Genomic DNA, 57,671 nt, shown 5'->3' on the forward strand with positions numbered 1-57,671 from the left:
ATTAGTAACATGGACGTATGTGCGTCATGTCCACATGCATGCATTTTTCCTTCCTCTTTAGATGCATAAGGTACGTGTGTATTAAGTTGTTGTACCGGAAGTGCATCCATATCTCCACGAAGTGCAACCGTTTTGCCGTCAAAAGCCCCTTTTATTTCTGCGATAACCCCTGTAGGTTCTGTTTTTCGGTAAGAAATGCCGAGCTTATCTAAGTAATCACAAACAAATGCAGTAGTTTTGAATTCTTCAAATGATAGCTCTGGTTCGCTATGTAATTTGCGACGAAGTGCAGTTAGTTCTTCCTTATTAGTTGTAACCGATTGTTTAATTGTTTGATTTATCATGGTTCATTTTCCTCCTAGTTTTTATAAAAACCCTACAAATATACCAGCTAGAATAACAGATACAATTGTTACACTAATGAATCCTCCAACTAGCATCGATGGTAGCATATGATTCGTTAACACTTTTCTTTCCTTCTCATCTTGCGTTAATGAATTAATAACCTCATTTGTAATAATGTAATCTGCTGGAAATCCATAAAGTGCAGTTAACGATATAGCGAATGCCATATATTTACTTACTTTTAGCACTTTCCCTATGATGAATGAGAATATGTACATCCCAATCACACCTAAAATAATCGTTCCAACAAGCGGATATAAAATTTCCATAATCATCGACGGGGTTGCTTTTTTCAGCGCATCGAAAACAAACAACATTAAGACCATAATACATAAGCCAAAACCATTCGCTTTTTGTAATACTTGACGCTCTAAGAAGCCAACACTGGCAGCAATTATACCGAACAATAAACAAAGAACATAAGGGCTGATTGTTACGATTGGCGCAAGTAATGTAGAAACTAGATAAGCCAGGAAGCCGACAAAAGCTAAACGGAAAAATTTAAAATAACTTGTGTTATATTTAGCGGGCATTTTAGGAAACATTTTAAGTTCATCTTTTGTTTCATCCGAAGAAGAGCTTGCTTGTTCAGTTGGAACTAGTTCACCCTTGCGGAACTTCTCAAGCAGCATTTTGCCTTCTTTTTTAAGTGCAATGGAGGTTAGGGGATACCCAGCGAATCCTTGCATCACATAAATAACAATGGCGAACACAGATAATGTAGTTAGCCCTGCATTTGCGGCTCCATCTGACATAATCAAAGCAGAAACTAGCCCACCAACCAGTGGAGGGATAGCAACAATGACTGTTTGAAAATCAAATAAAAACGTTCCAATTCCTAAAAGAACTACGATAATCCCTAAGATTCCAGCGAGGGAAATTAGAATGGTTTTCCACTGTTCTTTTAATTGTTGTATAGAAAGCAACGTACCCATATTCGTAATAAGTAAGTAAATCATCATCGATGCTACGACAGGGGGAACACCTGCAATAGAAACGATTTCTTTAGGAAAGAAAGTCCAATATCCAATTATGAAAAGGACTGCAGATACAAACACGGACGGTATCCAAGCCTTTGTACGAGTAGAAACAAGATCTCCTATAAAAAGAATAGCAATTACAATAACTAAAGCTAGCATTTGTGACATAATAAACTTTCCTTTCTGACAATAAAGAATAATCAACACAATATCATATATGTTGTATTATGTATATAATATATTTCTAAATAGTAAGTTTTTTGATGGATAATATTTAATTGTCTACTTATATAGAAGTGACAGTTTACCTTCTAGATGAAACCCGAGACCAATTTCTAAAAAAAATTTGACATAGCACTATTCCTTCTCAAATTGACAATAAAAAAAGCTATCCTGATAATCAGGATAGCTTACGAGTACATTAAATTATTCAGCTGGGTTTAACTGAAGTTCTACAGAGATTTTGATGTCGTCTCCTACTAATACGCCACCAGTTTCTAATGCTTGGTTCCAAGTTAAGCCGAATTCTTTACGGCTGATTTTTGTGTCAGCAGAGAAAGCAACAACTTCAACGCCCCATGGGTTTGTACCTTTTCCGCCATATTCCGCTTCAAAAGTAACTTTTTTAGTAACGTCTTTAATCGTAATATCACCAGTTACATCGTATTCGCCGTCGTCCGTTTTTTTGATGTCTGTAGCAACAAATTTAATGCTTGGGAATGTTTCTGAGTCAAAGAAGTCGGCAGAACGTAAGTGATTATCACGATCTTCGTTATTTGTAGTAATAGATTTTACATCGATATTAAAGCTAATAGAAGCCCCGTTTAAATCTTCAGCGTTACCATCTAATTCAGCAGTAAAGTTTGTGAAAGAACCTTTTACCTTTGAAACCATCATGTGTTTTACAGAAAAATCAATACTAGAGTGAGCAGCGTCAAGGTTAAATTTTGTCATTTTAATTTCCTCCTAAAATAAGTTTTGTTTTTAAAAGTATAAAACATATTAATCTCGAAATCAAGATGTTTTACTTCGAAATAATTAAAAATATGTTCATTCATTATTACCCTCTTTTATAAAGTAAAAACTAATACTTACTTTATGTAACTAACTATACATTTATACCATACTTACGTCAAGTAATTAAATTACTTTGGTTTTACAAAACAATTTAAAGGGAATATAATAGAACGAAATAGAGGTGAAACAAATGAAAGAAATGTTATTATGCCCACGTTTAGCAAAGGCAATGGAATTGATCGGAAAAAGATGGACAGCATTAATTATTTATCAATTAATGGACGGAGCAAAACGATTTAATGAAATTGAGTCGTCTCTACCTATTAGTGGTCGATTACTTTCAGAACGGTTAAAAGAGCTTGAAAAAGAAGGTATAGTAGATAGAAACGTTTTTTCAGAAGTACCAGTGCGAGTGGAATACAATTTGACAGACAAGGGGCATGCGCTAAAAGATGTAGTTGGTGGAATTGAATCTTGGTCTAAAGAATGGTTGTAACAATTTCGCTTGATAAATTAGGTGCCAGAACGCATACTATGTAAGGGTCTCTTCTATAATTAGGGAGAGGAATCCCAATCATGTTTTATTGAATATCACTTATCCGTGCAAGCGCGATGTCCTGCTTGAAGTAGGTTAGTTGGTAGTTATCGCATAGATGCGGCCGTTTAAGCTAACTTTAATTAAGCGAGTATTTGATTGAAGAAAGGATTGTCTTTTTTTGACTAAACAACAATGGTTTGAAGATTTAATTACACAAATAGATCCTAGCAATGTAAAAATAGATGAAGCACTGAATTTGCATACTATGACACGTATGGGTGGAGTTGCAGACTTATTCGTAACACCTGAAACGGAAGACCAAGCAGCTTACATTGTGAAATATGCGTTTGAGAATAATATTCCTTTATTGCTACTTGGCAATGGGTCTAATATGGTCGTTCGTGACGGTGGCGTTCGTGGTATCGTACTTCGCTTAGAAAACTTAAATAAGATCATGATAGATGGCAACAAAGTTATTGCAGAAAGCGGAGCAGATATTATTGATGTTTCGAGAGCTGTAGCAAAGGAGTCCTTAACTGGTTTAGAGTTTGCTTGTGGAATCCCAGGATCTATCGGTGGTGCAATGGCTATGAACGCTGGTGCATATGGTGGAGAAGTGCAGGATGTAATTGTTCAATGCACTGTGCTTACACCAAGTGGAGATAAACTTGTTCTATCTAAGGAAGCACTAGAACTTGGCTACAGAAAAAGTATAATTACAAAAAAAGGTTACTATGTTCTTTCCGCGGAGTTTAAATTGCAGCCTGGCAATCAAGAAGAGATTGATGCAAAAATTGCTGATTTAACATTTCAACGTGAATCCAAGCAACCATTAGAATACCCATCTGCAGGTAGTGTATTCAAACGCCCCCCTGGTTATTTTGCAGGGAAATTAATCCAAGATAGCGGCTTGCAAGGAAAAGGTTTTGGTGGAGCGGAAGTGTCGACTAAGCATGCGGGTTTTATTGTCAATAAAAATAATGCTACTGCTACTGATTATATAAGTACAATTGAAATGGTGAAAAAAGCAGTGAAAGAAAACTTCGATATTGAGCTTGAATTAGAAGTAAAAATTGTCGGTGAAAATCAATAACGATAATATAATGAAGGTCCCCTGAATATATTGGTATTCAGGGGTTTTTTATGTTCTTTTATCCTTAATGGAAGGTAATTATACGTCAATGCCGATTAGTGTAAGTACTGTTAGGGGGTATGGTGGTGAAAAAAAGGTGGAAGATCGCCGCATGGGTATTGGGGAGTATCCTTGCGCTAAGTGTAATTACAGTGTTTGGTTTGAATATATACCTTTCCAATTCAAAGCCAATTATCAAGGGGAATCTTACTTTAAATGCATTAGATTCAGATGTGAAAGTTATTCGGGATGCAATGGGGGTACCTCATATTCAAGCAAAATCAGATGCAGATTTATATCGAGCACAGGGATTTGTACAAGCGCAAGATAGGCTCTTCCAAATGGATTTAGCGAGAAGACAAGCGAGTGGACGATTGTCTGAAATTGTTGGTGAGGCTGCTTTGAATACAGATAAGTTCTTCTTAACATTTAGCTTGAGGGATGCAGCTGAAAAATCCTATGAAGGTTATAATGCGGAGGCAAAAGATGTATTGAAATGGTATGCAGAAGGGGTAAATGAATTTATTTCGTTTGCAAAAAGGGATAACAAATTAAGCTATGAATTTAAACTGTTAGGATATGAACCTGAAGAGTGGACACCTATAGATTCATTAACAATAGGTAAGTACATGGCGTATGACTTAGGTGGTAACTGGTCCTCATTAGCAATTAGGCACTGGGCATTAAATGAATTGGGAGAAGATAAAGCAAAAGAATTATTTATCAAATACCCTGAGGGAGCTCCAGCAATAGTTGAAGCTAATTTAAATAATCGTGTAAATGTAAGTGGCTATTTTGATGCTTCTTTTTTACCAAATGAATTTAATGGGAGTAATAACTGGGTCGTGAGTGGAGATAAGACAGAAAGCGGGCTTCCACTCCTGGCGGATGATCCACATCTAGGGTTGAGTACACCATCTATTTGGTATCAAATGCATTTAGAGTCACCAGAACAAAATGTAAGTGGCGTTATTTTTGCTGGGATTCCAGGAATCATTTTAGGACATAACGAAGATGTAGCGTGGGGCGTAACGAATGTTGGTCCCGATGTACAGGATTTATATATCGAAATTCCAAATCCAGATAATCGGACACAGTTTTTGTATGAAGGGAAGTGGGAGGAGGCCATTGTTCGAAAAGAGCCGATTAAAGTAAAAGGGAAAGAGGCTGTTCCTTTCGAAGTAGTAGTCACTCGTCATGGTCCCATTATTTCCGATGTTTTATTTAAGGAAGAAGAAGCTTCAGCTTTGTTTTCCATGCAGTGGACTGCACTAGAGCCAACACTTGAATTGCAAGCTATTTTGAAGATGAATAAATCTTCAAACTGGGATGAATTCGAAACTGCTTTGGAAGATTTTCAAGCACCGGCGCAAAACTTTGTATTTGCCGCAAAGGATGGAACGATTGCATATAAAGCGAACGGACGTATACCGATTCGTAAATCGGGTGATGGGCAATTACCTGTTCCAGGAGATTCCGACCAATTTGGCTGGGTAGGCTATGTTTCGTATGATGAATTGCCAACTGTTGTGAATCCAAAAGAAGGGTTTATTGCTACTGCGAATAATCAAGTTGTAGATGAGTCGTATAAATATCATATCACCGATTTTTGGGCGCAGTCATACCGATATGAACGAATTGCACAAGAGTTAGACAGCAAATCTAATTTAACAAAAGATGATATGATGAGCTTGCAAATGGATCAACTGAATTTGTATGCGAGAGAGTTTTTAACAGAAATGCTCGGTTCTGTGGAAAAGTTAGATACTAATGGTGAGTATAAAAATATCATAGATTTATTGACAGATTGGAATCAAGTGGATGATAAGAACCTAGCAGCTCCGCTCGTATTCCACAAGTGGATAAAAGAGTTACCGAGAACCTTATTGGAAGACGAAATGCCGGAAGATGTTTACGACATGTTACCTGGCAAGGGGAATATATCCGATCAATTTCTTCGAAAGGGTTATAAAAATGAAACAAGTACCTGGCTTGAAGAGTATGGTGGAGTTGATAAATGGGTTTATGACTCATTTGTGAAGGCTATCAAAAATATTACTGATGAATTCGGATCAAATGAAGAAAAGTGGAAATGGGGAGAATATCACCAACTTACATTTGACCATCCGTTGTCTGGAGTTTCGCCAATTTTAGCCTATTTGCTAAATCCAAAACCAGTACCAATTGGTGGGTCAAATATTACGGTTCAAGCAGCAGGTTTTGGAGAAGATGGTAGAGTAGATCATGGAGCCTCTTGGCGATTCGTTGCGGATCTTTCTGATTTATCTCAGACCTACCATATTGTCGGACCTGGACAAAGCGGTCATGTAAAATCGAAATGGTACAACGATCAAGTGATGGATTGGGCAGAAGGGAAATATCATGCGACAGCTATAGATGGAAAAATAGAAAATGGTTATGAATTAATATTGAAAGCGAAATAAGATTATAATGAGCGACCACTTTAACATAGAAGTGGTCGCTTTTATGCATAGAAAATGCTTATCCGGTCAGAAATTCCATTTATCCGGTCAGAAACTTTTCTATGCGGTCAGAAAATCTGATTATCCGGTCAGAAACTTTTCTATGCGGTCAGAAAATCTGATTATCCGGTCAGAAACTTTTCTATACGGTCAGAAATTCCATTTATCCGGTCAGAAACTTTTCTATGCGGTCAGAAACTCCAGTTATCCGGTCAAAAACTTTTCTATGCGGTCAGAAACTCTGATTATCCGGTCAGAAACCATTATCCGGTCAAAAATTTTACTATGCGGTCAGAAACTCCAGTTATCCGGTCAGAAATTTTTCTATGTGATCAGAAACTCCAGTTATCCGGTCAAAAATGATAAATAAACAAATACATTCAAATACTAGTTTGAATGTCCTTGCATTTTGAATAGTTTGAACATATAATGAAACTAACAATCAAACGATCATTTGAATGAGGTGGTAAAATGCAAACAAAAGATACATGCGAAGTAACGAAGGTGCATGAAAATATAGTACTTTACGTAAAAAAGAAACTGCCAGATGTTACAAAGGTAGCTCAAATTTTTAAAGCATTAGCAGATGAAACTAGATTAAAAATTGCATATGCTCTAACCATAGAAGAAGAGCTTTGTGTGTGTGATGTAAGTGAAATTATTGGATCTTCAACAGCAACGGCATCGCATCATTTACGATTTTTACGAGAATTATCTCTCGCAAAATCACGCCGCAAAGGGAAACTGGTTTACTATTCATTAGCTGATCATCATGTTAATGAATTAGTTAAAATAGCGTACGAGCATGCATTAGAAGAAGGTGAGAAGAGTGGAAAGAGAAGCTAAAAAAGAATATCGACTTGAGAATCTTACATGTGCCAATTGTGCGATGAAGTTTGAAAACAATATTAAAAGTTTACCTGATGTAATGGATGCAAATGTGAATTTTGGTGCCTCCAAAGTTTCAGTCATAGGTAATGCCACTATAGAGGAAATAGAAAAAGCGGGAGCATTTGATGGCATAAAAGTAGCTTCTATTAAACAAAGTCAGCAAGAGAAGACTCTATTCTTCAAACGAAAAGAAAATGTGGTAACAATGATCTCCTGCGTATTTTTAGTAGTTGGGATTATCATTTCCTATATGTTTGAAGAAAAGAACCCATATGCAATTGGATTATTCATGATATCCATCGTTATTGGAGGTTATAATCTATTTAAAGGTGGTCTGATTAATCTATCTCGCTTTTATTTTGATATGAAGACACTTATGACAATAGCGATTATTGGAGCAGCAATCATCGGTGAATGGAGAGAAGGTGCTGTTGTCGTCTTTTTATTTTCAGTTAGTGAGGCGTTAGAAGCTTATTCTATGAATAAAGCACGTCAGTCCATTAGACAGTTAATGGATATAGCACCTTCAACTGCCACAATTCGTCGAGAGAACAAATTAGTAGAAGTTGATACAGAATTTATTCAAATCAATGATGTTTTAATCGTTAAACCCGGTGAAAAAATTGCGATGGATGGAATTGTGTTGAGAGGTACCTCTGCTGTCAATCAGGCGTCGATTACAGGCGAAGCTGTGCCAGCCATGAAAATTATTGGTGACGAGGTTTTTGCTGGTACATTAAATGAAGAAGGTTCATTAGAGATAAAAGTTACAAAAAGAGTAGAAGACACAACGATTGCAAAGATTATTCATTTAGTAGAAGAAGCTCAAGCAGAAAAAGCACCTTCTCAGAAATTCGTAGATAAGTTTGCAAAATATTATACGCCTGCAATTATCTCAATAGCATTTTTAGTAGCAATCGTTCCTCCGTTGTTCGGTGCAGATTGGCACTTATGGATTTATCAAGGGCTTGCAGTATTAGTCGTAGGCTGCCCATGTGCTTTAGTTGTATCAACGCCAGTAGCAATCGTGACCGCTATTGGAAATGCTGCTAAGCAAGGTGTGCTCATTAAAGGTGGCATTCACTTAGAAGAAATTGGTCGTTTACAAGCAATTGCTTTTGACAAAACAGGAACATTAACAAAAGGATATCCTGAAGTGACGCATGTGGAGTCGGACTCTTTAAATGAATTCATTCAAAAAGTAATGTCAATTGAAACCTTCTCACAACATCCACTTGCACAAGCAATCGTAAAATATGGTGAGAAAGAACATATTCTTCCTATAGGTATCGATGAATTTAAATCTATCACTGGTAAAGGAGCGGAAGGAATTATAAAAGGGAAGAAGTGGTCGGTAGGTAGCCTTTTATGGGTTTCTTCTTTTAGTTCTGTTCCCAATGAAGTGATAGAAAAAATCAAACAACTACAAACAGAAGGAAATACGGTAATACTTGCAGCGGAAGAAGGAGTTTATAGAGGGTTTATAGCAGTAATGGATCCAATCCGTTTAACTAGTAGTAGGGTGTTACAAAGTCTTAGAAGTATTGGTATAAAACATACCGTCATGCTAACAGGGGACGACGCAAGAACTGCGCATGCCATTGCTGCTAAACTAGGAATAGCAGATGTTGAAGCTGGACTAATGCCAGATCAAAAACTTTCCGCCATAAAAGCGCTGAAAGAAAAATATGGTGCAGTTGCTATGGTAGGAGACGGAGTGAATGATGCACCTGCACTTGCTGCTTCTACTGTAGGAATAGCAATGGGTGGAGCAGGGACAGACGCCGCACTTGAAACTGCAGATGTAGCATTAATGGCAGATGATTTAGAGAAACTTCCATATACGATTCGATTAAGTCGAAAAGCATTGCATATAATTAAAGAAAATATTATGTTTGCATTAGGGTTAAAGATTATCGCGCTCTTACTCATCATTCCAGGATGGTTAACGTTATGGATTGCCATCTTTGCAGATATGGGAGCGACATTATTGGTAGTACTGAATTCTTTGCGACTATTAACTTCATTCAGCCGGGAGGATACCCCGGCAGAATAAAGTTAATGTCTCCAGTGAACTACTAGACCAAGCTCAAGAAAAAATGGACGCAAATACGCCAAGGCGAATTTAAAAGTGCATAAGTAGTACGTTTGGGGGGATTAAAATGAAGTTAACTGAGTGGACGATGGAAGAGCAAGAGCAGCTGATCCATTTTATGACGACAAATACATGGCCGTATCATGGAAATTCACATCCAGCTAGGGAATTAATTGAAAAGACGATTGAAGAAGGCGGATATCAATCTGACGAAGTGAAAACATTTTGGGTTGAAAATGAAGAGAATGAACAGGTTGGAATCGTCAAAATTTATGATTTACAAGATGAGATTCCTTTATTTGATTTACGAATCGCAAACGAAGCACGTGGAAGAGGATATGGTCCACGTGCTTTGGAAATGGTTGCAGAGTATGTATTTAAATTACCAGAGGTGAAAATTCGCTTAGAAGGCCATACGAGACAAGATAATTTTGCGATGCGGAAAACGTTTGAGCGTGCAGGTTTTGTAAAAGAAGCGCAGCTACGTCAAGCATGGTTTTCTCCAAAAGAGGGTTCGTACTATGACGCAGTTACGTATGGTATGACAAGGGATGACTTTTTAAAGGGAACTGCTACGCCTGTTAATTGGGATGATGATTTTAATAAAAAAGTTAAAAATGATGAGACCAACTCCTTTTCGGAAGAATTTTTTACAGAACGTTTAATTATTCGAGCACAGAGGTTAGAGGATGCACCTAGTGTTTGGAAAGCGGTTATAGAATCGCATGAAGCATTAAAGAAGTGGATGCCATGGGCGCAAAGTATGCAAACATTGGAACAGACGACTACTAATATACGTCAGGGTATTGCAGATTTCATTACACGTAAGAATCTACGACTTTATTTATTTTTAAAAGAAACAGGTGAATTCGTAGGGGCTTCTGAATTACATCATATAGATTGGGAAGTTCGGAAGTTTGAATTTGGCTATTGGATTCATAACAAGTTTGAAGGCAAAGGTTTAATGACGGAAGCCTGTGAACGTATTACACAATTTGCTTTCGAGGAGTTACATGCAAATCGAGTGGAAATACGTTGTGACAGTGAAAATGTTAGAAGTCGTTCTTTAGCGGAAAGACTTGGTTACATATTAGAGGGCACACTTCATAAAGATTCTCTAACAGCGGATGGAAAAAAATTACGTAATACATGTATTTATGCAAAAATAAAATGAGGGATTGCTTTTTAGGCAATCCCTCACTTTAGACCGATCGTCTTCCGGTAAAAAGTTGAATGATAAAAATAATTACGGCAATTACTAATAAGGCGTGAATTAGGCCACCGCCAATTTTTAGTACTAAACCGAGTAACCAAAATATGATTAAAATAACAATAATGGCCCATAAAATTTTTCCCATATTATTTCATCCTTTCTTATGAAGTATGTGGTTATTAAAATTCTACCCTATAGTATATAAGGTTAAACATTTGGTAGTGAATATTGAGACTCCGCAGAGCGCGTCCGCATGTAACGAAAATAAACAGTGTCACCTGAAAAGTAAAACTGTACAATTAGTAAGAAAGCGTTAAAGATATTCGCGTTTATACGTGAGATTTTGAAATGTGAAATTGATTCAAGTTGTTTATTATTTCTTGCAAAAATTTTGCAGTAGTTAATCCATTGAATATGAGTAATTATAAAATGCTGCTAAATCACACCTTCTACATTTCTCCAAAAAGTATTTCATATCAATGCCTCTGATAAAACTCTTGAAATTATTTATATATCCAAAGAATCATCTAACTCCCTAATTTTAACGATTAAATAGCGATTAATACTTTGTTTGGAAACTTTAATCTTCTTTTGTATTTTCATTTTTACACAAAGTTTCTAATTTAAGAAAATGAGTGAAACTAAAGTATTGTATATATCGGAATAAAGTTGGTATAAAGTTGGTATCTAAAAAAAATTTTTTTGATTATACTTTTTAAATCAGTACGATTGTTTCGGAATTTTTCACTTTATTTCTTACAATTAGAAGTTAAATTATCATGCAGTGAGGCGCGATTATGTTTTTTAGGGAAGTGATTAAGTGCTTACAAATGTAATGGAAGAAATCGTGCAGAGTCTTGTAACGATGCTTATGAGAGGGACGGAATATCAAACCTTTTGTAAATGTGAACAATGTGAAATGGATATTATTGCTTTAAGCTTAAATACACTACCAGCGCATTATGTAACAACCATGCAGGGCAGAAATGCAGTTTTTGAACGAATGAATTCGAAGGAAAATTTAGAATGGATTAATAAACGTATCATTCAATCTATACATGTCATAGGTAAGTATCCACATCGTAGCTAATCAAATTTAACACATCTTTAAATAAGTAAAGGGTACCGGTTCTAATAAGCCGAGTACCCTTTTTTATTCGTAGGCTATTATGTCTATATTTGTTATGGTAAGCGGGATGTAGTAAAATAAATGAAGTAGTTATGAAAGGAAGATACGTATGCCAACACCAAGCATGGAAGACCATATTGAACAAATATATATGTTAATCGAGCAGAAAGGTTATGCTCGTGTGTCTGACATTGCGGAAGCATTATCTGTCTTGCCATCATCCGTTACAAAAATGGTGCAAAAGTTAGATAAAGACGGTTTTTTAATATATGAAAAGTATCGTGGTCTCACACTTACTCAAAAAGGTTTGAAAATGGGGAAAAAGCTAGTGAAGAGACATGATTTACTAGAGGATTTTTTACGCATTATTGGAGTAAAAGAAGAGAATATATATAAGGATGTAGAAGGAATTGAACATCATTTAAGCTGGAACTCAATAGATCGTATATCGGATTTAGTTTTGTTTCTTGATGAAAATCCTTCTATTCAATCAAAGCTTCTTGAGACGCAAGAAAGAGAAACGGAGTAAGGATATCGAGTATATAAAGACATGCAAACAGATACATAAAGGAGAGTGGTAAATTTGATAGGATCGGCATCAGGAGAAATAGTAAAATTACACGTAAAAGCACAAGAAGGTTCAAAATGGATATTGGAGCATCATGAAATAGATATACCATTGAATGCTTCAGAAGCACCGGAAGAATTACAAGTAGGGAACTCAATTGAAGTATTTCTATTTGTAGACAGAAGAGGGAATTTATCAGCTACGACACAAATTCCAACTATACAAAAAGGTACATACGGGTGGGCACGAGTGATTAAAGTTTCTGAGAAAGAGGGAGCTTTTGTCGACATAGGCACGTCAAAAGAAGTACAAGTAAAAGCAGATGACTTACCGAAAATTAAGGATCTTTGGCCAGCAAATGGAGATCATCTATATATAACGCTTCGTACAGATAAAGACGGAGAATTATTTGGGCGTCTAGCAACAGAGGATCGCGTCGAGGAATTATATATAGATGCACCAACTACTTTATTCAATCAAAATCTTCAAGCTAGACCTTATCGATTACTTCCAATTGGTACGTTTTTACTGAGTGTTCCAGAAAACTATCGTATTTTCGTGCATCAATCGGAACGTGCAGAAGAACCACGCCTTGGACAAGACTTAACGGTCCGAGTGATTGATACGAAAGAAGATGGTTCACTTAACGGATCACTATTACCACGTAACCACGAACGTTTAGAAGACGATGCGGAATCCATTTTCCGGTATATAAACGATGTTGGCGGAAAGATGCCATTTACAGATAAATCTAATCCAGATGAAATACAAGAAATGTTCACAATGAGCAAGGCTGCATTTAAACGTGCATTAGGGAAACTCATGAAAGAAGGTAAGATAGTCCAAAAAGATGGTTGGACTGAATTGAAAATGTAAAAAGAAAAGCGGAGTTTAGACACTTGCTTAATAAGAGTTAATAATTTCTTATTTGAGTAAAGGAGTGAAAAGAATCGATTAGTCGGAACTTTTTACTCCTGTTTTCGTATTAAAGGGAGAATGGCTTGGAAAGGGGTTTTTAAATTGAGAAAAATATTACAACCATTTATTGCTGCTATTTTAATGATTGGAGTTGTGATTACGCCAACCATTACTTATGCAGACTCGAGTGGTACTACAGAGGTAGTAAATGAAAAGTTTGGTCCACCTATTGTAGTTTATGGCGGTAATTTAACAGAATCACAGAAAAATAGTGTAAAAGAAAGTTTAAAAGTAACAGAGAACTCAGATGTTAAAGAAATTGAAGTAACTGGAAAGGATTTAGCTAAGTATTTAACTGATGGCGATGCATCAGCTAGAATGTTTTCTTCTGCAAAAATTACGAGAAAAGATGCTGGTAAAGGACTAGTTATTAATATCGTTACACCGGATAATATTACGGAAGTTACAGCGGAAATGTATGCAAACGCGATGCTTACGGCAGGAATTCATGATGCATTAGTAGAGATTGCTGCTCCGAAACCTGTTACAGGCCACTCTGCATTAGTTGGTATTTATAAAGCATATGAAGTAACGGGTGGAAAACTAGATCCGGAACGTACAGATGTAGCAAACGATGAATTATCCGTAGCAACAAACCTTGCAAAAGAATCTGGAATTGATGAGGCAAAAGTAAGTGAATTACTTACAGAAATAAAAAAACAAATTGCAGAAACAAATCCAACATCACGAGAAGATGTAGAAAAAATTGTTACAGAGCAACTTTCTAAGTTGAAAATTGAACTATCCGATAAAGATCGCCAGCTTTTGATAGACTTAATGGATCGAATCCGTAAACTAGATATTGATTTTAGCAAATGGAGCGATCAACTGAATGATCTAAGCAAAACAATTGAAGATAAAATCGGTAAAATAGTTGATAGCGAAGGCTTTTGGCAAAGTGTCAAAAACTTCTTTAACAATCTAATCGATTCAATCCGTTCCATTTTTAAATAGTATCCGCACCCTGCTTGTCTGAAGAGACGATCAGGGTGCTTTTTAATTTAATAGATACTCCTTATTTGCACATACTATCTTTATTTGCTATTATTAAGATACTAAAATATCTTGAATTCGAGATATTTAAAACGGGAGGGAAAAACAATGAAATTAGCTGGAATACACCATGTATCTGCTATAACAGCAGACGCAGATAGAAACCATGATTTTTTTACTCGAATTTTAGGAATGCGCTTAGTTAAAAAAAGCGTAAACCAAGACAACACGTCTTCTTATCATTTATTTTATGCAGATGCAGTAGGTACACCAGGAACAGATATGACTTACTTTGACATTCCAAATGCCGGCAGAACATATGCTGGAATATCCAGTATTAGTAATACAGGATTCCGTGTCAAAAGTGAAAATGCATTATTATATTGGAAAGAAAGATTTTCAAAAATGAATGTCCCTCATGATGAAATCAAAGAGAGATTCGGCCGTAAAACTCTTTATTTTGAGGACTTCGAGGGATCTAGATTAATGCTTGTTGTTGATGATGGAAATGGAATCCCTTATGGAGAAGCTTGGGTTAAAGAAGGGATCACTGCCGAAAATGCCATAGTTGGTCTAGGTCCAGTTAAACTTACAGTACGCAATGCATCTCCAACAGAAAAGGTACTAACAGAAATACTAGGATTTTCACTAGCTGGTTCTTACCCATCCGAAGTAATGGATATGCCGGATATTTTAGTGTATTCCACGGGAGCAGGTGGCCCTGCAGGAGAAGTTCATATCGAAACACGTACAGATTTACCAATAGAAAGACCAGGTAGGGGAAGCGTACATCATGTGGCATTCCGAATTCCTACGATGGAAGACTATCCAAAATGGGAAGAATTATTACGTGCACAAGGCTTCGTTACTTCTGGTTTAGTGGACCGATACTATTTTAAATCCATTTATTTTAGAGAGCCAAATGGGATACTATATGAACTGGCTACAGACGAGCCGGGCTTTGCTTCTGATGAACCATTAGAAACGTTAGGAGAAACACTGGCTTTGCCTCCGTTTTTAGAACCGAAAAGAGAGCAAATTGAAAAGGCATTGCGTCCATTGTCAATTAATAATTGATTATGTTAGAATTCAGAAAAGGAGTGGGAACATTGGATTTTCAATACAAAGAGCTTGGGAACGATGTATTTGCTTATCAATATATACAAGACGGTGTGAAACTTGGTGAAATTACGTGGACAATACTTGGAGACGTGATGGTCATGGATCATACATTCGTGTCGGATGAACTTCGAGGTCAAGGTGTTGCTAAGAAACTATTGGATAAAGCTGCAGGATTTGCTCGTGAAAATGAGTTGAAAATGGAACCAGTATGTTCTTATGTTGTTGCCGCTTTTAATAAATCTAACGAATACGATGATGTTAAAGCTTAACAATATAAAAGGCAATCCGCTTCTTTTTAGAGTGGATTGCCTTTTACGTTCTTAAATATTTGTAAAGAATACCAAAATGCCTGTTAATACGGATGCACCTGCCAGTGTATAAAAGAAGTCTGCTTGGTTAAAAACTATATTTTTCTCCATCAAAACCTTCCTTTCTTAAATTTGTATTAGTATATTAGTACCCATTTGAGTGAATTATTAAACAAGTTTAGCTAAATTAAAAAGTTGGTGGGACTAAAGAATAAATAGTAACAACAAGTGCATTTTAGTCCAAAGCATTCAAAGAAAGCATCTGGATTATCGTCCTACGAAACCAGTGTTCATAATACTTTAATGAATTAGATAATACCGCGGATTTCCGTTTCAGGTGGACGCGTTCCGCGGGGTGAGCGATGAGCCCTCACCGCCGCTACGCGTTCGTTGTGATGGCACATCTGTCTCACTCATCCCGCTGGAGTCGCCACCTTTCACTACAATCTATTAAGTAAGTAGTACCTAACAAGAAGATTTAGCCTAGCTATCGCTAAGAAGATAGGTATAGTGATCATGCTATCATGTAATAGTTATTGAGTAAGAGATGCTATTGCTTTTTAAAATTTGGTGAAATTTTGTGCATCCGGATAAAATGTAGTTCTCTAACTAATATTGATAGTTTTTAAAGAATTAAATAATACCGCGGATTTCCGTTTCAGGTGGACGCGTTCGTTGTGATAGCTCATCTGTCTCACAGAGGAACAAAGGCTAAGAGCGCCACATCGTGTGGCAACGCCTTCGTGACCAACATCCTGTTGGCCTCCGACTGGAGTCGCCACCTCTCACTACAATCCATTAAGTGAGTGGTACCTAAAAGAGGATTTAGCTCATCTATCTTACTAAGCAAATATAATTTGCCCCATACATACGTTGATTGAAGCGTGATATTAAGAAACGACGAAACTTTTCTAATGTATAATCGTAGAATAACTATTAGCTAAAGGAGGTTATTCATATGAAGCGTACCGGGGAAATTGCACTCGGTGTTATTAGTGCAATTTTTAGTTTGATTTCAATAGTATTGATCTCTTTGCTTGTTATAGGAGTCAGTACCACATTGAAAGAAGAAGGGTTTAATACTGAATTAAAAAATCAAATACTAACTAATCCAGCAATATCTGCTCAAGATGTTGAATATATTACTCAAAATGCAGATGTAATTTTGAGTGGAGTAAATGTTATTGGATGGGGTATAGTAATTTCGATTTTTATAAGTTTAGTGTTAAATATATTTGGAATTGTTTTCATTTACAATAATAAAAACCAAAAACTTGCGGGTATAATGTTTATATTTGCTGGAGTATTAGCGGGGATTCTTTCAATAACCTCAATTTTACTATATATAGCTGCCATTTTATGTTTCGTTCGAAAGTCAACGGAGGAGTTTGCAGATCCAGGTGGAAACTACTCGTCAAACGAACCGCTATAAACAAAAACACTGACTTACTCAGTAAGTCGGTGTTTTTAATAAGTAAACATATTTAGCTGTTGATAAAGGATGACCCTCAAAATATTCGTCGAATTCTTCTAAACACTCAAAACCAAATCGTTCATAGAAAATGCGGGCACCTCTATTTTCACATTCAACATAAACAAATAATTGTTTACCTGTTGGCATCTTGTTCAAGCCAGCTAGTAGCATTTTTTTACCCAGACCTAATTGTTGAAACTCTGGTAATACGTAAATAGCGGTCAATTCCGCATCCCCATCTTCATCAACATATGTAAAGTTAGCAAATCCTACAGCATTATTTTCATATTCAGCTAGTAAAAATATAGTCTTTTCCATACGTTTAGCAAGCATTGTGTTCGAATAAGCTTTATCTAAAAAAAGTTGTTGTATTTCTTCGGGAATTATACCTTTATATGTGTCGTTCCAACTGATCTTTGCGATTTGTTGAACAGTTGTTAAATCCTCTAACGTGATCGCCCTGATCATTTGAAATCACCTCTAAATTCTTTTTGTAATCATAACAAATATATGACCATTCTTCTACCATTGTGCAATAATAAAATTAAAAGGGAGGGTTTTTATTGGAATGGAGATTATTAAAGTTTGAAGAATTTGATGTAAATCTGTTATATGAAGTACTTAAGCTACGTGTGGATGTATTTGTTGTTGAACAAAATTGCGCATATCCAGATTTAGATACATATGATCAACAGTCATTGCATTTAATGTGTATAGAGAAAGAAGAAGTAATTGCATATTGTCGAGTTCTTCCTCCTGGAGAAAAATATGATGTATGTTCCATTGGGAGAGTAATTGTAAAGGAAAAAGCACGTGGCACAGGAGTTGCAAGACAACTAATGATAAAAGCAATAGAAGAGGCAGAAGATGCTTGGAACATTCAAACTATTCAACTATGCGCACAAAGCCATTTACAAAGATTTTATGAGTCTCTAGGTTTTATAACAATGTCTGACATTTTTGATGAAGATGGGATTCCTCATGTAAATATGGTTCGTAATAAAAGATAAAATAGGGGTTTGTTTTTGAAATAACGGGTAAGAAATAAGATAGATATAATATCTATAAAATTTGGAGGGGAAATAAATGTCTAAAAGTAACAATAAATCACTCCTACTTGCAGGACTCGCTGCAGGTGCTTACGCATATTTTAGAAAAAAAGAAAATCGTGATAAAGCAATTATTGCATTTAATAATACGAAAGCAAAAGTAAATTCATTTATGGAAGCACAAAAACATAATAATTCGGATTTAACATCTGCGGGTCATCCAGATCCTCATAACATTCCCGACAATAAGATGGTAGACGAGGGAGCAATGACTAGCGTTCAATATTACAATGAGGAAGTACAAAATAAAAGTAAAGAATCTACAAAAATAAATTCTAAAGAAAAATAAGATGATAAGAAGGACAGCAAGGACTCTTTTACAGGAGCCCTTGCTTACTTGTTGTTATTGGTTAGAGACATTAAAGATAAAAAGATTAGCATGACTCCTGTTAAGAAAACCCCACCATTTGCAGTTAACTCAAGAAACCCCCATGAATCCCATTCCGAAAGCTAGCCTTTTAATTGGTTTCACTCGATCAAAAATATGATTTATAGGCAAGATAAATACTAATATTGCCACGAGATCAAAAGTACTTAGTGATAATCCGCTAGTTGTAGCATAAAAACCGAGATGAACCACTTTAAAAGGAAGCATATATGCTAAAACACCTTGCGAAAACATTAAGAAGAATGCACCTGAAAATGCTCTTACCACCCCTTTATTTTGAAAAAATATATTAACCGATATGGGAGTAGAAGAAGCTGCTTTATCAACTTGAATTTGTTTTGCTGGTCCGAGGATAGCAGCTAGTACCACAAATGCTCCTGACAAGGCAACGCCTTTCCCTCTAGTTTCATTTGAGGTATGATTGGCGGAATAAGTAAATGAAGCAGGAACTGTGTAAATAAATCAAAAAAAGAGAAACAAATAATAAAGTAAAAAAACTAATATTCCTCATATATATCTTCATAGCAAACAAAGTGGTAAATCATTCTATTTTGTGTTGTTTTAAACCAAGTATTTTATTATTTAGCGCTTATTAATTATTTTTTCAGTTTAAAATTAGGTATAAAGGGGAATGGGAACTTGCAAAGGAGGTATGATATTTAAAAAACTGAGAGTTGTTGATAGTATTAGAAAGGAGAAATATAAATGTGGTGTTTTACACATTTACTAAAATAAGTAAAAAAGTTATATCTATAGGTAGGGATTGAATTGATTACATTAATAACATAAAACAATGGGAAATATAAAATGGTAATCTCTATTGGACTCTTCTACAATAACGAAATTATATAAATACCTAAAATGTAACTAATAAAAGAATCAAAAATATTTTCCTTTTTCAATATTATGTTATAAAATGATACTAGAAACCTAGTTACAAAGTAAACCAAAAGTACTAAAAGAGAGAAGAGGTCCTTATGCAACATGTAGATAAAATATTTTTAGAGAATTTTTCAAAAATGTATATTAAAGAAATAGCTTTAGTAAATAGCGTTAAAGGACTAGATACTTTTTTAGAATTAGAAAAAAGGTTATTCTTACATATGTTTTCATTTGAAATAGATGCTGCTAAAAAGGTTTTACGAGAGATGATTGAATTAATTATTTTAAAGGCAGAAAAGCAAATGATTTTAGGGGTAAAAAATTATTACATACAACTAGCTGGATTGATGGGTAGAAAGCTGCATGAAAATCAAGTGCCGGTAGACAAAGTAATGGCTTTTAATATTTCGAGTGTGAGTGTAATTGAAACTAAAATGAGTGATGCACAGTTTCTTCAATGTGCGGACGAGCTTGTAGAGTTTTTTGTAATGGTAATAACGGAAAGAAAAAAACCTTCATTTGGTCATCAAACGGTCAACAAAGTTATCGTGTTTATTAATGACGAAATAGAGAATAACTTAACTGTGGAAGATATAGCCAACCATTTTAATATTAGTGCAAGCCATTTATCACGAATATTCCGCGAGCATACAGGAGTTACCCTTGTAGAATATTTGAATATACGAAAAATTGAGGAGTGTCAATACTTTTTAAGACATACAAATAAAGGTATATCTGATATTTCCGATTCCTTTCACTTTTGCAATCAAAGTTATTTCACACGTATTTTTAAAAAATATACAGGAATAACACCGAAGCAATTCAGAGATCACCAAGAATATCCGAATTTTAATTATAGTTTTCCAAATGAAAATAAGGCAATTTAACAATTGGTACATGTTATATTTGATAAATAGCTTCATAGTAAGGTATACTCGTTATAGCTTAATAATTGAAGGTGAAAGAATTGAAAAAGAAAATAAGTTTGCTTTCTATTCTTGTGTTCGCAACAGTCATGCTTAGTGGATGTTCAGGAGTAGAAAATAAAGAAGGTACTTTTTATCATATCTTTGTTCGACCTTTTAATTTTTTGCTTAATTTCTTTGGTGAAATATTCAATGGAAGTTACGGACTTGCAATTATTGCGATAACGTTACTTATTCGCTTTGCTTTAATGCCTTTAATGCTTAGAAATTATAAAAATCAACAGGGTATGAAAGTAAAAATGGATAAATTGAAGCCAGAAATGGACGAAATCCAAAAGAAATTGAAAGCAACGAAGTCAAAAGAAGAACAAGCTGCGCTACAACAAGAAATGATGGGACTATACCGTAAGCACGGAGTTAATCCGATTAATATGGGTTGTTTACCAATGCTTATTCAAATGCCAATCATTATGGGATTATACTTTGCTATTTCGCACTCAGCGGATGTCAAAACACATCCTTTCTTGTGGTTTAATCTAGGTTCACCAGATATCGCGATGACTCTTATTGCAGGAGCAGTTTATTTCCTTCAAGCGAGAGTATCGTTATGGACAGTACCTGAGCAGCAGAAACAACAAATGAAATTGATGGTTTATATTTCTCCTATTATGATTATGTTCATTTCCTTCAGTTCTATGGCTGCATTGCCGTTATATTGGACAGTTGGTGGGGTTATTTTAATATTCCAAACATACTTAGGACGTAAGTTTTATTCTAATCATCCGGAAAAAGCAGAGGAATCTGTCTAAAACGAAGCTTTATTTAGCTTCGTTTTTTTATTGAGAGGTGAGGCATATGAAGAAAAATTGGATTATCGCGATAGTTATTATTGCAGCAGCTATTGCATCTTTAGTTTTTATTATTTTAGGGAATCTTAATATGGCAGTTCTTTTTATGACGGCTATATTTGCTTTTAGTAATGGATATCGTGCTATTAGCTTTAAAGAAAAAGGGTACGTTCGTGAAGCCAAGTGGATGAAGGGTATGACAATTTTATTTGCTATATTATTCTTCGTCGTACTGGGAATAATTTTATTTTAACTTTTAAAATTTTCCGCGTGTTACCCATAAAAAGGAAACACGTTTTTTTATTTTTCCCTGTAGTTTTATGGGAAAGATGTTAAACTAGTAGTATCGTTATGGAAAGAAGGAAGACCATGAAATCTAGACAGACCTTATTTAAACAGAAAAAACAAAAGAAGTGGCCATATATTGTTTCTGGATCTATTGCAATATTATTAATAGGGACAATCGTTGCTTGGATAGGAATAAATGATTGGAATATAGATAAAAGTATGAATGCATTAGGTTTATCCAATAAAGTTGAAGAGCCTGACACTGAAAAAAAGGTTGATAATTCAAATGGAAATGAACAAGCTGGAGAGAAACCAGTAGAAGAAATCCCTGAAGTGGAAAAACCAGTTGTCGAGGAGCCTGAAATCGACATGTCGGGACCGAAAGGATATGAAGGTCACGAAACATTACCAACTGAACCTGAGTATGTGAACGGGGTACTAATTGCTAGTAAAAAATATCCTCTACCTTCTACATTTGCTCCAGGAGAAAGTAAGGAAGCAAGAGAGGCTTTTGAAGAAATGGCGGCAGAAGCAAAGCTTTCGGGTTATGAACTTGTTGCATTCAGCACATATCGGTCATTTGAATATCAAACAACGCTTTATGAAAGGTACGTAAGTCATGATGGTCAAGACGCTGCGGATCGATATAGTGCCCGTCCAGGATTCTCCGAACATCAATCCGGTCTAGCGTTTGATATAGGAGAGAAGCATTTCGAACAGCATTTTGCACGTGAAAGTTTTGGGGAAACAGAAGCTGGAAAATGGATTGCAGCAAATGCGTATAAATATGGATTTATTATGAGATATCCAAAAGACAAAGAAAAAATTACTGGATATATGTACGAGCCATGGCATTTCCGTTATGTTGGAAAACAATTAGCGAAAGAAGTGTTTGAAGCCGGAACGACATTAGAAGAATATTTGGATATTTAATAAAATAGGTAATCCGAATAAAAAGAAAAGAGGTTTTCGCATAAGCGGAAACCTCTTTTATAATATTGGTGAAAGTAGCCGCGCAAGTGACTCTTTAAACTTAATTTTTCGAGATCTACCATCATATAATTCCCAAGTTAGCTCGGTAGATAATTTCATATCCTCCTCAAATAACTCGGCAAGTTCATGGGATGTTTCGCGATCATAGATAAATGCATTTACTTCAAAATTGAGCTTAAAACTACGAACATCTAAATTTGCTGTCCCGACTGTTGACGCTTCATCGTCAATGACAATCATTTTTGTGTGCAAAAAACCATTCTGATAAATATACACTTTTGCGCCCGCTTTTATTAGTTCCCCTACATAGGAATATGTAGCCCAATAGACGAAAATATGGTCCGGTTTGTTTGGAATCATGATACGCACATCTATGCCAGACAAACATGCAATGCGAAGCGTGTCCATAAAACTCGCATCCGGGATAAAATATGGTGTTTGAATGTAAATGTACTTTTTTGCCATCATAATTAACTTTAGATAGCCATTTTTAATTTGTTCCCATTCGGAATCGGGTCCACTTGAGACAATCTGCAAACCAACAGAACCTTTCATCGGAATAGCTGGAAAAAATATATCCGAGTATTCGATGTCATGTTCAGCCGAGGCCTGGTTCCAATCCAGTAAAAATCGTGTTTGAAGGGGGTGAACAGCACTACCTTCAATGCGTAAATGTGTATCACGCCAGTAACCAAATCGTTTATTTAAACCTAAGTATTCATCCCCCACATTAAACCCACCGATATAGCCAATACGACCATCAATCACGACGATTTTTCGGTGATTACGATAATTCATGCGTGGATTAATTAAAGGGAAAATTGCGGGAAAGAATGCTTCTACTCGTCCCCCCAATTCGATTAATTCTTTAAAATGCTTTTTCCTTAAGGAACGAGAACCCATATCATCGTATAAAATTCGAACCTTTACACCTTGTTTTGCTTTTGTTAAAAGCACGTCGTATATTTGCTGACCAAGATTATCTAGACGGAAAATATAATATTGAATATGAATATGATCTTTAGCGTTTTCTAAATCATGTAAAAGTGCGTCAAACTTTTTACGCCCATCAATGAAAATTTCAACATTATTGTCCTGTGTTAAAACGGCGTGGTTATTATGCAAATGCATGATGATTAACTCTTTATAATGACTTGTATCATCTAAACGGAAATCAAAGGAGTCATCTTCTATTGCTTCCATTTGAAAATCAATTAATTTATCGATTCCAATTTTATTTTTGCCTTCCCAACGAAACAAATGTTTTTTGCGAAGTTTTCTACCAAATAATAAATAAATACCGAACCCAACAATAGGTACAAAGAAAAGAATTAATATCCAAGCCCAAGTTGAAGATGCATCTCTTCGTTCTAAAAAGATTAATGCGATAGCTAGAAAAATATTTAATATGATAGTACCTGTAACCATTAAACTTAAAATGCTTGCCGCCAAGTTTACACCTCCACTTGTCCATTCTTTAAGTCCTCTTTAAGTATAGCTGATTTGCTGAGAAGAAAGAAGGTACACCAAAAAGTAAAAAAATATAAAACCTACTTGACCGATAGGATTAAATGTATTAATATTTGTAAATCGATAAAAATGGAGGAATACATATGAATTTATTATTTATTATTCTTAATGTGGTAGCGTTGTTAGTGTTCGTTGGAGTATTGATTTTTATGCAAAAGAAACATATTTCATTCTCTAAAAGAGTATTTACTGCGCTAGGTTTAGGGGTAGCATTAGGTTTAGCACTAAACATTATTTATGGTGTTACATCAGAAGTTTTAACAGATTCTATTGAATGGTATAACTTGATAGCGGTAGGATACGTAAAATTATTGCAAATGATTGTAATGCCTCTAGTATTTATTTCAATTCTAGGAGCTTTTACAAAGCTTACTATTGGTAAAAACTTTGGAAAGATGGCAGCTATTATTCTTAGTATTTTAATAGGTACAACCGCTATAGCGGCAGTTGTTGGAATAAGTTCTGCAGCAATTTTTGATTTAAATGCAGATCAAATTGTTCAAGGAGACGCTGAATCTGCACGAGCTGAGTATATTGAAGGACGTTCTGCAGAAGTAGCAGATAAAACACTTCCTCAGCAAATGCTAGATTTACTACCAGCAAATCCGTTTTTAGATTTCACAGGGGCACGTTCAACATCAACGATTGGTGTTGTAATATTTGCGGCGTTTTTAGGATTTGCATACTTGGGAGTAGCTCGTAAAGAAGTTGAAACTGCTGCAACAATTAAAAAAGGAATAGATTCAATTTACACGCTTGTAATGAGTGTTGTAAAAATCGTACTTCGCTTAACGCCATATGGAATTTTAGCAATTATGGCAAGAACAGTTGCAACTTCCGACTTTGCAGCAATATTTAACTTAGGTAAATTCGTTATTGCATCATATGTGGCATTAGCAATTATGTTTGCAATCCATCTATTAATCATCACTCTTTCTGGATTAAATCCAATAACTTATGTGAAAAAAGCGGCAGAACCTTTATTGTTTGCATTCACTTCACGTTCAAGTGCAGGTACTTTACCCATTAATATAAATACGCAAACAAATAAACTTGGCGTTTCAGAAGGAATTGCTAACTTCTCAGGATCTTTTGGTTTGTCTATTGGACAAAACGGATGTGCAGGAGTTTATCCTGCGATGCTAGCATTTATGATTGCACCATCTCAAGGCATTAATCCATTAGATCCAATGTTTATCCTAACCGTAGTTGCAATCGTTGCAATCAGTTCGTTTGGAGTAGCTGGAGTAGGTGGGGGAGCAACATTTGCAGCAATTCTTGTACTCTCTGCATTAAACTTACCAGTTGCTTTAGCAGGCTTGCTTGTTTCTGTTGAACCACTAATTGATATGGGGCGTACAGCTGTAAATGTAAGCGGAGCAATGACAGCCGGTGTAGCTACTGCGAAAATTACTGGGGAATTAGACAAAGAAATGTATAATGCACCGTTAGAAACACAAACAGTCGAAGCATAATAAAATAAGAAAAGCTGTCCTATTCAGGGCAGCTTTTCTTTTAGATATCAATTACAAAAGACAATTCCAACCGGATAGAAAAGTTTCTGACCGTATAGAAAATAATGTTACCGTATAGAAAAATTTCTGACCGTATAAAGAATAATGTGTCCACAAAGATAAAAAGAGCAGTCTCCAAGTTAGGATGCCGAGAGCAATCTGTTATGCATATCTATTGAAAGATCCGTTACTTGGAAATCGCTTCTGCATATTTCGAAGATAGACAAGAAAAGAAATCTCAATGAGCAGAACTAATATACCGATAAAAAGCATTGCAGAAAATGTAACATTAACTGGAAGATTCATCACAAGAGATTGAAAAAACAATGAACCTAGAACTATTGATAAATACCAAGTATACATTCGATTCGTTGCTTGCAGTGCATCATTAGAAGGAAGCAACTTTGCAACGCCTCGGAGTAAGCCGAATAAGTAATAGACGAGAATCACTTTTAGTAAACTAAGGAATATAGGATAGTAACTAAACCATCCACTTTGTTGTATTACTTGATCATTTAAGAAAAAGTTAGGTATAGAAGCAATTACTAAAATAATCGAAAGAATTTTTAATTTCTCATAAGGTTGAGAGGATAAAGTAGCAATTTGTTTTATACCATTATAAATGAAAATATAACCAATAAAGTCCGGTAAAATATCTACTACAATATGAATTTTGATGAGTACGAAAAGAAATCCAATGATTAACTGCTTGAATCCATCGTTCATTTTGCTTCACCTCTTGCTTTCCTCAGGAATGCGTTCAACTGTTTTTGTGATAGATAAAGATCGTTTTGAAAAAGAAAACTGTAACGAACTGCCCCTCCATTTAGGGTCTCTCCAGTCCATTCTTGTAAAGCTGATATGTATTCTACATCTTCTATTTCATCTTTTGTATGAAAAATTAGGGCAACTGTATCTCCCGCCTCTATTAGCAATGGCCACTCTATATCAGTATAAAGCGGTGCATTCATCTCTAACCAATCAGTATGGACAATGTCGTTAACTTTTGTACTATTCGTAGATGTATTTTTTAGTACCATTATTTTTAAATCGAATTGAGTTTGAATAACTTCTGGTAGTTCAATAGAATTCATAGTAACGGATTCTACTACTTCCAGGAAATGTCCTTGTATTCCTTGGTTGCTAGTAAAATAGCGAGTGTTGGTAAATATCGTTTCATCCATTATAAATGGAGTGAAACTTAGCTTATCTACTTGAACAGGAACGACTTGACCGTTTGTGAAGCGTGCAAACACTTTATTTGTTTGAATACTTTCTTGCAAACGTTTTAAATCTTGTTCATCTAAAGTGAAAGTTGCTTCCTTCAAAAAATGGTGCGTAAACTCCTGTGTATAAGATTGGGTGGAAGGTTCATTAAACCAAGGAGTGAAGCTTTGTTCATTTGAATAAGTGTACCCATCGACTAGAAGATGATCTAATTCCACTACTTCATTTTTATTAGTCAAATAAGGGAGGGAAAAACTTGTACGCTCATAAGAAGGCCTATCTATATATGCGTTTAATATGATAGGTTCACTTAATTGCTTTGTTTGAAAATAAATAATATTACCAATCCAACTTACGAGAATGACAATAATAACTCCCCAGAACCACTTATTTTTCAATTAAGAATACCTCCTTCGCATAAATTTTCCAATATTTCTATATTATACGTAAAAAAGAGACTAAGGTTTCAGTCTCTTCTCACTTTCGCATACGTTTCTTTGATAAATGCTTTATATGGAGTATCTGGCATGTCATTAATATTATCTAAAGCTATTTTTGCATATACTAGTGCTTTTTCTTTTTGGTTCAGCTCCAAGTAACATAATGCGATATACGCATCTTTTTCGTAAAATATCGATAAATCGATTGGATGATGGAGAATACCGGGTATATGCACTTCCTCCAACTTTTCAATTGATTCTTCAAATTTTTGCATACCGTAAAATGTTTTTCCTCTCTCCAGCAAGAAAAAAGGAGTAAATAATTTTTTCTCCGTGCCTCTAATTGAAAATGAATTGTATAAACGATCTGCTTCCTCATACATTTTTTTATATGAATTCAAGTAATGTATTTCCGCATAATGAATGAAAACTTTGGAGTCCTCATCATCTGCAAATTCCCCGTATGCAAGAAGCTTTTGTAAGTAGTAATTCTTTTTCTCTTCGTCCTCGAACATCAAGGCTTGAAAAGCGGCTAACCTGTATAAGTCATCTACTTGATTAAATATTTTGTTTTTATTAGAGAATTCAATTGCTTTTTCCATTACACGGATAGCATCTTCATATTTTCCAACTGCAAATAGCAGTGCAGCTTCTAAGTAGTCATAATTTAAACGAGAAAGAGGGTCAATCCATAATGGGTTCGCCTCTAGTTCTGCTCGCTCTGCATGCAGTATGTCTAGTGCTTTTTGGTAATCGTGATTGTAAAATGGAATTGCTGCAAGAAACAACCCGATATCTCCGCGTTTTGTCGTCAAATTCATTTGCTCATACATCGTTGCGGCTCGATTTATTAAAGATTCCCAGCCATCTTTTTTTTCGTGGTATTGACATTTACTATACATTTCAAGTAGTCGCGCGGATTCATATCCTTGCGTAAGTTTATGTATAAAGGGCTCTACTAATTCTATTAGTTGTTGGTGTTCATTAGTTAATTCATCATATCCTGTATTAAAAAGCATTTCTGCTTTTTCTAATACTTCTCTTAGTTCATGCACACTTACTTCTTCAAGAAGCTCTGAAACATCTACTTTTAATCCTTCCGCGATATAACTTAAACTCTCCATAGAAGGATTTGACTTATTATTTTCGATTAAACTGAGCATTCCTTTTGTAAGGTGTGTACCAGCTAGTGTTTCAAGTGTCATTTTTTGTTGCTTTCTAAGCTTTCGAATTCGTTCTCCAAGTGTAGACATATTTTCACCTCGTATTTATGGTTTAATTATATTAAACTTTTTCTTGAAAAGGAAGGAATATTATGGTATTGTTTGTTTAATTAAATTAAACAAATCAAAGGGGAAATTAAAATGGAAGAAGTGTTAAAGCTGAAAAAGGCCACATATCATTTGTGGACATTTACAATTAGCAAGATGATTTCGAGTTTTGGGGCACAAGTGTATGCTTTTGCAATTAGTTTTTATATTTTGCAGCTGACTGGCTCCGCAACAAGTTTTGCAATGAATTTAATATGCAGCATTTTACCGAGAACACTGGTAGCTCCATTTGCTGGATATGCTGCAGATAGATACTCAAGGAAAATGATTGTTATCGTTGCGCAAATTGCAACTACTTTAGCGATAACTGGTTTACTTATTTTTAGTTTAACAGCTGGATTATCATTAATAGCGATTTATACGACAACTGTTATTTTATCGTTAACTTCCTTATTTTCAGGTGTTACATTTAGTTCTTCAATTACGGGGTTAGTAGATGAAAAAAGAATTCAAAAAGCAATGTCTTTGAACCAAATGTCCATTTCTTTTGCTGCAATTGGAAGTCCTGCAGTTGGTGGATTATTATACGGTGCTGTAAAAATGCCTGTATTTCTTATTATGTATCTGGTTGCGTCCGTCTTAGCTGTTGCTTTAGAATCAACGATGAATTTTAATTTATTTGCTAAACGTAAAGAAATAGTAGAAGGAGAAGAGAAGGAGCCAATGCTGCAGAGCATGAAAGCCGGGTTAAATTATTTGTTGAAACAACCAATTTTGAAAGTTATGATTGTCCTCTTACTTCTTGTCAATTTTCTTTTCGGAGCATTTGAAGTCGGATATTCATTTATTTTAATTGAGAAGTTGAAAATAGGGTCACAGCATTTTGGGTTTACACAAGGTGCATTTGCAGTGGGAATGCTACTAATGTCTATCTATTTTTCCAGTCGTAAAGAGTTGAAATATCCTTTCTTAGTTTCCAAATGGAGTATTATCGTGCTTGGAATTTTGATAGGAACGATTGCTTTACCATTGTTAATTGGTATGTCTTATGTAGTGACTGTTGGGTTTTATATTTTTATCATGTTTGTTTTTGGTGTTGCAATAATAATCACAAATACGCCATTACAAGTAATGATGCAAAAAATGGTTGATGATGATTATAAAGGGCGAGTGTTTTCTATATTAGAAACTTTTGCAATGGGATTAATGCCACTCGGGATGGTACTATTCGGATTTTTATACGATGTTTTACCAGCACCAACAATTCTTATTGCTTCTGCCACAATATTAATCATAGTTGTGTTAATCCTTGCTAGACCGTCTGTTGTTAGAATTGCTCACCCTGAATTAAAAAGAAAAAATGCGGATACATCTCTATCGGTTACAGCGAATGAATAAAGTAAAGGCCACGGAGAAACATTCTGTCTCCGTGGCCATTTGTTTTTTTAAAAGATGAAATGGAGAATCGATCAATCTTCCATGATAATTGATCAATGTCTACCCGATATCGATCAATCTTTAACAACAATCAATCAATCTCACTCCGCATTTCGTAATGTTTTAGTAGATCTGCGGAATGCAAAGATAAAACCAATCGAAAGAACCGCGAGGACGCCTGATAGTACATAAATATTGTTTGGTTGGATTGTGAATAGCCATGCGAATAATAAAGGACCAATAATTCGTCCTAGATTATCCATTGAATAACTCATCCCAGCAGCTGTTCCGTAACTTCCACCTGACTCTTTTGTACTAAGAGAAACGATTGTCGTTCTAGCAAGAGCATTACCTGCTGTGAACACGCAAAGCGAAAAACCAGCCCAAAAAATGTTTGTAGTAAATACTGTCATAAACAAACCAACGGCAGTAATAATCTGTGCATATAAAAGCCACTTCGTTTCAGTACCATTTTTAATACGTCTAACAACGCCACCTTGAATAGCAGCGTCTACAAAGCCACTGAACATAAACAGATAACCGATTTGTAAAGGAGTAATCTCCACTTTCCTGATTTGGAACAATTGGAATGTTGCTTCCAAACCAGCAAGTAAAAAAGTTACCATAAATGAAAATAGGAATAAATATTTTATACGATACGTCCATAAACTTATAGCACCTTTAGGAAGAAGGGCACGTTTATTTGCTTCACCTGAACGTTCTGGTTCTTTTAAAATGATAGAAGCGTATATAAAAATTACTAACAATAATATTGCGGAAACAGTAAATGGTAATGATAAACTAACATGACCTAACACACCACCTATTGCAGGTCCGAAAATAAATCCTAAACCAATTGACATCCCTAGAAAGCCCATATACTTATTGCGGTTTTCTTCGTTAGATAAATCCGCAGCAAAACCTGTTACAGCTGTGTAAAGTGCCCCAGAGAATAATCCTCCAACTACTCGAGATAAGTAAAGCATGAAAAGAGAATCAAAAAATAAAGAAAATAACCAAAAGCTTAAGCTAAATCCAACAAGCCCAATTAAAATAAGCGTTTTTCGTCCAATTCTATCGGAAAGCATTCCCCAAAGAGGGGCAGTAAAGAAGGACGCTAAAGCATAAACAGTTAATAATCCTCCTACATGCACTTCACTGTAGTTTTGCTGTAAAATTACCACTGGTAATACAGGAATAATTATTCCAAAACCAAGATAAACTAAAAACTGAATGGACATTAAAATAATAATAGTTTTTTTCATTTTTACCCCTGCCTTCTTAAAATCTGCTACTCTCTATATTACATCTTTCCTCTAAGTTTGCCACTCCGTAATAATGAACATAGAAGCTACTTATAATGTTATACGAGAGAATTAAGAAGGACAGTTATATTTGTATAATCCGAAAAGGAGCTACCCGATTATAAAAAAAGTGATAGCTCCTTAGGTTTAATATTTCCGTGGTTCGGATATACTTTCCATAGCATGAGAAATTTCTTGTGCATGAGGAAAAGGAAATGCCAAGTCAGCTAAAGAAACAAAACCAACTAGCTCACTATTCTCCACAACCGGGAGCCGACGTACTTGGTTTCTCGCCATAATGATGGAAGCTTCAGCTGTAGAGTCTTCAGGGGACACAGAAATGACGGATTTGGTCATAACATCTTCCACCTTACTTTTAGTGTCTTTGGCAACAGAACGTGTCACAATATCACGATCGGTAATCATGCCTACAAGTTTTTTATTACTGAGGACCGGAAGGCAGCCAATATCTAAAGTACGCATTTGGTCAGCAACTTCGTTCACATAATCTTGGGGATTACAGGTAACGACTTCTTTACTCATCACATCTTTCACATTCACTTAAATCACTCCTTTTTGTTATTATCTAGCTTGGTTTACAAAAGAATAAAATATGTAACAAAAATGAAAGATTTAAACGATATAAAAAGTGTTATGATGGGGTAGAGATAAAATAAAAAAACAAGAAACTTTTTTAATAATAAATCGTAATAATAGATGAAAGGACGAGGTGGAAAGAATGGCTAAGGAAGTTGATTTGAAGAAAATTGTAAGTAATCTTGCAAAACTAGGTGTGACTGTTACAATGACAAAATCGAGACTTGACATGCTTAAAGCGTTAGCACCACCAGCACAAAGTCCTCACGTGCAAAGTTGAAAAGAGGGTGACTCTAAAAAAGTTCGTAACACACGAATTTTAGAGCCACTCTCTTTTTTTTTATTTGAAAATATAATAACGAATTCGCTCTATGGTTCACACAAAAATCCCGCGGTAATAGTGAAACCGCGGGATTTTCTCAGTCATCTTCATTTTTAGCGAACATATACGTTTTATGATGGAATTTCATACTGAATACTAAGCCTATTGCGAGCATATTTCCGATTAACGAACTTCCGCCATAACTAATGAAGGGTAATGGAATTCCTGTAATCGGAAGTAATTGAATGGTCATACCGATATTCTCGAAAACATGAAAAGTTATCATAGCAATAATACCAGTGCACACATATGTGCTAAATGGATCTTTAATTTGTATGGCTGTTTTTGTTAATTGGTAAATGAGTAAAAAGAATAAACTTATGACAATACTCGCACCTATAAATCCATATTCCTCACCTATTACACTAAAAACAAAGTCTGTATGATTTTCCGCTACATAAACTTCTCTACCTTTATACCCTTTTCCAAACATTTCACCTGAACCTATTGCTTTTAAAGAAGTAATTAAATGATAACCTTCTGTATTAGCATATGAATATGGATCTAACCATGAATACACGCGACCAAATTGATATTTGTGGAAACCAAACTTTTCTAGAATATCTTGCTTATAAAGTGCCATCCATAAAAAAGTACCACCCATTGTGATTGATGTGAATAAGACAGGTACAACTATTTTCCAAGTGATTCCCCCTACAACTATTAATGCAGATGTAATAGCAAGGAATACTAGGGAAGTACCCAAATCAGGCTGCTGAATAATAAAGAGTAACGGGATGCCGGTTGTTATTAAGATTTTTCCAAGTAGAATGATATCCGTTTTTATAGAACGAAATAAAAACTTTTCGTTGTGTTTACTTATAACTTGGGCAAGCGCTAATATGAAGAAAGTTTTCATCAGTTCAGAAGGTTGGAGGCTTCCAATTCCAGGTAAATGAAACCAGCTTTTTGCCCCTCCTCGCGGTTCTGCAATTTGACCTACTCCCCCTGGTGCTAAAACAAGGGCTATTAATATTAAAATACCACCTGCATATAAAAACCAAGACATTTTTTTATATTGTTCACTATCAAAAAACATTGTTAAGCCTATAACAAGTGCACCTGAGATATACCAAAATGTTTGTTTTGGTATGAAATTTGTATGATATTGGTCTGTAGTTTGGGCTGAGGAGATTGCAATTATACTAACTATATAAAATAGTAAAAGGATAAAAGCAAGAGTCCAATCGAAGCGGTCGGAGAAGCTTTTTTTATTTTCCATTAAATTCACCTAAATATCTTTCTAAAATCATTTTTTTGTATTACTCTTGCCAAGTGTAGACGAGGTCACTGATAAAGTCCATATAATTTGATTTTACAAGATGGGCTTGTAGACGATCGTTGAAACGGCTCCCTTTCCGCGGGCGTTACTCAGCCACCTCGCTTCGCTGTGGGATATTCGACTAATGCAATTCCCGCTGGAGTGTCGCCTTTTTTCAATGATTTTCTAAAAATAAAAAGTAGAGTGGGGATTGTTGGATCCCCTCTACTTTTTTAGTTTTTTAGACAACCTCAACTCGCTCTTTTCCCATTTATTAGATAAGAAATAAACAAAGAAAACCGGCACTTTTTGTTCAAAATCGAACAAAAAGTGCCGTTTTTTATATGGAAAGCTTAATTGTTTTTAAACGATAGTTTTTCAGTGCCCTCGTGTAGACGTCCTATGGGTCTTAAGGTTTCTCAATCATCTTCATTTTTGGCGAACATATACGTCTTATGATGGAATTTCATACTGAAGACTAAACCAATCGCAAGCAGATTCCCCATGAGCGAACTACCACCATAACTAATAAATGGTAACGGAATCCCTGTAATCGGAAGTAATTGAATGGTCATACCGATATTCTCAAAAACGTGGAATGTAACCATCGCAATAATTCCTGCGCACACATACGTACTGTAAGAATCTTTTAGTTGAAGTGTGATTTTCGTTAAATGAAAAATAAGGAAAAAGAAAATGCTAATGACAATACTAGCACCTACAAATCCATATTCTTCCCCAATAACAGCAAAAATAAAGTCGGTATGATTTTCAGGGACATAAACTACTCGGCCACCATAGCCTTTCCCAAATATCTCTCCAGAACCAATGGCTTTTAAGGAAGTGATTAAATGCATCCCTTCATTCGAGGCGTATGCATATGGATCTAACCACGAATAGATTCGTGCAAATTGATATACTTGTAACCCAAATTTAGCTTCTAAAAATTCTTGCATATAAAGAGCCATCCATAACAGTAGACCACCAATACCTAATCCACCTAAAAATAGTGGTAAGATAATTTTCCAAGTAATCCCTGCAACAATAACAAGAGCAGCTGTAATGGCGAAAAATACAAGAGCAGTACCAAGGTCGGGCTGCTTCAAGATAAATGCCAATGGTAAAAGCATTGTTAAAGCAATTTTTCCAAGTAATATAAAATCTGTTTTCAAGCTCTTCATTAAATAATTTTCATGATGATTTGTAATCAATCTAGCAAGTGCTAAAATATAGAAAGTTTTCATATATTCAGCGGGTTGAATATCTCCAATAGGTAAGTGAAACCAACTTTTTGCCCCGTTCTTAGGCGCTACAAAAGCCAAACTTCCAGGCATGATAAAAAGAATAATAAGAAGTAACACACCAAAACCATAAATATACCAGGACATTTTCTTATATTGCTCGGGTTCAAAAAACATAACTAGCCCTATAATAATAGTGCCCACTACATACCAAAAAACTTGTTTTGCTACAAAGTTTGTTCCAGCATATTGTCCAGTTGTAACCGCAGATGAAATAGCTAGCAAACTTATAATTAAAAATAATAATATAATAAACGCAAGTGTCCAATCGAAGCGATCGGCAAAGCTTTTTTTGTTTTCCATAGAGTCACCTAAACTTCTTTCTAAATTTCATTTTCATGTTTTAGTTGCCATAATACTTGTCACAGAAAAACGGCAGCTTACATTTTTCTTATTATAGCTCAAATACATGTTTTTTGCTTGTCAGTTATTAGAGACGTTTAATGAAAAACAGATGTTTCATTTGTAAAAATTATGCTAATATAAACAGATGATGAGGGAGTGAATTCAGTGGCAAAAAAAGAGAAAGAAATAGAAGAATATTTGACTCATTTATATGTACATGTGAATGAAACAGAGCACTTTGCATTATTTAGTGGACTATCCGTACAGCAGTTTATAAGGTATTTCTCTGATTTGCCAGCTCTTTTGTTATTAAAACACCGATATGAAGATACATCTTTTAATATCCATACCCAGCTAGAATTTGTTGTGCAAGATCAATACACTCGTTTCTTAAAAGATTACGTTGAAAGACCGACAGAACTATGTATACTTGACTTCTCTGATGAAAGGAAGTTAAATATGCTGTCTCCTCAAGAACAAGCAGAATTATTATATATAGCGCATAAAAAAGAAGCCTTTCGTTTACCATTTTACCATCATTTACAAAATAGATTTGTTTATTTGACAGATGAAGGTGAGCAAATCACCAAAATATATTTTCGTGATATAGATGACTTATATAATTTAATAGCTAGTGTATTTAATCAACAAATAAGTGAAAAAGCAAAATCTACTGCCTTTTGGAGAAAGAAAAATAATGTAGTTTTACCAGAGCTATTCTCGGAAAAAGTGGAAGCATATGCTGATTATTATGAGGATGGTGTTCTAATGTCCTTATTTAAGTTGGATAAAACAAATTATGGAATCGAAATAAGATGCTTACCTGAAAATATATTCCCAGATGAAGTATTAGGGGACTTAAAACATCATTTAAACAAGTCGGCTGATTTGTTAATACAAATATAAATAAACGCTTTTGCTTCGTAAAGTTGCAAAAGCGTTTATTGTTTAGTCAAGATTTATTCCAAAGCACTTGGGAATTGGTGAAGAGTATTTGCATTATCGTCCTGCAAAACCAGTGTTCATGGTACTTTAAAGAATTAAATAATACCTCGGATTTCCGTTTCAGGTGGACGCTTTCCGCGGGGCGAGCGATGAGCCATCACCGCCGCTACGCGTACGTTGTGATGGCTCATCTGACTCACTCATCCCGCTGGAGTCGCCACCTTTTACTACAATCCATTAAGTGAGTAGAACCTAACAAGAAGATTTAGCTTAGCTATCGCTGAGAGGATAGAAGACTGATGCCATGAAAAGCGTCTACCGTAGCGAAAAGCAACGACATTCATATGCTACTCTTCTTGAAAGGAACGGACGTCTTATTGCCGGGTTTTTCTTAGTCATATTATTTAAATGATTAAAAAAACGATTTTGAGGGGAAAGGCATATGCTATCTTAATAGGAATGAGTATCTATTTTTTGGTGTTATGGTGGAAATTATTCAACTAATGACACTGTCCGTGATAAACTAGTACTATCCAAAACGTGGAGGTTATTTAACTAATGAAAATAAAATTAGGTTTATTATATGGTGGAAAATCTGCTGAGCATGAAGTGTCGTTATTGACAGCACGAGCGGTAACTCAAGCAATTAATTTTGATAAATATGAAGTATATCCGATATTCATCACAAAAACAGGTGAATGGAGAAAAGGTGATGCGTTAATTGGACCTGCAGAGTCTGTACAAATGCTTCAATTTGGAGAAGGTAAAAGCAAACCGAATAATATTACAAGTTTTTTACCGGTAGAAACCTCTAAGACAGAAGTAGGACAGTCGAAAACAAATGCTAGTCTCGATGTTATTTTTCCATTACTTCATGGCCCTAACGGCGAAGATGGGACTGTGCAAGGTTTACTAGAAGTATTGAACTTACCTTATGTAGGGAATGGTGTTTTGGCATCTGCTGCTGGGATGGATAAAGTAGTGATGAAACAACTATTTGCTCAGGCGGGATTGAAGCAAGTTCCATATGTACATTTCATTCGTAATGAGTGGAAAAACAATCAAGCAGATTTAATAGCGAAAATGGAAGATAAATTGCAATGGCCTTTGTTTGTGAAACCTGCGAATTTGGGTTCAAGTGTAGGTATTAGTAAGGCGTCAAACCGAGAAGAACTAATAAAAGCAGTGGAAATTGCTTTTAAATATGATCGCAAAATTATTGTTGAGCAAGGGATTGTCGCTCGTGAATTAGAAATGAGTGTTCTAGGAAATGATGTCCCAAGATGCTCCGTCGCAGGAGAAGTTTTACCTACAAAAGATTTTTATGATTATGAAGCAAAATACGAAGATGGTACAACTAACTATGCCATTCCAGCAGTTGTTTCTAATGAATTATTAAAGAAAATGGAAGATGCTGCGATTCGTGCTTTTAAAGTGTTGGATTGTTCTGGTCTTGTTCGAGCTGACTTTTTTGTAACGGAAAATGAAGATGTGATTATTAATGAGGTAAATACTATGCCAGGATTCACGCCAATTAGTATGTATCCAAAGCTTTGGATGGAATCGGGATTATCTTATTCAGGTCTAATAGAAGAATTGATAGATCTTGCAATCGAACGTTACGAGGAAAAACAACAACTTGAACATTCGAAGGACGGAGTGTGACCAAGTTGAAAAAAAGATTAGCTGAAATTGCGACATGGTTAAATCTGGAATCTACCCACGAGCAGAATCCACTTGTTACAGGGGTATCGATTAATACAAGAACATTGCAGCCAGGAGATATATTTATCCCATTTCGGGGAGAACATATGAATGGGCATCATTTTGTCCAAGATGCTTTTGACAAAGGAGCAGTAGCATCTTTTTGGTTACAGGATGAACCAAATCCACCTAAAGGTGTTCCTCTTTTATTTGTTGAAAATGGGGAAAAAGCTCTTCAGGAGATGGCGGCTGCTTATCGTGCTGAGTTGAAAACAGTTTTCATCGGAATCACTGGTTCAAATGGGAAAACCTCTACAAAAGATTTAGTAGCAGGCATGCTTTCTCCTTATTTCCGAGTAAAGAAAACGGAAGGTAATTTTAATAATGAATTAGGAATGCCTTTAACGATCCTCTCGCTTGAAGAAAATACAGAGTTTTCTGTACTAGAAATGGGAATGAGTTCCTTTGGAGAAATAGAGTTCTTATCGAATCTTGCAAAGCCAACTTATACAGTCATTACGAATATTGGAGAAGCTCACATGCAAGATCTTGGGTCTCGAGAAGGAATTGCTAAAGCTAAGTTTGAAATCATTTCTGGGTTAAAAGAAAATGGAAAGTTATTCTATGATGGAGATGAGCCGTTACTTCGTCCATTTGTGGAAAGTGTACCTTCTATAATGACAAAATCATTTGGTGTGGATGAACAAAATGATTTGCGTATTGCGGAAGTAGCCTTTACGGAACAAGGAAGCTTATTTCGTGTATCCGGTGAATTAAATGAAGAAATGTCTATTCCCATTTTAGGAGAGCACCAGGTGAAAAATACATTGGCGGCTTTATTAATAGGAAAAGAAGTAGGGTTATCAGCTGATCAAATGCGTGAAGCATTGAAGCATATCGTCTTAACAGATATGCGTATGCAAGTTGTAGAAGCGTCAAATGGAGCTATTTTTATCAATGATGCATACAATGCCGCTCCTACATCGATGCGGGCAGCTATATCTTTTGTGGAAAAATCAACGATTAAACCAGAGAAATGGCTCGTCCTAGGAGACATGTTAGAACTTGGTGAAAACGAAAAGCAATACCATGAAGAGATAAGTACTGCTATTTCAAATTCAATTTTTACAGGGATTTGCTTATTTGGACCAAGAATGAAATGGTTATATAGTAAGTTAAAAGAAAATTTCAATGAAGACCGTATTATTTGGGTTGAAAATGATTACGGACAACTGATTTCCTTTATAGAAAAACATATCAATGAACAATCTATTGTTTTAGTGAAGGGCTCACGTGGAATGAAATTAGAAAGAGTAATTGAACCGTTCCAAAAATAAAAAAAGGGAATGGAGGGACATTATGAAAACAGGTGTACTTTGCATTCATGGATTTACCGGTGGACCCTATGAACTAGAACCATTTGTAGATTTTCTAAAAGCAAATACACACTGGGAAATAGTTGTCCCTACACTACCTGGACATGGGGAAACGCTAGCCCTTGAAAAATTATCTGCGGAAAATTGGATGATGGCAGCAGAACAAACACTAAGACAGCTTCAAAAAGAGGTAGAACGGGTGTATGTAATTGGATTTTCAATGGGTGGTCTAATTGCATTATATTTAGCAAATCGTTATCCAATCGATAAACTAATCTTATTAAGTGCAGCTGCCAAGTACGTGTACCCAAACCAATTACTGAAGGACATTCGCGAGATTGCAAAAGAGGCTTTGACTGGAAAATTAGAGAACAACCAGTTATACAAGTTTTATAGGAGGAAATTTAAAAATACTCCTATTCATGCCGCTTTAGAATTTATGCGAGTAGTACGTATAGTGGAGCCTTTTTATGGCCAAATTACAATACCAGTCTTTTTAGTACAAGGAAAAAAAGATGGTATTGTTCCATATATGGCTGCTCAGTTTTTGTTTGACCAGTTGGGTTCAGTAAAAAAAGAGTTAACTTACTTAGAAAAAGGGAAGCATCATATATGCTATAGCGAGGATTGTGAAGTTTGGTTTACTAAAGCACTTCGGTTTTTAAAGGACGAAGAGGTGGAAACTGAGAAAGTAATTAACTAACAATTACAACAGTTGCTAATTCATTGCAACTAATTATAAGGCATGATATACTACGTTTAGAGCAATGGATACATTTTGTGTGAAGACTCTTCAGCATTTGATGAAGAGTACTTTTTTTTGAACATAACGGTTTGTTGAAGGAATCAGATTTGCTTATTCATTAACGAACCGCTCGGCAAAAGACCGGGCTTTCCCTTTATATAAGACCCCTCTGAACAGTAAACCACAGAGAATTTTAAGTAACGGAAACGTTCCTCGTATAGGCTCGAATTTGCCGCAATTTCATCTGAAAATGTAACCATTTGTCAAAACAGAACAAAAAGGAGATTAAAATTTTGACAAATTTTTCAGAATTAAATATTAGTGCTTCTACATTAAAATCCGTTCAACGTATGGGTTTTGAAGAAGCAACACCAATCCAAGAAGGTACTATTACACATGCTATGAGTGGCCGTGATGTTATTGGTCAAGCACAGACTGGTACAGGTAAAACTGCAGCTTTTGGTATCCCTATGATTGAAAAAATTGATACTAAAAACCCGAACATTCAAGCTTTAATTATCGCTCCAACACGTGAACTAGCAATCCAAGTTTCAGAAGAGCTATATAAATTAGGATATGACAAAAAAGTTCGTCTTTTATCTGTATATGGTGGTCAAGAAATTGGTCGTCAAATTCGTGCACTAAAAAACAAACCTCAAGTAATTGTTGGTACACCAGGTCGTATTCTTGACCATATCAACCGTCGTACATTGAAGCTTGATCAAGTGCAAACACTTATCTTAGACGAAGCAGATGAAATGCTTAACATGGGATTCATCGAAGATATCAATACAATTTTAGAAAGTGTTCCTGCTGAGCGTCAAACATTATTGTTCTCAGCTACAATGCCAGGACCTATTCGTAAAATTGCAGATAAATTTATGAAAGATCCAGTTGAAGTTAAAATCAAGTCTAAAGAAATGACTGTTGAAAACATTGAACAGTTCTATGTAAAAGCAACTGAACGTGAAAAATTTGATGTTCTTTCTAGAATATTAAATGTACACCAACCAGAACTTGCAATTATTTTTGGTCGTACAAAGCGTCGTGTTGACGAACTAGCACATGCATTAAGCATCCGTGGTTACTTAGCGGAAGGAATTCATGGTGATTTAAGTCAAGCGAAACGTATGTCAGTATTAAAACAATTTAAATCAAATAAAATCGACATTCTTGTTGCAACTGATGTAGCTGCACGTGGATTAGATATTTCTGGCGTAACACATGTATATAACTTTGATATCCCACAAGATCCTGAGAGCTATGTTCACCGTATTGGTCGTACAGGACGCGCAGGAAAAAGTGGTATTGCTGTAACATTCGTAACGCCAAGAGAAATGGGTTACTTACGTATTGTAGAAGATACAACGAAAAAACGTATGACTGCTCTTCGTCCTCCAAGTTCAGATGAAGCGCTAATTGGTCAACAACGTGTTGCAATTGAAACGTTAACAGAAGTTGTGAATAAAAACGATTTAGGCGATTACCGCACATTAGCAGCAGAAATGCTTGAAAATTTTGAAGCAGTTGATGTTATTGCTGCTGCTTTAAAAACATTAACAAAAGAGCCAGATGATACACCAATCGCTCTTTCTGAAGAACGTCCATTACCAGCTCGTAGAGAACGTAGCGGTGGTGGCGGACGCAGCGGTGGCGGTGGTTACAAAGGTAACCGCAGCGGCGGTGGCGGACGTAGTTCATCTTCAAGTCGCGGAGGAAGCGATCGCGGATCTTCACGTTCTGGTGGCGGTTCTCGTCCAAGCAGCGGCGGAGCACGTCGTAGCAGCGGTCCTCGTGACGGTTCTACTCAACGTAGCACAAGAACTCGCTCAACTCGCAGCGAAAGCTAATAGTATAATTCAAAAGGATGATCCTACATTTTTAAGTGGGATCATCCTTTTTTTCGGTTTCTATAATATTTGTTGGGGGATCCGCACAATTTTAAAAGTTCAATTTATATAATCGCCCATTCTTTTTCGCCAGGTGTTTACGGTAGGAAAAGGTGGATTTCCGTTTCAGGTGGACGCGTTCCGCGGGGGCGCCGCTTACGCGTGCGTTGCGTTGTGATGATTCATCTGGCTCACAGAGGAACAAAGTCTAAAAGCGCCACATCGTGTGGCAACGCCTTCGTGACCAACATCCTGTTGGCCTCCGCAGAGTCGTCACCCTTCACTACAATCCATTAAGTGAGTAGTACCTAAGTAAGAGATGCTATTGCTTTTTAAAATGTAATAGGCATTCACCCTTTACACACTAGTTGATTGGAGTGTCACTTTCTTTTGCTAATCCATATGGCAAGTGGAATTAGAGAAAAATAGATAGTATCCAAAGGTAAAGAAGGGAAGAGCTTGCGAAATTGTATTTTCGGAAGCTTTTAAAAGAGTAGGAAAGTATTTTTTCTCTAATTATCCAAACCAAACGCACCATGTCCTCACCAATTCCAAGAGGGCGACGGACAAACAACCGCCGCAGGATTACCGAAAAAATGGATCGTGAAGTGACACAGTCACTTCACGATCCATTACTATAACGGTAATGATGTAGCTAGTGTTTCGTCCAAAGCACTTTGGAATTAGTGAGACCAGCTGCACTTAAAGGGTGCTTGAGGTTTTCTTATGTAAAACTATCTTAAAAGATCTTAGAAAACAAAGAGTATCTTAGAAAAAACCTCATTTTTCTTTAAAAATAACTCCACATTTCTATTTATTTGAAACACTTTTCCACTTAAATCGTATACAATGACTAGGGAAGAGGTGTTTAATATGAGGAAAGAGCCAATTAATCGATTATCACAAAAAGGATTGCGGGTATGGAGAATCTATGGAATTTTTCAAACACTTATCGCGCTGATAGTTGGAATCGGTGTTAGTGCAATTAATTATTTTATTGGAAATTATATGTGGGTATATTTAGTTACTGGAGTAGTTGTTCTATTGCTCGCATACTTTTTAATATATTTGTTTCCAAAAGTTAGATGGATGCGATGGAGATATGAAGTCCGAGATCAAGAGATTGAATTACAACACGGCTTATTTGTTATAAAACGAACGTTAGTGCCTATGGTTCGTGTTCAACATGTTGACACAGAGCAGGGACCAATATTAAGAAAATATGACTTGGCATCTATTACTATTTCAACAGCAGCTACTAATCATATAATTCCTGCACTTGTTACTGCAGAAGCTGACGAGTTGAGAGGGAGAATATCTGTACTGGCAAGGGTGGCAGAAGATGATGTCTAATGAAAAGTACAAATTACATCCAGTTTCAGCAATTATAAACTTTATTAAAGTTTTAAAAGATATGATCTTTCCTTTTATTGTCGTTTTTGTAGTAAATGGCTTCGGAAGTAACGGGGAGTCCAGTGGTTGGTCCTCGTTTATTACATATAGCATATATGGTATTGTATTAATTTTTCTTCTAGTGAGTGGAATTGTTAAATGGAAGAGATTCAGATATTGGTTTGAAGAAGAAGAGCTGCGTATTGAATACGGCTTGTTTGTAAAGAAAAAGAGGTATATTCCTTTTGAACGGATTCAAAGTTTGAACTATACTGAAGGTATTTTTCATAGACCGTTCGGACTCGTAAAAGTCAAAGTCGAAACAGCTGGCGGTGGACCAACAAAAGAAGCTGATGCAGAACTAACGGCAATTAGGAAAGAAGCTGCAGAACAAATAAAAAGAGAAATGATGCAAGCAAAGAACAAACAATCAGCTGAAATAGAAGAAATAAACATTGAAGAAGTTATTGCTCAAGAAGCTCGTCCAATCTTTAAAATGTCTATAAAGGATTTATTTGTGTTAGCAAGTACTTCAGGAGGAGTTGGTGTATTTTTCTCTGGTCTTGCCGTATTTGCATCGCAGTTTTCTAATATTATTCCATATGAAATGATATATGATGAATTTATTGTGTTCATACGATTTGGAGCATTAATAATAGTACTTGGAGTTTTCTTTGTTTTATTGATTGCTTGGATTGTGTCAGTTATTATCACTTTAATTAATTTCTATAATTTTATGATTCGAGTAGAGGATAACGAGATTATTATTACTAGGGGTCTTTTAGAGAAGAAAAAAATAACACTTCCTCTTTCGCGTATTCAAGGATTAAGAGTCGTAGAAAATCCTCTACGTCAACTAATTGGCTATGCGTCTGTAATTGTTGATAGTGCTGGTGGATCTCTTGAAGAAAAAGATGAAAAAATTCGTCTGTTACCATTAATTAAAAAAACGGAGATTAACTCCATATTGGAACAAATTTTTCAAGATCTAGATTTAGAACCTGAATTAATAACCGTTCCGAAAAGATCAAGAAAGTTTTTTTATCGATTAGATTTTCTTTGGATTGTTCCTCTCTCAACTGCAGTTATTTACTTTTTTTATCCTTTTGGGCTTCTATCATTAATCTTGCTGCCTCTAAGTTATTTCTTAGGAATATGGAAACATAGAGCCGCGGGATATGCGGTAAATGGTCAACACTTAGTGATGAGATATCGAAATTTTAGTAAAGTAACTATTTGGATGGAGAAAAGGAGAATTCAGTCGATAACAGAGAGAATGACATTTTTTCAAAAAAGAAAAAACGTTTCATCAATTGTTACTACTATTAAATCTGGTGTTGGTGGTGCAACATCAATAGCTCCTCATCTAGATAAAGCAGATGCAGAAAAACTAATGAATTGGTACCAACCAATGAGGACTACCACTATACAAAAAGAAAAAGAACAGCCAAGTGAATAATGGTTGTTCTTTTCTTTTTTCTTTTAAAAATTTCGTCCAATGCACACTTGAATAACTGAAGATAATTGCTCTTAAACTGCAGCTACACTTACCTTACTACTTTAGACTACTTTAAATTTGTTCTTCTTCTTTTTCCATGCAGCAATTCGTTTTGGATGGAAGTAAATCATTCCAATAATAAAACCTGTTATTAGACCTACAATATGCGCAGTAATATTAATATTTGATTGAAGGAACGTCATAATCACACCTATTACTATAATAGGTAAAATAATTTGTTTTAACTGTGGCATGAAATTTCTTGTATAATATACCAAAGCACCAAAAGCTCCTAATATACCATAAATCGCACCACTTGCCCCAACGCTCTGATAATTCCATTCAAAAAATAAATATGTGCAAACATTACCAATAAAACCAGCTAAAAAGTAAATGGTTAAGAATCTTGCTTTTCCAGCGAGTTGTTCTAGTTCAGGTCCAAATAAATACAAAGAGAACATGTTGAATAGAAGGTGCATGAAACCTAAATGTAAAAACATTGGTGTTATTAAACGCCAATATTCTCCTTCACTAATGAGTAAATTAAAACCAATTCCCAAATTGAATAGTTGATTTCCGACAATCGGTATACTTGTTATAATAAAGACTAAAATGTTTAACGACAGCAAAGTAGATACAACGGGATAAAATTTTATATACTGTTTCAAGTTTTCTCTTCTTACAAACATATCGTCACCTCAAATTTTCTACTCATAGTATAGCCTGTATTAGAGGCATTGGAAAGGAGGAACTTCATGATTACTGGAATTGGATTAGATATTACCGAGTTAAGTAGAATAAAATCTATAAAAACTAAAACGAAAAAATTTGAAGAGCGGGTTTTAACAGTTCAAGAAATAGTCCAGATGAATCAACTATCTGAACATAGACAAATTGAATTTTTAGCAGGCCGTTTCGCTGCAAAAGAAGCATTTGCAAAAGCAAAAGGTACAGGAATAGGAAAAGAATGTAGCTTTCAAGACATTGAAATAATACGAGAATCTAGTGGTAAGCCGAGCTTGTACTTTAAAGGCAATCAAGTAAATGGTTTCGTTTCTATTACACACACAAAAGAATATGCGGCTGCTCAAGTAATTCTGCAATCATAAACGGTAGTCCACCTACATACAATGAATGAACGCAGTGATAATAGAAAGGATGGACTGATTGAAAAGCCGATTGGCTAAGTGTTTATTTGCAATAACGATGATCCTGTTACTTTCTGCATGTGGAGCCCAATCCAAAGAAGATGTTTTAAAAAAGTTGAGTAGTAAATGGGTAGATACGAAAGGGTATGAATTGACTGCGGAAATGAGCATAATGACAGGTCAAGAGCCTAAAATCTATCAAGTGGAAGTATGGCACACAAAACCAGATTTTTACCGTGTTAAAGTTTCAGATACGAATGACGAAAATACCCAAATGATTGTGCGTAACAAAGAAGGCGTTTTTGTTGTAACACCTGCATTGAACAAAACATATAAATTTCAAAGTAAATGGCCATCTGAAAATAGCCAAGCCTATTTAATAGGTTCACTGGCACAAGACATTAAAAAAGATAAATCATCGACGTTCAAAGAAGAAGGCGGCAAATATGTTTTTGAAACAAAAACAAGTAACAATCACAAAAATATGTTGCCAATTCAAAGGATTTATATCGATAAAAAGACTTTATTGCCAACACGTGTTTCTATCTTAAATGAAAATAAAGAAGAGCAAATCAATGTTAAGTTTAAACAAGTTACTCTAGGTAAAGTACACTCTGCTGGAGAATTCAAAATTGAACAAACTCCTACAGGACAAATGGATAAAGGTACAGTAGAAGCATCTGCTGAAATAGACGATCCAGCATTTGAAACTCATTATCCAATGGTACAATGGGATCAATTGCACTTGTTAGAAGAAAAAGTGCTCGATGTAGATGGAGATAAACGAGTTATTTTAACATATAGTGGTGACAAGCAGTTTACAATTATACAACAGTTAAGTGATAAGAGCACCTCATCAACCATTCCTGTATTTGCTCCAGGAGATCCTGTTGATTTAGGGTTTGCTATTGGTGCGGTAACCGATCAATCTATTGCATGGGAACAAGATGGTATGTCCTTTTACCTTGCTTCCACTTCTTTAACAAAAGAAGAAATGATTGAAGTAGCCTCTTCCATGTCTACATCTGAATTGAAATGATTTGTATTGACGTCCACTTCTTCTGAGGAGGATAATAGGTACAAAATTGCTGGGAAAGAAGGAAGTACCATGTCGAAAACGTATTACCGGCCAACATTCGTCCATATAAATTTAAAAGCTATAAAATCCAATATTCGAAATTTGAAAAAAATGCTCCCACCACACACACAAATAATTGCAGCAATAAAAGCAAACGCATACGGTCATGGTGACATTGAAGTGGCAAAAGCAGCGTTGAGTGCAGGTGCTACACAATTAGCTGTTGCAACTCCAGAAGAAGCACTCCGCATAAGAGAGGCAGAAATAACTGCTGAACTTCTTGTTTTGGGGGCTGCATCAGCTTCCTTCTTACAAAAAGCTTCCGAACAAAATATAACCTTAACAGCTTATTCTCTTGAATGGCTTCAATCTATTCAACATTTTGGTAAACCTTTGAAAGTTCATGTGAAAATTGATAGTGGAATGGGAAGAATTGGTTTTGTAAAAGAAAATGAATTAAAAGAGGCACTAACTTTTATAAAAGAAAAAAGCTGGATTCAGGTAACTGGTGTATTTACACATTTTTCGACAGCGGATGAAGAAGAAGAACAAGAACATTTTAAAACCCAAGTGGAGAGATTTGAAAGATTACTTGCACTATTCGACGAAAAACCTAAAATGGTGCACGCATCGAATAGTGCTGCTGTTCTAAGGTACCCCTCACAGTATTGGGATGCTGTACGTTTTGGGATTTCTATGTATGGAATTGCTCCCTCTTCTTTTATAAATGGAATACTTCCTTTTCCTTTAGAGCAAGCACTTTCTTTAGAGACCGAAGTAGTACATGTGAAAAAGGTGGAGAAAGGTACTCCGATTGGATATGGGGCAAAGTACAAGGCTGTTGAAGACGAATGGATAGCGACGCTTCCGATTGGTTATGCAGATGGACTATTACGAAAATTGCATAGTCAATCTGTTTTAGTAAAAGGAAAAAGAGTATCGATTGTAGGGAAGATATGCATGGATCAATGCATGATTCGACTCCGTGAACCTGTACCTCTTGGAGAAAAAGTGATATTAATAGGAAAACAAGGCGCAGAGGAAATTAAAATAGAAGAGTGGGCAAATGTATTGGAAACTATACCTTATGAGATTTGCTGCATGCTATCAAATAGGATTCCTAGAATCTATAGTGAATGAATCTCGACAAAATAGTCCTACATGCATAATTTGTCAAATCATTTCTCATTATGTCTTTTATTTAGACTCTAGTAATGGTAAGATGAAGTATATTGTCATATAGGGAAATGTTTTGTCGGAGGTGTTTGCTGTGGTAAGTGATAAAAAGAAAAAGGAAGCTATTATACAGCTTCCAAAGCAAATGGTTAATGAAGGAGTAAAGGTCGTAAAAAAATCATTAACTGGTAGTGAAAAAGTCGGTCGTGTCCAAGCAAATGAGTATTTTAAGAAAGAACAGTCAAATCTTATAAGAGAAGCGATGATGAAAGGCTATGTTGAAATGTCTCATATAAACTTATCCATTTGTACGGAATGTTTACATGCAGAGTATGAAGCACAACATACTACTGAGCGACTCGTAAGTGGAGGATGAAAACTTGATCGTAAAACGTGGGGACGTTTTTTTCGCAGATTTATCACCGGTAATCGGGTCTGAGCAAGGGGGAACCAGACCCGTTTTGGTGATTCAGAATGATATTGGTAATCGATTTAGTCCTACTGTTATTATTGCGGCAATAACTGCACAAATACAAAAAGCAAAATTGCCAACACATGTTGAAATAAATGCAAAGCAGTATGACTTCGAACGTGATTCTGTTATCTTATTAGAACAATTGCGAACAATAGATAAATCACGTCTAACCGATAAAATTACGCATCTTGATGAGGATGTAATGTACCAAGTAGATCATGCATTAGGAATAAGCTTAGGAATTGTAAAATTTTAATACATAGGTAAAAACACAGTGTGCAGCCGACAAAGGCACATTGTGTTTTTTTTATTAATCATGGACCTTTGTACAAGGATCCCGTTTCAAGCTGACGCTTTCCGCGGGCGTTGTCTTAGTCTCCTCGTTTCACTGCGGGGTCTTCGACGAACGACTGATCCCGCAGGAGTCGCCGCTTTACACTTCATCTATCCAGCTTACCGGGATGGATTCATTGTTCTTTCTATTCAATACTCTAAGGGAGTGCCCTAGGAGACGTTTTTTTCTGCCATGCAAACATCGGAAGCTATTTCCTTTTGGACAGTTGTTTTCTATCACTTTTCACAAATATATCCATCTCAAATAGTGTGCAAGTTAATTGAAGCGAAGGCGGCGACTTCTGCGGGAATAGCATGAGCTGAAGGCCCCACAGGAACGCAGTGACGAGGAGACTGAAGCCATGCCCGCGAAAAGCGCCCGCCATAGCGGAAATCATCGGTATTTCTACGGTAACTCATCTTAATTGGAGCAGGCGACTTTTTGCCCGGGTTTTCTTAACTAGCAAAATAGATGTAAAATAAGAAGATATTCGCTACAATATAAATACTAGTATTAGCTGAGGAGATGGATTCGTAATTATGAACAAACAAATCGAGTCATATATTCATGATAATATAGATGAAATATTGGAGAAATGGAAAATAAAAATGGAAGACGAAGAAGACGATCGATTCTTTCAAATTATGTCAGACAAAGTTATAGATAATATAGTTCGTGAATTTGGTGAGTTAATGATTTCAAGTTTAACAGAAAGTAAAGAGACTTATATGGAGAAGTTAAATGATTTTGCTGTCCAAGTTGTTCGTTATGGCTGGTCTATATCATTTGTTCTAAAAGCACTCACTAATTTTTCAGAAGTAATATATGAAAAAATGGATGAAGTAGGTTACTTAAATGACCGAAGTATTAAGTCACATAGAGAAATATTAACAAATTGGATAACACCGCTTAATCATAGCATTGTCGATGCGTATTCAAAGGTTTGGGAAAAAACAGTTCACTTGCAAAAAATAGCTTTACAAGAACTTTCGGCATCATTAATTCCTGTATTCGATAAAATATCTGTTATGCCATTAGTAGGTACAATCGATACAGAACGTGCAAAGTTAATTATGGAAAACCTATTACAAGGTGTTGTGAAGCACAGAGCGGAAGTCGTGTTGCTTGATATAACCGGAGTTCCTGTAGTAGATACAATGGTAGCTCATCATATCATTCAAGCGGCGGATGCTGTTCGTCTAGTAGGGGCAAAATGTATGTTAGTTGGTATTAGGCCAGAAATTGCACAGACAATTGTAACGTTAGGTATAAATTTAAATGATTTTACTACGACAAGTACAATGCAACGAGGAATGGAACAAGCTTTGGCATTGACTAATAGAGCTATAGTAGAGGTGAACTCATAATGATGACTAGAATACCAATATTAAAACTAAGAGAATGTCTTATTGTTTCTATTCAATGGGAACTAGATGACCAAACTGCTATAGCATTTCAAGAGGACTTATTGGACAAGCTCCATTCTACTGCTGCAAGAGGGGTTGTATTAGATTTAACACCAATCGATTTTATTGATTCCTTCATTGCAAAAGTGCTTGGCGATGTAATTAGTATGTCAGGTCTTATGGGAGCAAAGGTTGTTATTACAGGAATTCAACCTGCTGTTGCCATTACACTAATCGAATTAGGTATAAGGTTAGAAAACGTAGTAACAGCTCTAGACTTAGAAAATGGATTGGAAAAACTAGAACGAGAATTGGAGGACTAATTCATTATGAACTTAAAGTCTTCTGTCGATATTATATCAGAGTGGGACATTGTTGCTGCTAGACAGCTTGGAAGAAATGAAGCAAAAGAAGTTGGCTTCGGAACGGTGGATCAAGCTAGAATTACAACAGCAATCAGTGAACTTGCTCGTAATATTTATTTATATGCTGGAAAAGGTAATATAGAAATCAAACAAATTACAGAAGGCAATCTTACAGGGTTGTTAGTCATTGCATCGGATAAAGGACCAGGAATATCAGACGTACGAAAAGTAATGGAAGATGGTTATACAACATCAGGTGGCCTTGGTGCAGGTTTACCAGGGGTAAAGCGTTTAATGGATGATTTTAAAATTGAAACAGCTTTAGGAGAGGGCACTACGATTAGTGCTAAAAAGTGGCTTAGATAGGAGGTGAGATGAGTCATGCCTCAAGAATTTAAAAGACAATATAAAGAAATATTAAAACAATATACTTTAAGACAGACAGAACATAACCTGTATGAAGGCCAGAACTTCAGTAGACAATTAATTCAAAAGAATATTTCTCCAGAAGAGGTAATTAGCATACATAAGGCATCTCTAGAAGAAATAATTCCCGACTTGCCGGAGAATGTCTCTCATTCTTTTGATTTATTAATAGAAGTGATGATTCGATACGGATTGGCGTTAAAAGAACATCAAGCATTAATTAAAAAGCAAGAAGATTTTAAAGTGGAAATCGAACTTGCTTCAAATGTACAACAGACTTTACTTAAAACGAAAATACCCAGCATGAATGGTTTAGATATTGGTATGATTTCAGTTCCAGCACAAGAGATGAACGGAGATTATGCCTATTTTTTAAATGATGAGACAAGTGTAGGAGTTGCAGTTGCAGACGTTATAGGAAAGGGAATTCCAGCTGCACTATGTATGTCGATGATTAAATATGGCATGGACAGTTTAACAGGAGCTAAAACCGATCCTGTCATTGTTTTAGATGTTATTAATAGAATTGTTGAGAAAAGTGTAAGTGACTCCATGTTCATATCGATGTTCTATGGAACTTATGATACAGCGAAAAGCGAGTTTACATATGCATCGGCGGGACATGAACCTCCTCTTTTTTACTGTGCAAAGAGTAATTGTTTTACCGAGTTACAAACGAAAGGTTTGTTGCTTGGAGTTATACCCAACGTAAAATACGAACAGCGTTCAGTTGTATTTGATAAGGGCGATTTTGTTGTGATGATGACCGATGGAGTAACAGAATGTCGTTCAAAAGAGGGTTTCATTGAACAACAAACTATAATGGACATTATTGAAAGTGTACGAGATGAATCTGCTCAAACAATGGTAGAATATGTATTCAACAAATTAGAGGAATTACAAGATTTTGAGCAACGTGATGATTTTACACTTGTCATTTTCAAAAAAGTATAAGCTCATTTAGTTAAAGTTTTTTCTAAGTCTATAGATGTAAAAAAGTAGTTCATCGTGCAAGCGCGATGTACTGTTTTTTTATAAAATGAGAAAGACTTTTCTTTAAATTTCATTTCAGAGATTGGCACTTGAGCATTTCTTATAATAAATGTTTATCACTAGCTTTGATGGGGTATAGAATACTATATATAGCGAAGACGGGGGATAATGCAATGAATATTTCAGTAAAATTATTACAAGAAAATACGCGTGTTAAAGGTTTTATTACAGGAGAAATCGATGCCTTTACAGCGCCAGTTCTCAGAGAGAGATTAGCAGAGATCCAATTAACCGAAAATCTTAATATAGAATTGAATTTAAAAGATGTTTCTTATATGGATAGTACAGGATTAGGTGTATTTGTTGGTTTTTATAAAAGCGTAATAGCTTCTAATAGTCATTTAGTATTAACCGGTCTTTCATCGAGATTAAAACGATTGTTTGATATAACCGGTTTAGGTGAAATTATGGATATTCAAACAGCAAGTGAAGAGGTGAAAATAGATGAAACCGTTTGATTATGTGGAAATCCGACTGCCCGCAAAACCACAATATGTTAGTGTTGCACGTTTGACAATTTCAGGCTTAGCAAATCGAATTGGATTTACATATGACGAGATTGAAGATTTGAAAATAGCCACAAGTGAAGCTATTACAAACGCTGTCCAACATGCATACGTCGATAATGAAGAAGGAGAAGTGGTTATCGGATGTGCAATATATGAAGAAAAAATGGAAATTATGGTGGCGGATCATGGGAAGAGTTTTGATTTTGAAGAGACAAAAGCAAAAGTTGGTCCCTATCATGATTTAGAAGAAGGGTCGTTTCTAAGAGAAGGCGGTTTAGGTTTATATTTAATCGAGACGTTAATGGATGAAGTAAAAGTCCATCACCAAGAAGGTGTAACTGTATTTATGACGAAGTATGTCGGAGTAGAGCAGGTGGATGAAAATGTCGAACACATCACATCTTAACAGGCAATCCAAAGAACAAATATTAGAATGGATTGAAGAATATCAACAGACCGAGAGCGATGAGGCCCAAACCAAACTAGTGTTAAATTATAAAAGGTTGGTTGAATCTATCGCTCGAAAATATTCAAATGGTAAATCACACCACGAGGATATAGTACAAGTAGGGATGCTAGGTCTTTTAGGGGCAATCAGAAGATATGATCCAACTATTGGGAAAAGCTTCGAAGCGTTTGCTATCCCTACAATTATCGGTGAAATAAAACGGTTCTTGCGGGATAAGACTTGGGCGGTACATGTCCCAAGAAGAATTAAGGAACTTGGTCCACGTATAAGAGCAGCTGTAGAAACTTTAACAGTCGAATATCAACGTTCACCATTAGTGCAGGAAATAGCTGACTTTTTGGGGGAAGAAGTGGAAAATGTCTTAGAAGCCATGGAAATGAGTAAGAGTTATCAAGCGCTATCGATGGATCATTCGTTGGACTCAGATTCAGACGGCGGCACTATTACACTGTTTGATGTTATCGGGAGAGCAGATGGAGAATTCGAAAAAACAGATCAGCGTTTACTGGTATCTAATGCTCTCAGCATACTATCAGATCGTGAGAAAGAAATAATTCAGCTTACATACATGGAGCAGCTAAGTCAAAAAGAAACAGGCGAACGATTAGGTATTTCTCAAATGCATGTTTCAAGAATTCAAAGAAAAGCAATAAAAAAATTGCAAGAAGCAATTTTAGCGTCAGGTGGATTAAAACAGTGAAAATATTTTCAGATGAAAAGGTAGAAATGTATGTGTATCAAGAAGCAAAGACCGGAAATTTGGAATCTGGAGACACATATTATATTGATCAAAAAGAAGATTATTTAATTTGTGCCATTGCAGATGGATTGGGTAATGGACCAGTTGCCAAAGAGTCTGCGGATATTATGCCGGAAATTTTAGCGAAATACCCAAAGGAGTCGATAGATAGTCTACTTATACGTTGCAATGAATTAATGCTCCAAAAAAGAGGAGCCGCTGTAGCTATTGTGAAGGTAGATTATAAATTACAAACAATATCCTATAGCTGTGTGGGAAATATCAAATTTTATATGTACCAAAGTGAAACAGATAAAATGATCTATCCTTTACCAGTTATGGGTTACCTATCTGGAAGAAAGCAAAAGCTTCACACACAAACATATCCTTATAACAAAAATGACTTATTTTTATTGCATTCTGACGGTGTAAACTTGAAAAGTCCAAAAGCATTGATTAAACAATCGGTTAATGCACGATGCTTATACAAAGCTGTACTCGACGATATCGAACACGGCGATGATGCAACATTTATTACAGGAAGCTTACTCTAGTTAAATATTGGGTAAGCTTTTTTATGTTAAAATAAATAATAAGGAAAGGGTGTGTTTGTTTTGGAAATAAAGAAAATGCTGCAACTTGTTTCTAAAGAAACTGGAGTGAAAACAAGCCAAGCAGAACAAGTGATTAAACTACTAGAAGAAGGAAATACAGTTCCTTTTATAGCACGGTATAGAAAAGAACAAACTGGATCTTTGGATGAGGTGCAAATTAAAGCAGTCGAAGATCGTTACAATTACATACAACAGCTAGAACAACGAAAGGAAGAGGTCATTAGATTAATTGATGAGCAAGGAAAGTTAACAGAAGAATTATCTACTTCTATTCAAAATGCTACTGTACTACAACGTTTAGAAGATTTATATCGCCCGTATAAACAAAAGCGTAGAACGAAAGCGACGATTGCTAAAGAAAAAGGATTAGAACCTCTAGCAAAGTTGCTACTTACATTTCCTAAAGAATCTGTTAAAAAGCTTGCAAATGATTATTTGAGCGAAGAATTAGAGGTTCTTTCTATAGAAGAGGCACTTCAAGGAGCGAGAGACATTCTAGCTGAACAATTTGCAGATGATCCGAAAATCCGTGAACAAATACGGAATGTGTCTCGTTTAGATGGAAATATTATTTCTACAGTCAAAAAGGCTGAATTGGACGAGAAGAGTGTTTTTGAAATGTATTATGAGTACGCGGAACCTGTGAAAAAAATTGTCCCTCACAGAACTTTAGCGATTAATCGTGGAGAAAAAGAAGATGTGCTCAAAGTGAGTATTCAGGTTCCAATAGATAAAGTAACGAATCTCATGAAAAGCCAGTGGATAACTTATAATACTTCTAGTGATGCAGTTGAACATGTGGAAATGGCGATTGAAGACTCGTATAAACGCTTAATACAACCTTCTGTAGAACGAGAAATTCGAACAGAGCTAACGGAAAAAGCAGAAGCCCAAGCTATTCATATTTTCTCGGAAAATTTACGTAACCTTTTACTGCAACCGCCTTTAAAAGGAAAAGTTATTCTTGGCGTGGATCCGGCTTATCGAACTGGATGTAAGCTTGCGGTAGTTGATGATACAGGCAAGCTGCTAGAGGTTTCTGCAATTTATCCCCATGCTCCTAAAATGGACGTGGAAGGATCTAAAAAGAAAGTCCTTTCTTATATAAAGAAATATCCTATCTCTTTAATTGCTATTGGGAACGGAACCGCTTCTCGAGAAACAGAACAATTTATAGTAGATTGTCTAAAAGAAGTAGAAGGCGACGTTGCCTACGTTATTGTCAATGAAGCCGGAGCTAGTGTGTATTCTGCATCTGAAACTGCAAGAAATGAGTTCCCTGATTTACAGGTGGAGCAGCGAAGTGCTGTCTCAATTGCAAGAAGACTACAAGATCCGCTTGCTGAACTGGTAAAAATCGAACCAAAAGCAGTAGGAGTGGGGCAATACCAACACGATGTATCCCAAAAGAAACTGTCAGAATCTCTTTCTTTTATAGTAGAAACAGCTGTTAACCAAGTTGGAGTGAATGTAAATACTGCATCTGCGTCCTTGTTGCAATATGTTTCCGGTCTATCCAAAACTGTTGCAGAAAATGTAGTGAACTTGAGAAATGAGCAGGGAAGATTTACATCAAGGGCACAGCTGAAGAAAATTCCTCGCCTTGGTGCTAAGACATATGAGCAAGCTATAGGATTCTTACGTGTTCCAGATGCTAAAAATCCATTCGATGCTACAGGGATTCACCCTGAAAGCTATAAAGCCGCAGAGCAAGTATTAGAAATTGTAGGTTTAAAAAAGTCGCAAATCGGATCTAAGGAAGCCGAAGAGGCTTTGACAAATATAAATATTGTGGAAGTAAGTAAGGATTTAGAAATTGGTGAAATTACTTTAAAAGATATAGTTGAGACATTGATTAAGCCGACTAGAGATCCACGCGAAGCATTTCCGCAACCTATTTTGAAAAAAGACGTGCTTAAAATGGAAGATCTTCAAAAAGGTATGGAGCTTCAAGGAACCGTTCGAAACGTTGTAGACTTTGGTGCATTTGTTGATATCGGTGTAAAGCAAGATGGATTGGTTCATATTTCGAAGCTGAAAAAAGGCTTCGTTAAACATCCACTAGATGTTGTCTCGCTAGGTGATATTGTTACAGTGTGGGTCGAACAATACGATGCGAATAAAGGTAAGGTTTCTTTAACAATGCTTCCACCGGAACAACAACAATAAGAAAATAATGATTGTCCAATGACATTTTCATTGGACAATCTCTTTTTAATCTTAGATTCCATTCGAATTTACCGAGGTATATTTATAGGAGAGATACAAATGACAGATGAAAAACTTTATGAATTAATATGTAGTGTATCAAAAAGAGTCTTTGGGAAAGACTTTCAACATGAAGCATATTTTAATAATCGCCTTCGAACGACCGGAGGAAGATACATGCTACGGTCTCATCATATCCAAATAAATCCTCTTGTGTATGCAAAACATGGAATGGAAGAATTGATTGGCGTGATAAAGCATGAATTGTGTCACTATCATTTACATATAGAAGGAAAAGGTTATAAACATGGAGATAAGGATTTTAAGGAGCTATTAGCAAGAACCAATTCTCCAAGATTTTGTTCTACTCTTGTTGAAAGTACTAAACGCTCAAGAACTAAAATTTATGCTTATCAATGCAGAAAATGTTCATTAATTTATAGTCGAAAAATTCGATTAAATACGAACAAATATAGATGTGGCAAGTGTTTAGGAGACTTAGTTTTAATTCCAATGAAAAATTCTAAATAAATTTCGGAAAAGTAGTTGACGTTTGTTAAAAGGCTCTCTATAATAGAAAAAGTCGAGTAAAACAAAACGACAAAAATTATTCCGAAGTAGCTCAGTGGTAGAGCAATCGGCTGTTAACCGATTGGTCGTAGGTTCGAGTCCTACCTTCGGAGCCATTATGGCCCCTTGGTCAAGCGGTTAAGACACCGCCCTTTCACGGCGGTAACACGGGTTCGAATCCCG

The 57,671-nt window shown here is 35.7% G+C and carries 59 protein-coding genes and 2 tRNA genes (2 of these 61 running past the window's edge); 46 read left to right on the plus strand and 15 right to left on the minus strand.

Annotated elements, in window-relative coordinates; translation table 11 throughout:
- The 3 genes from ACFVR1_RS08930 to ACFVR1_RS08940 all read right to left on the minus strand — a co-directional run.
- Positions 1 to 341, minus strand: the beginning of a protein-coding gene (locus tag ACFVR1_RS08930; RefSeq protein ID WP_387583314.1) for an amidohydrolase. It extends 832 nt beyond the left edge of the window; the window shows 341 of its 1,173 coding nt (coding positions 1–341); it begins with the start codon at positions 339 to 341; its stop codon lies beyond the left edge, outside the window.
- Between the two features lie 24 nt (positions 342 to 365).
- Complete coding sequence (locus ACFVR1_RS08935) at positions 366 to 1,553, minus strand: hypothetical protein (RefSeq protein WP_387583145.1); 1,188 nt, start codon at positions 1,551 to 1,553, stop codon at positions 366 to 368.
- A gap of 258 nt (positions 1,554 to 1,811) precedes the next feature.
- Positions 1,812 to 2,339 (minus strand): YceI family protein, encoded by a 528-nt coding sequence (locus ACFVR1_RS08940; RefSeq protein WP_387583146.1) that lies wholly within the window; start codon positions 2,337 to 2,339, stop codon positions 1,812 to 1,814.
- Between the two features lie 253 nt (positions 2,340 to 2,592).
- Here ACFVR1_RS08940 and ACFVR1_RS08945 point away from each other — a divergent pair, with 253 nt between their 5' ends.
- The 6 genes from ACFVR1_RS08945 to ACFVR1_RS08970 all read left to right on the plus strand — a co-directional run bounded on the left by ACFVR1_RS08945 (position 2,593) and on the right by ACFVR1_RS08970 (position 10,715).
- The gene (locus ACFVR1_RS08945) at positions 2,593 to 2,898 is read left to right on the plus strand and encodes a winged helix-turn-helix transcriptional regulator (RefSeq protein WP_151701427.1); all 306 of its coding nucleotides are present in this window, start codon (positions 2,593 to 2,595) and stop codon (positions 2,896 to 2,898) included.
- A 220-nt stretch (positions 2,899 to 3,118) separates the two neighbouring features.
- Positions 3,119 to 4,033: a UDP-N-acetylmuramate dehydrogenase gene (murB, locus tag ACFVR1_RS08950; RefSeq protein ID WP_387583149.1), complete on the plus strand. Its 915-nt coding sequence runs from the start codon at positions 3,119 to 3,121 to the stop codon at positions 4,031 to 4,033.
- A 119-nt stretch (positions 4,034 to 4,152) separates the two neighbouring features.
- The gene (locus tag ACFVR1_RS08955) at positions 4,153 to 6,516 is read left to right on the plus strand and encodes a penicillin acylase family protein (protein ID WP_387583152.1); all 2,364 of its coding nucleotides are present in this window, start codon (positions 4,153 to 4,155) and stop codon (positions 6,514 to 6,516) included.
- 510 nt (positions 6,517 to 7,026) lie between these two features.
- A complete protein-coding gene (locus ACFVR1_RS08960) occupies positions 7,027 to 7,401 on the plus strand; it encodes an ArsR/SmtB family transcription factor (protein WP_387583155.1) in 375 nt (124 codons plus the stop codon).
- Positions 7,385 to 9,502, plus strand: coding sequence for a heavy metal translocating P-type ATPase (locus ACFVR1_RS08965; protein WP_387583158.1), 2,118 nt, complete (start codon positions 7,385 to 7,387; stop codon positions 9,500 to 9,502). The genes ACFVR1_RS08960 and ACFVR1_RS08965 overlap by 17 nt, the downstream gene beginning before the upstream one ends.
- A 106-nt stretch (positions 9,503 to 9,608) precedes the next feature.
- Positions 9,609 to 10,715, plus strand: a complete 1,107-nt coding sequence (locus ACFVR1_RS08970; RefSeq protein ID WP_387583161.1) for a GNAT family N-acetyltransferase — start codon at positions 9,609 to 9,611, stop codon at positions 10,713 to 10,715.
- A gap of 28 nt (positions 10,716 to 10,743) precedes the next feature.
- Here ACFVR1_RS08970 and ACFVR1_RS08975 read toward each other — a convergent pair whose 3' ends face one another.
- Positions 10,744 to 10,899: a lmo0937 family membrane protein gene (locus ACFVR1_RS08975; RefSeq protein ID WP_387583164.1), complete on the minus strand. Its 156-nt coding sequence runs from the start codon at positions 10,897 to 10,899 to the stop codon at positions 10,744 to 10,746.
- A gap of 675 nt (positions 10,900 to 11,574) precedes the next feature.
- Between ACFVR1_RS08975 and ACFVR1_RS08980 the strand changes: the two genes are divergently transcribed.
- From ACFVR1_RS08980 to ACFVR1_RS09010, 7 genes are all read left to right on the plus strand, one after another.
- Positions 11,575 to 11,844 (plus strand): late competence development ComFB family protein, encoded by a 270-nt coding sequence (locus tag ACFVR1_RS08980; RefSeq protein ID WP_387583166.1) that lies wholly within the window; start codon positions 11,575 to 11,577, stop codon positions 11,842 to 11,844.
- Between the two features lie 148 nt (positions 11,845 to 11,992).
- Positions 11,993 to 12,412: a transcriptional regulator MntR gene (mntR, locus tag ACFVR1_RS08985; protein ID WP_387583169.1), complete on the plus strand. Its 420-nt coding sequence runs from the start codon at positions 11,993 to 11,995 to the stop codon at positions 12,410 to 12,412.
- 54 nt (positions 12,413 to 12,466) lie between these two features.
- Positions 12,467 to 13,327 carry a CvfB family protein gene (locus tag ACFVR1_RS08990; protein WP_387583172.1) on the plus strand — a complete coding sequence of 287 codons (861 nt, stop codon included), beginning with the start codon at positions 12,467 to 12,469 and terminating at the stop codon, positions 13,325 to 13,327.
- A gap of 144 nt (positions 13,328 to 13,471) precedes the next feature.
- Positions 13,472 to 14,383, plus strand: a complete 912-nt coding sequence (locus tag ACFVR1_RS08995) for a DUF1002 domain-containing protein (RefSeq protein ID WP_387583174.1) — start codon at positions 13,472 to 13,474, stop codon at positions 14,381 to 14,383.
- A gap of 147 nt (positions 14,384 to 14,530) precedes the next feature.
- Positions 14,531 to 15,499 (plus strand): ring-cleaving dioxygenase, encoded by a 969-nt coding sequence (locus ACFVR1_RS09000; RefSeq protein WP_387583176.1) that lies wholly within the window; start codon positions 14,531 to 14,533, stop codon positions 15,497 to 15,499.
- 32 nt (positions 15,500 to 15,531) lie between these two features.
- A complete protein-coding gene (locus ACFVR1_RS09005; RefSeq protein WP_387583178.1) occupies positions 15,532 to 15,813 on the plus strand; it encodes a GNAT family N-acetyltransferase in 282 nt (93 codons plus the stop codon).
- A 997-nt stretch (positions 15,814 to 16,810) separates the two neighbouring features.
- A complete protein-coding gene (locus ACFVR1_RS09010; protein WP_387583181.1) occupies positions 16,811 to 17,284 on the plus strand; it encodes a DUF4064 domain-containing protein in 474 nt (157 codons plus the stop codon).
- An 18-nt stretch (positions 17,285 to 17,302) separates the two neighbouring features.
- Here the strand turns inward: ACFVR1_RS09010 and ACFVR1_RS09015 are convergent, their stop codons facing one another.
- Positions 17,303 to 17,794 carry a GNAT family N-acetyltransferase gene (locus ACFVR1_RS09015; RefSeq protein ID WP_387583183.1) on the minus strand — a complete coding sequence of 164 codons (492 nt, stop codon included), beginning with the start codon at positions 17,792 to 17,794 and terminating at the stop codon, positions 17,303 to 17,305.
- A 95-nt stretch (positions 17,795 to 17,889) separates the two neighbouring features.
- On the opposite strand from ACFVR1_RS09015, the gene ACFVR1_RS09020 reads away from it, so the two are divergent.
- Positions 17,890 to 18,336, plus strand: coding sequence for a GNAT family N-acetyltransferase (locus tag ACFVR1_RS09020; protein WP_387583185.1), 447 nt, complete (start codon positions 17,890 to 17,892; stop codon positions 18,334 to 18,336).
- Between the two features lie 76 nt (positions 18,337 to 18,412).
- Entirely contained in the window at positions 18,413 to 18,724 is a 312-nt protein-coding gene (locus ACFVR1_RS09025; RefSeq protein ID WP_387583187.1) for a hypothetical protein, read from the plus strand.
- A 129-nt stretch (positions 18,725 to 18,853) separates the two neighbouring features.
- Here ACFVR1_RS09025 and ACFVR1_RS09030 read toward each other — a convergent pair whose 3' ends face one another.
- Entirely contained in the window at positions 18,854 to 19,207 is a 354-nt protein-coding gene (locus ACFVR1_RS09030) for a hypothetical protein (protein WP_387583190.1), read from the minus strand.
- Positions 19,208 to 19,800: 593 nt separating this feature from the next.
- Between ACFVR1_RS09030 and ACFVR1_RS09035 the strand changes: the two genes are divergently transcribed.
- The 4 genes from ACFVR1_RS09035 (at position 19,801) to ACFVR1_RS09050 (ending at position 22,700) form a co-directional block, all read left to right on the plus strand.
- Positions 19,801 to 20,592, plus strand: a complete 792-nt coding sequence (locus ACFVR1_RS09035; protein WP_387583193.1) for a helix-turn-helix transcriptional regulator — start codon at positions 19,801 to 19,803, stop codon at positions 20,590 to 20,592.
- An 80-nt stretch (positions 20,593 to 20,672) separates the two neighbouring features.
- On the plus strand, positions 20,673 to 21,440 hold the full coding sequence (yidC, locus tag ACFVR1_RS09040; RefSeq protein WP_387583196.1) for a membrane protein insertase YidC: 768 nt from the start codon (positions 20,673 to 20,675) through the stop codon (positions 21,438 to 21,440).
- A gap of 46 nt (positions 21,441 to 21,486) precedes the next feature.
- Positions 21,487 to 21,732 (plus strand): hypothetical protein, encoded by a 246-nt coding sequence (locus ACFVR1_RS09045; protein WP_387583198.1) that lies wholly within the window; start codon positions 21,487 to 21,489, stop codon positions 21,730 to 21,732.
- 116 nt (positions 21,733 to 21,848) lie between these two features.
- On the plus strand, positions 21,849 to 22,700 hold the full coding sequence (locus ACFVR1_RS09050; RefSeq protein WP_387583201.1) for a M15 family metallopeptidase: 852 nt from the start codon (positions 21,849 to 21,851) through the stop codon (positions 22,698 to 22,700).
- Positions 22,701 to 22,757: 57 nt separating this feature from the next.
- Here ACFVR1_RS09050 and cls read toward each other — a convergent pair whose 3' ends face one another.
- A complete protein-coding gene (gene cls / locus ACFVR1_RS09055; protein WP_387583317.1) occupies positions 22,758 to 24,188 on the minus strand; it encodes a cardiolipin synthase in 1,431 nt (476 codons plus the stop codon).
- A 185-nt stretch (positions 24,189 to 24,373) separates the two neighbouring features.
- Between cls and ACFVR1_RS09060 the strand changes: the two genes are divergently transcribed.
- Complete coding sequence (locus ACFVR1_RS09060; RefSeq protein WP_387583204.1) at positions 24,374 to 25,765, plus strand: L-cystine transporter; 1,392 nt, start codon at positions 24,374 to 24,376, stop codon at positions 25,763 to 25,765.
- A gap of 201 nt (positions 25,766 to 25,966) precedes the next feature.
- Here the strand turns inward: ACFVR1_RS09060 and ACFVR1_RS09065 are convergent, their stop codons facing one another.
- From ACFVR1_RS09065 to ACFVR1_RS09075, 3 genes are all read right to left on the minus strand, one after another.
- Positions 25,967 to 26,530 (minus strand): hypothetical protein, encoded by a 564-nt coding sequence (locus ACFVR1_RS09065; protein WP_387583206.1) that lies wholly within the window; start codon positions 26,528 to 26,530, stop codon positions 25,967 to 25,969.
- Entirely contained in the window at positions 26,527 to 27,429 is a 903-nt protein-coding gene (locus ACFVR1_RS09070; RefSeq protein ID WP_387583208.1) for a hypothetical protein, read from the minus strand. The genes ACFVR1_RS09065 and ACFVR1_RS09070 overlap by 4 nt, the downstream gene beginning before the upstream one ends.
- Positions 27,430 to 27,497: 68 nt before the next feature.
- Positions 27,498 to 28,724, minus strand: coding sequence for a helix-turn-helix domain-containing protein (locus ACFVR1_RS09075; RefSeq protein WP_387583211.1), 1,227 nt, complete (start codon positions 28,722 to 28,724; stop codon positions 27,498 to 27,500).
- A gap of 111 nt (positions 28,725 to 28,835) precedes the next feature.
- On the opposite strand from ACFVR1_RS09075, the gene ACFVR1_RS09080 reads away from it, so the two are divergent.
- Complete coding sequence (locus ACFVR1_RS09080; protein ID WP_387583213.1) at positions 28,836 to 30,140, plus strand: MFS transporter; 1,305 nt, start codon at positions 28,836 to 28,838, stop codon at positions 30,138 to 30,140.
- Between the two features lie 140 nt (positions 30,141 to 30,280).
- On the opposite strand, the gene ACFVR1_RS09085 is transcribed toward ACFVR1_RS09080, so the two are convergent.
- Positions 30,281 to 31,444, minus strand: a complete 1,164-nt coding sequence (locus tag ACFVR1_RS09085; RefSeq protein WP_387583215.1) for an MFS transporter — start codon at positions 31,442 to 31,444, stop codon at positions 30,281 to 30,283.
- A gap of 186 nt (positions 31,445 to 31,630) precedes the next feature.
- A complete protein-coding gene (locus tag ACFVR1_RS09090; RefSeq protein ID WP_387583218.1) occupies positions 31,631 to 32,044 on the minus strand; it encodes a CBS domain-containing protein in 414 nt (137 codons plus the stop codon).
- A gap of 178 nt (positions 32,045 to 32,222) precedes the next feature.
- Here ACFVR1_RS09090 and ACFVR1_RS09095 point away from each other — a divergent pair, with 178 nt between their 5' ends.
- Positions 32,223 to 32,360 carry an Lmo0850 family protein gene (locus tag ACFVR1_RS09095; RefSeq protein ID WP_342599254.1) on the plus strand — a complete coding sequence of 46 codons (138 nt, stop codon included), beginning with the start codon at positions 32,223 to 32,225 and terminating at the stop codon, positions 32,358 to 32,360.
- Positions 32,361 to 32,499: 139 nt separating this feature from the next.
- Here the strand turns inward: ACFVR1_RS09095 and ACFVR1_RS09100 are convergent, their stop codons facing one another.
- Positions 32,500 to 33,684 carry an FtsW/RodA/SpoVE family cell cycle protein gene (locus ACFVR1_RS09100; RefSeq protein ID WP_387583222.1) on the minus strand — a complete coding sequence of 395 codons (1,185 nt, stop codon included), beginning with the start codon at positions 33,682 to 33,684 and terminating at the stop codon, positions 32,500 to 32,502.
- A gap of 458 nt (positions 33,685 to 34,142) precedes the next feature.
- Positions 34,143 to 35,327 (minus strand): FtsW/RodA/SpoVE family cell cycle protein, encoded by a 1,185-nt coding sequence (locus ACFVR1_RS09105; protein WP_387583224.1) that lies wholly within the window; start codon positions 35,325 to 35,327, stop codon positions 34,143 to 34,145.
- Positions 35,328 to 35,534: 207 nt separating this feature from the next.
- Here ACFVR1_RS09105 and ACFVR1_RS09110 point away from each other — a divergent pair, with 207 nt between their 5' ends.
- From ACFVR1_RS09110 to ACFVR1_RS09140, 7 genes are all read left to right on the plus strand, one after another.
- Positions 35,535 to 36,275 (plus strand): hypothetical protein, encoded by a 741-nt coding sequence (locus ACFVR1_RS09110; protein WP_387583227.1) that lies wholly within the window; start codon positions 35,535 to 35,537, stop codon positions 36,273 to 36,275.
- Between the two features lie 597 nt (positions 36,276 to 36,872).
- Positions 36,873 to 37,979 (plus strand): D-alanine--D-alanine ligase, encoded by a 1,107-nt coding sequence (locus ACFVR1_RS09115; RefSeq protein ID WP_387583229.1) that lies wholly within the window; start codon positions 36,873 to 36,875, stop codon positions 37,977 to 37,979.
- A gap of 5 nt (positions 37,980 to 37,984) precedes the next feature.
- Positions 37,985 to 39,355 (plus strand): UDP-N-acetylmuramoyl-tripeptide--D-alanyl-D-alanine ligase, encoded by a 1,371-nt coding sequence (locus tag ACFVR1_RS09120; RefSeq protein ID WP_387583231.1) that lies wholly within the window; start codon positions 37,985 to 37,987, stop codon positions 39,353 to 39,355.
- Positions 39,356 to 39,377: 22 nt separating this feature from the next.
- Positions 39,378 to 40,097 (plus strand): alpha/beta hydrolase, encoded by a 720-nt coding sequence (locus tag ACFVR1_RS09125; protein WP_387583234.1) that lies wholly within the window; start codon positions 39,378 to 39,380, stop codon positions 40,095 to 40,097.
- Positions 40,098 to 40,432: 335 nt separating this feature from the next.
- The gene (cshA, locus tag ACFVR1_RS09130) at positions 40,433 to 41,989 is read left to right on the plus strand and encodes a degradosome RNA helicase CshA (RefSeq protein ID WP_387583237.1); all 1,557 of its coding nucleotides are present in this window, start codon (positions 40,433 to 40,435) and stop codon (positions 41,987 to 41,989) included.
- A gap of 912 nt (positions 41,990 to 42,901) precedes the next feature.
- Positions 42,902 to 43,381 carry a PH domain-containing protein gene (locus tag ACFVR1_RS09135; RefSeq protein ID WP_387583240.1) on the plus strand — a complete coding sequence of 160 codons (480 nt, stop codon included), beginning with the start codon at positions 42,902 to 42,904 and terminating at the stop codon, positions 43,379 to 43,381.
- Complete coding sequence (locus tag ACFVR1_RS09140) at positions 43,374 to 44,879, plus strand: PH domain-containing protein (RefSeq protein WP_387583242.1); 1,506 nt, start codon at positions 43,374 to 43,376, stop codon at positions 44,877 to 44,879. The genes ACFVR1_RS09135 and ACFVR1_RS09140 overlap by 8 nt, the downstream gene beginning before the upstream one ends.
- Positions 44,880 to 44,980: 101 nt before the next feature.
- Here the strand turns inward: ACFVR1_RS09140 and ACFVR1_RS09145 are convergent, their stop codons facing one another.
- Positions 44,981 to 45,607 (minus strand): rhomboid family intramembrane serine protease, encoded by a 627-nt coding sequence (locus tag ACFVR1_RS09145; protein ID WP_387583245.1) that lies wholly within the window; start codon positions 45,605 to 45,607, stop codon positions 44,981 to 44,983.
- A 66-nt stretch (positions 45,608 to 45,673) separates the two neighbouring features.
- Here ACFVR1_RS09145 and acpS point away from each other — a divergent pair, with 66 nt between their 5' ends.
- From acpS to ACFVR1_RS09230, 17 genes are all read left to right on the plus strand, one after another.
- Positions 45,674 to 46,027, plus strand: a complete 354-nt coding sequence (acpS, locus tag ACFVR1_RS09150) for a holo-ACP synthase (RefSeq protein WP_387583248.1) — start codon at positions 45,674 to 45,676, stop codon at positions 46,025 to 46,027.
- Between the two features lie 58 nt (positions 46,028 to 46,085).
- Entirely contained in the window at positions 46,086 to 47,105 is a 1,020-nt protein-coding gene (locus tag ACFVR1_RS09155; protein WP_387583250.1) for a LolA family protein, read from the plus strand.
- A gap of 69 nt (positions 47,106 to 47,174) precedes the next feature.
- Complete coding sequence (alr, locus tag ACFVR1_RS09160) at positions 47,175 to 48,284, plus strand: alanine racemase (protein WP_387583253.1); 1,110 nt, start codon at positions 47,175 to 47,177, stop codon at positions 48,282 to 48,284.
- 130 nt (positions 48,285 to 48,414) lie between these two features.
- Positions 48,415 to 48,696 carry a transcriptional regulator gene (locus ACFVR1_RS09165; protein WP_387583256.1) on the plus strand — a complete coding sequence of 94 codons (282 nt, stop codon included), beginning with the start codon at positions 48,415 to 48,417 and terminating at the stop codon, positions 48,694 to 48,696.
- 4 nt (positions 48,697 to 48,700) lie between these two features.
- Positions 48,701 to 49,051, plus strand: coding sequence for a type II toxin-antitoxin system PemK/MazF family toxin (locus ACFVR1_RS09170; RefSeq protein WP_387583259.1), 351 nt, complete (start codon positions 48,701 to 48,703; stop codon positions 49,049 to 49,051).
- A 617-nt stretch (positions 49,052 to 49,668) separates the two neighbouring features.
- Complete coding sequence (locus ACFVR1_RS09175; protein ID WP_387583261.1) at positions 49,669 to 50,496, plus strand: STAS domain-containing protein; 828 nt, start codon at positions 49,669 to 49,671, stop codon at positions 50,494 to 50,496.
- Positions 50,496 to 50,858, plus strand: coding sequence for an STAS domain-containing protein (locus ACFVR1_RS09180; protein ID WP_387583263.1), 363 nt, complete (start codon positions 50,496 to 50,498; stop codon positions 50,856 to 50,858). Before ACFVR1_RS09175 ends, ACFVR1_RS09180 begins: the two co-directional genes overlap by 1 nt.
- A 6-nt stretch (positions 50,859 to 50,864) precedes the next feature.
- On the plus strand, positions 50,865 to 51,266 hold the full coding sequence (locus ACFVR1_RS09185) for an anti-sigma regulatory factor (protein ID WP_387583266.1): 402 nt from the start codon (positions 50,865 to 50,867) through the stop codon (positions 51,264 to 51,266).
- A gap of 15 nt (positions 51,267 to 51,281) precedes the next feature.
- Complete coding sequence (locus ACFVR1_RS09190) at positions 51,282 to 52,280, plus strand: PP2C family protein-serine/threonine phosphatase (RefSeq protein WP_387583269.1); 999 nt, start codon at positions 51,282 to 51,284, stop codon at positions 52,278 to 52,280.
- Positions 52,281 to 52,492: 212 nt separating this feature from the next.
- Positions 52,493 to 52,837, plus strand: a complete 345-nt coding sequence (locus ACFVR1_RS09195; RefSeq protein WP_387583272.1) for an anti-sigma factor antagonist — start codon at positions 52,493 to 52,495, stop codon at positions 52,835 to 52,837.
- Positions 52,824 to 53,294 carry an anti-sigma B factor RsbW gene (rsbW, locus tag ACFVR1_RS09200; protein WP_387583275.1) on the plus strand — a complete coding sequence of 157 codons (471 nt, stop codon included), beginning with the start codon at positions 52,824 to 52,826 and terminating at the stop codon, positions 53,292 to 53,294. Before ACFVR1_RS09195 ends, rsbW begins: the two co-directional genes overlap by 14 nt.
- On the plus strand, positions 53,272 to 54,057 hold the full coding sequence (gene sigB, locus ACFVR1_RS09205; RefSeq protein ID WP_387583278.1) for an RNA polymerase sigma factor SigB: 786 nt from the start codon (positions 53,272 to 53,274) through the stop codon (positions 54,055 to 54,057). The genes rsbW and sigB overlap by 23 nt, the downstream gene beginning before the upstream one ends.
- The gene (locus ACFVR1_RS09210) at positions 54,054 to 54,650 is read left to right on the plus strand and encodes a PP2C family serine/threonine-protein phosphatase (protein ID WP_387583280.1); all 597 of its coding nucleotides are present in this window, start codon (positions 54,054 to 54,056) and stop codon (positions 54,648 to 54,650) included. Before sigB ends, ACFVR1_RS09210 begins: the two co-directional genes overlap by 4 nt.
- A 60-nt stretch (positions 54,651 to 54,710) precedes the next feature.
- Positions 54,711 to 56,879 (plus strand): Tex family protein, encoded by a 2,169-nt coding sequence (locus tag ACFVR1_RS09215; RefSeq protein WP_387583283.1) that lies wholly within the window; start codon positions 54,711 to 54,713, stop codon positions 56,877 to 56,879.
- Between the two features lie 99 nt (positions 56,880 to 56,978).
- Entirely contained in the window at positions 56,979 to 57,449 is a 471-nt protein-coding gene (locus ACFVR1_RS09220) for a SprT family protein (protein ID WP_387583286.1), read from the plus strand.
- A gap of 80 nt (positions 57,450 to 57,529) precedes the next feature.
- Positions 57,530 to 57,604: transfer RNA gene (locus ACFVR1_RS09225), tRNA-Asn, on the plus strand.
- 4 nt (positions 57,605 to 57,608) lie between these two features.
- Positions 57,609 to 57,671 (plus strand) — tRNA-Glu (locus ACFVR1_RS09230); it runs 9 nt beyond the window's last position.

Source organism: Psychrobacillus sp. NPDC058041, from assembly GCF_042885655.1.
In the GTDB taxonomy this organism is placed as follows: Bacteria; Bacillota; Bacilli; order Bacillales_A; family Planococcaceae; genus Psychrobacillus.

Coding starts and splice junctions, on each gene's coding strand:
- ACFVR1_RS09075 (WP_387583211.1), bottom strand. CDS start 28,724: ATGTCTACACTTGGAGAACGAATTCGAAAGCTTAGAAAGCAACAAAAA.
- sigB (WP_387583278.1), top strand. CDS start 53,272: ATGTCGAACACATCACATCTTAACAGGCAATCCAAAGAACAAATATTA.
- ACFVR1_RS09060 (WP_387583204.1), top strand. CDS start 24,374: ATGAATTTATTATTTATTATTCTTAATGTGGTAGCGTTGTTAGTGTTC.
- acpS (WP_387583248.1), top strand. CDS start 45,674: ATGATTACTGGAATTGGATTAGATATTACCGAGTTAAGTAGAATAAAA.
- ACFVR1_RS08945 (WP_151701427.1), top strand. CDS start 2,593: ATGAAAGAAATGTTATTATGCCCACGTTTAGCAAAGGCAATGGAATTG.
- mntR (WP_387583169.1), top strand. CDS start 11,993: ATGCCAACACCAAGCATGGAAGACCATATTGAACAAATATATATGTTA.
- ACFVR1_RS09115 (WP_387583229.1), top strand. CDS start 36,873: ATGAAAATAAAATTAGGTTTATTATATGGTGGAAAATCTGCTGAGCAT.
- rsbW (WP_387583275.1), top strand. CDS start 52,824: ATGAAACCGTTTGATTATGTGGAAATCCGACTGCCCGCAAAACCACAA.
- ACFVR1_RS09025 (WP_387583187.1), top strand. CDS start 18,413: ATGTCTAAAAGTAACAATAAATCACTCCTACTTGCAGGACTCGCTGCA.
- ACFVR1_RS09050 (WP_387583201.1), top strand. CDS start 21,849: ATGAAATCTAGACAGACCTTATTTAAACAGAAAAAACAAAAGAAGTGG.
- ACFVR1_RS09095 (WP_342599254.1), top strand. CDS start 32,223: ATGGCTAAGGAAGTTGATTTGAAGAAAATTGTAAGTAATCTTGCAAAA.
- ACFVR1_RS08970 (WP_387583161.1), top strand. CDS start 9,609: ATGAAGTTAACTGAGTGGACGATGGAAGAGCAAGAGCAGCTGATCCAT.
- ACFVR1_RS09080 (WP_387583213.1), top strand. CDS start 28,836: ATGGAAGAAGTGTTAAAGCTGAAAAAGGCCACATATCATTTGTGGACA.
- ACFVR1_RS08955 (WP_387583152.1), top strand. CDS start 4,153: ATGGTGGTGAAAAAAAGGTGGAAGATCGCCGCATGGGTATTGGGGAGT.
- ACFVR1_RS09015 (WP_387583183.1), bottom strand. CDS start 17,794: ATGATCAGGGCGATCACGTTAGAGGATTTAACAACTGTTCAACAAATC.
- ACFVR1_RS09125 (WP_387583234.1), top strand. CDS start 39,378: ATGAAAACAGGTGTACTTTGCATTCATGGATTTACCGGTGGACCCTAT.
- ACFVR1_RS09035 (WP_387583193.1), top strand. CDS start 19,801: ATGCAACATGTAGATAAAATATTTTTAGAGAATTTTTCAAAAATGTAT.
- ACFVR1_RS09105 (WP_387583224.1), bottom strand. CDS start 35,327: ATGGAAAACAAAAAAAGCTTTGCCGATCGCTTCGATTGGACACTTGCG.
- alr (WP_387583253.1), top strand. CDS start 47,175: ATGTCGAAAACGTATTACCGGCCAACATTCGTCCATATAAATTTAAAA.
- ACFVR1_RS09085 (WP_387583215.1), bottom strand. CDS start 31,444: ATGAAAAAAACTATTATTATTTTAATGTCCATTCAGTTTTTAGTTTAT.
- ACFVR1_RS08940 (WP_387583146.1), bottom strand. CDS start 2,339: ATGACAAAATTTAACCTTGACGCTGCTCACTCTAGTATTGATTTTTCT.
- ACFVR1_RS09190 (WP_387583269.1), top strand. CDS start 51,282: ATGCCTCAAGAATTTAAAAGACAATATAAAGAAATATTAAAACAATAT.
- ACFVR1_RS09145 (WP_387583245.1), bottom strand. CDS start 45,607: ATGTTTGTAAGAAGAGAAAACTTGAAACAGTATATAAAATTTTATCCC.
- ACFVR1_RS09100 (WP_387583222.1), bottom strand. CDS start 33,684: ATGGAAAATAAAAAAAGCTTCTCCGACCGCTTCGATTGGACTCTTGCT.
- ACFVR1_RS09010 (WP_387583181.1), top strand. CDS start 16,811: ATGAAGCGTACCGGGGAAATTGCACTCGGTGTTATTAGTGCAATTTTT.
- ACFVR1_RS09045 (WP_387583198.1), top strand. CDS start 21,487: ATGAAGAAAAATTGGATTATCGCGATAGTTATTATTGCAGCAGCTATT.
- ACFVR1_RS09140 (WP_387583242.1), top strand. CDS start 43,374: ATGTCTAATGAAAAGTACAAATTACATCCAGTTTCAGCAATTATAAAC.
- ACFVR1_RS09195 (WP_387583272.1), top strand. CDS start 52,493: ATGAATATTTCAGTAAAATTATTACAAGAAAATACGCGTGTTAAAGGT.
- ACFVR1_RS08975 (WP_387583164.1), bottom strand. CDS start 10,899: ATGGGAAAAATTTTATGGGCCATTATTGTTATTTTAATCATATTTTGG.
- ACFVR1_RS09220 (WP_387583286.1), top strand. CDS start 56,979: ATGACAGATGAAAAACTTTATGAATTAATATGTAGTGTATCAAAAAGA.
- ACFVR1_RS08960 (WP_387583155.1), top strand. CDS start 7,027: ATGCAAACAAAAGATACATGCGAAGTAACGAAGGTGCATGAAAATATA.
- ACFVR1_RS09000 (WP_387583176.1), top strand. CDS start 14,531: ATGAAATTAGCTGGAATACACCATGTATCTGCTATAACAGCAGACGCA.
- ACFVR1_RS09135 (WP_387583240.1), top strand. CDS start 42,902: ATGAGGAAAGAGCCAATTAATCGATTATCACAAAAAGGATTGCGGGTA.
- cls (WP_387583317.1), bottom strand. CDS start 24,188: ATGGTTACAGGTACTATCATATTAAATATTTTTCTAGCTATCGCATTA.
- ACFVR1_RS09180 (WP_387583263.1), top strand. CDS start 50,496: ATGATGACTAGAATACCAATATTAAAACTAAGAGAATGTCTTATTGTT.
- ACFVR1_RS09175 (WP_387583261.1), top strand. CDS start 49,669: ATGAACAAACAAATCGAGTCATATATTCATGATAATATAGATGAAATA.
- ACFVR1_RS09065 (WP_387583206.1), bottom strand. CDS start 26,530: ATGAACGATGGATTCAAGCAGTTAATCATTGGATTTCTTTTCGTACTC.
- ACFVR1_RS09185 (WP_387583266.1), top strand. CDS start 50,865: ATGAACTTAAAGTCTTCTGTCGATATTATATCAGAGTGGGACATTGTT.
- ACFVR1_RS08935 (WP_387583145.1), bottom strand. CDS start 1,553: ATGTCACAAATGCTAGCTTTAGTTATTGTAATTGCTATTCTTTTTATA.